The 41,542-nt window shown below is 35.7% G+C and carries 25 protein-coding genes (1 of these 25 running past the window's edge); 13 read left to right on the forward strand and 12 right to left on the reverse strand.

Translation table 11 applies throughout. From position 1 onward, the window contains the following. On the reverse strand, positions 1-233 hold the 5' portion of the coding sequence (locus VKJ25_RS01910) for a SpoIIAA family protein (RefSeq protein WP_324234934.1). Its footprint begins 136 nt before the window's first position; only the first 233 of its 369 coding nucleotides appear in the window; it begins with the start codon at positions 231-233; the stop codon falls past the left edge of the window. Between the two features lie 1,064 nt (positions 234-1,297). Further along, positions 1,298-3,031: an ABC transporter ATP-binding protein gene (locus tag VKJ25_RS01915; protein ID WP_324234957.1), complete on the reverse strand. Its 1,734-nt coding sequence runs from the start codon at positions 3,029-3,031 to the stop codon at positions 1,298-1,300. Positions 3,032-3,437: 406 nt separating this feature from the next. Between VKJ25_RS01915 and VKJ25_RS01920 the strand changes: the two genes are divergently transcribed. Both VKJ25_RS01920 and VKJ25_RS01925 read left to right on the forward strand, forming a co-directional pair. Beyond that, positions 3,438-3,797, forward strand: coding sequence for a hypothetical protein (locus VKJ25_RS01920; RefSeq protein WP_324234935.1), 360 nt, complete (start codon positions 3,438-3,440; stop codon positions 3,795-3,797). Between the two features lie 311 nt (positions 3,798-4,108). Then, positions 4,109-4,582 carry a peptidoglycan-binding domain-containing protein gene (locus VKJ25_RS01925; protein WP_324234936.1) on the forward strand — a complete coding sequence of 158 codons (474 nt, stop codon included), beginning with the start codon at positions 4,109-4,111 and terminating at the stop codon, positions 4,580-4,582. A 557-nt stretch (positions 4,583-5,139) separates the two neighbouring features. On the opposite strand, the gene VKJ25_RS01930 is transcribed toward VKJ25_RS01925, so the two are convergent. From VKJ25_RS01930 to VKJ25_RS01945, 4 genes are all read right to left on the reverse strand, one after another. Continuing rightward, positions 5,140-5,310 carry a hypothetical protein gene (locus VKJ25_RS01930; RefSeq protein WP_324234937.1) on the reverse strand — a complete coding sequence of 57 codons (171 nt, stop codon included), beginning with the start codon at positions 5,308-5,310 and terminating at the stop codon, positions 5,140-5,142. A gap of 424 nt (positions 5,311-5,734) precedes the next feature. Beyond that, on the reverse strand, positions 5,735-7,228 hold the full coding sequence (locus VKJ25_RS01935; RefSeq protein ID WP_324234958.1) for an alanine/glycine:cation symporter family protein: 1,494 nt from the start codon (positions 7,226-7,228) through the stop codon (positions 5,735-5,737). A gap of 509 nt (positions 7,229-7,737) precedes the next feature. Next, a complete protein-coding gene (locus VKJ25_RS01940) occupies positions 7,738-7,950 on the reverse strand; it encodes a hypothetical protein (protein ID WP_324234938.1) in 213 nt (70 codons plus the stop codon). Positions 7,951-8,181: 231 nt separating this feature from the next. Then, positions 8,182-9,630: an alanine/glycine:cation symporter family protein gene (locus VKJ25_RS01945; protein WP_324234939.1), complete on the reverse strand. Its 1,449-nt coding sequence runs from the start codon at positions 9,628-9,630 to the stop codon at positions 8,182-8,184. 307 nt (positions 9,631-9,937) lie between these two features. Between VKJ25_RS01945 and VKJ25_RS01950 the strand changes: the two genes are divergently transcribed. Further along, complete coding sequence (locus VKJ25_RS01950; RefSeq protein WP_324234940.1) at positions 9,938-10,459, forward strand: GNAT family N-acetyltransferase; 522 nt, start codon at positions 9,938-9,940, stop codon at positions 10,457-10,459. A gap of 251 nt (positions 10,460-10,710) precedes the next feature. Then, positions 10,711-10,929, forward strand: a complete 219-nt coding sequence (locus VKJ25_RS01955; protein WP_324234941.1) for an NfeD family protein — start codon at positions 10,711-10,713, stop codon at positions 10,927-10,929. 679 nt (positions 10,930-11,608) lie between these two features. Here VKJ25_RS01955 and VKJ25_RS01960 read toward each other — a convergent pair. Further along, positions 11,609-11,803, reverse strand: a complete 195-nt coding sequence (locus tag VKJ25_RS01960) for a DUF2887 domain-containing protein (RefSeq protein ID WP_324234942.1) — start codon at positions 11,801-11,803, stop codon at positions 11,609-11,611. A gap of 494 nt (positions 11,804-12,297) precedes the next feature. Beyond that, entirely contained in the window at positions 12,298-13,476 is a 1,179-nt protein-coding gene (locus VKJ25_RS01965; RefSeq protein WP_324234943.1) for a GNAT family N-acetyltransferase, read from the reverse strand. A 1,340-nt stretch (positions 13,477-14,816) separates the two neighbouring features. Here VKJ25_RS01965 and VKJ25_RS01970 point away from each other — a divergent pair. Continuing rightward, a complete protein-coding gene (locus VKJ25_RS01970) occupies positions 14,817-15,272 on the forward strand; it encodes a hypothetical protein (protein ID WP_324234944.1) in 456 nt (151 codons plus the stop codon). Between the two features lie 365 nt (positions 15,273-15,637). On the opposite strand, the gene VKJ25_RS01975 is transcribed toward VKJ25_RS01970, so the two are convergent. Beyond that, complete coding sequence (locus tag VKJ25_RS01975) at positions 15,638-17,353, reverse strand: serine/threonine-protein kinase (RefSeq protein ID WP_324234945.1); 1,716 nt, start codon at positions 17,351-17,353, stop codon at positions 15,638-15,640. Between the two features lie 1,008 nt (positions 17,354-18,361). On the opposite strand from VKJ25_RS01975, the gene pheT reads away from it, so the two are divergent. Together pheT and VKJ25_RS01985 are read left to right on the forward strand one after the other, a co-directional pair. Further along, the gene (gene pheT, locus VKJ25_RS01980; RefSeq protein WP_324234946.1) at positions 18,362-20,815 is read left to right on the forward strand and encodes a phenylalanine--tRNA ligase subunit beta; all 2,454 of its coding nucleotides are present in this window, start codon (positions 18,362-18,364) and stop codon (positions 20,813-20,815) included. A 622-nt stretch (positions 20,816-21,437) separates the two neighbouring features. Continuing rightward, complete coding sequence (locus VKJ25_RS01985; protein WP_324234947.1) at positions 21,438-25,637, forward strand: response regulator; 4,200 nt, start codon at positions 21,438-21,440, stop codon at positions 25,635-25,637. A 461-nt stretch (positions 25,638-26,098) separates the two neighbouring features. Here the strand turns inward: VKJ25_RS01985 and VKJ25_RS01990 are convergent, their stop codons facing one another. After that, positions 26,099-27,934, reverse strand: a complete 1,836-nt coding sequence (locus VKJ25_RS01990; protein ID WP_324234948.1) for a phospholipase D-like domain-containing protein — start codon at positions 27,932-27,934, stop codon at positions 26,099-26,101. Positions 27,935-28,584: 650 nt separating this feature from the next. Here VKJ25_RS01990 and VKJ25_RS01995 point away from each other — a divergent pair. Next, entirely contained in the window at positions 28,585-29,742 is a 1,158-nt protein-coding gene (locus tag VKJ25_RS01995) for an acetyltransferase domain-containing protein (RefSeq protein WP_324234949.1), read from the forward strand. Between the two features lie 465 nt (positions 29,743-30,207). Further along, entirely contained in the window at positions 30,208-31,281 is a 1,074-nt protein-coding gene (locus tag VKJ25_RS02000) for a YheT family hydrolase (protein ID WP_324234950.1), read from the forward strand. Positions 31,282-31,739: 458 nt separating this feature from the next. Here VKJ25_RS02000 and VKJ25_RS02005 read toward each other — a convergent pair whose 3' ends face one another. Together VKJ25_RS02005 and VKJ25_RS02010 are read right to left on the reverse strand one after the other, a co-directional pair. Further along, positions 31,740-33,887, reverse strand: coding sequence for a serine/threonine-protein kinase (locus VKJ25_RS02005; RefSeq protein ID WP_324234951.1), 2,148 nt, complete (start codon positions 33,885-33,887; stop codon positions 31,740-31,742). A gap of 197 nt (positions 33,888-34,084) precedes the next feature. Beyond that, on the reverse strand, positions 34,085-34,540 hold the full coding sequence (locus VKJ25_RS02010; protein WP_324234952.1) for a GatB/YqeY domain-containing protein: 456 nt from the start codon (positions 34,538-34,540) through the stop codon (positions 34,085-34,087). Positions 34,541-35,049: 509 nt separating this feature from the next. On the opposite strand from VKJ25_RS02010, the gene VKJ25_RS02015 reads away from it, so the two are divergent. The 4 genes from VKJ25_RS02015 (at position 35,050) to VKJ25_RS02030 (ending at position 41,272) form a co-directional block, all read left to right on the forward strand. Further along, on the forward strand, positions 35,050-36,042 hold the full coding sequence (locus VKJ25_RS02015) for a ribose-phosphate pyrophosphokinase (RefSeq protein ID WP_324234959.1): 993 nt from the start codon (positions 35,050-35,052) through the stop codon (positions 36,040-36,042). A 786-nt stretch (positions 36,043-36,828) separates the two neighbouring features. Beyond that, on the forward strand, positions 36,829-38,610 hold the full coding sequence (locus VKJ25_RS02020) for a DUF262 domain-containing protein (protein ID WP_324234953.1): 1,782 nt from the start codon (positions 36,829-36,831) through the stop codon (positions 38,608-38,610). Positions 38,611-39,276: 666 nt separating this feature from the next. Next, entirely contained in the window at positions 39,277-39,987 is a 711-nt protein-coding gene (locus VKJ25_RS02025; RefSeq protein ID WP_324234954.1) for a PspA/IM30 family protein, read from the forward strand. Positions 39,988-40,345: 358 nt separating this feature from the next. Continuing rightward, entirely contained in the window at positions 40,346-41,272 is a 927-nt protein-coding gene (locus VKJ25_RS02030) for a phosphate ABC transporter substrate-binding protein (RefSeq protein ID WP_324234955.1), read from the forward strand. The last annotated feature ends 270 nt before the right edge of the window (positions 41,273-41,542 follow it).

Here is a 41,542-nt window from a genome sequence, read left to right on the forward strand (position 1 = left end):
GCTTTTTTATCGAAATCTTTTAGGTGTCCTAAACCAAATTTTAAATCTTCCCATAAAGCTTCCGCAGATATTCCTTGAAAACTTTTAACTTCAACATAAACTCGTAATTTAGGTTGAGATTTTAATCTTTCCTCAACTAAATTTTTGATTTTTTCAATGTCACTTGTTTCAATTTTTCCATCAATACTAAGACCAATGATATTTTGATTTGCTAAAGATATAATTTCTATCATTTTACTTTTCTCCTTCTGAAATACTTATCAATTTTAATCTGTTATTTTTAGGTAAAACTTCTGTAGATTTTTAATCCTTTTATAAGTTAATTATGCCTAAGCATTCAGCCGTCAGCTAAAAGAGGAATTAATCTTCAAAGAGAATTAAAAGTCCGATACGAAAAAGATCATCAGCTAAATTTATTAAGTTATTAGTTTCATGTATTTTTGGCGCAGGATAATCCAGGAAAAACTGTTTGCGCAGCATTCCGGAGTCAAAGCTAACTGCTAATAGCTGTTTGCGCAGCATTCCGAAGGAAATGCTTACAATTATGCTTTCTATATTTCCTTTATTTTTGCCTAAATAAAATAGTTGCAAGCCAAACTTATTAATCTAATACTTACTTTCACCCTATCAATTAACTTTAACTCAAGTTAATTAAAGCTGCCAATTAAGAAGTTAATTTGTTTACATTTTTTATTTAAACAAGCTAGTCCTTTTTTCTAGGGTTTTCCAGAGTCATAAGATACATCCATTTGCAGCATTCAACTATCAGAATAGTGTTTTTATTTTTTTGATAAAATCCTTATTATTCAGGATTAAGTTTTGCTATAAAAAGGCAATTTTAAATTCTATATTTGTTTCAATTTACTCCTTAAGCTTGAAGTTTTTATTAATTGATAACCGACAACTAATAGCTGAATACTTACCCAAGAATTAATAATTAATAATTAAAAGTTGATAGTCAATAATTATTCATTCAAAAAATCACGTCTGGAAGCCTCCCCTTTTAAGGAGTAAAAAATTTCATGATTAGTCAATTCCCTCCTTTAAAGAAGGGGTAATTATTAAAAGTTGATAGTCAATAATTATTCATTCAAAAAATCACGTCTGGAAGCCTCCCCTTTTAAGAAGTAAAAAATTTCATGATTAGTCAATTCCCTTCTTTAAAGAAGGGGTAATTATTAATTATTAATTGTTCATGGCTTTACTGCTGAAATCTATTTTTATTCTATTCCCTATTCCCTATTGCCTATTGCCTATTGCCTATTTCCTATTTCCTATTCCCTGTTCCTATAATGAATTAACTAAATTGTTTCTGATAAAAACGATTATAAAGCTTACCTTTTGCCAGTAACTCTGCATGAGTACCCGACTCTAAAATTTGACCATTTTCCATAACCAAAATACGATTAGCACGACGCACAGTTGCTAACCTATGAGCAATAATAAATACCGTCCTTCCTTCCATCAATCTTTCCAAAGCTTCTTGAACTAAATATTCAGATTCAGAATCAAGAGAAGAAGTAGCTTCATCTAATATTAATATCCTGGGATTTTCTAATACCGCACGAGCGATCGCTATTCTTTGTCTTTGCCCTCCCGATAAATTAACACCCCTTTCTCCCACCCAAGTTTCATAACCTTTTGGCAACTTAGTAATAAACTGATGAGCATTAGCAACCTTAGCTGCTTCTTGTACATAATTAATATCATAATCTAATTGACCAAAAGCAATATTTTGTGATACCTTTCCCGAAAATAATGTCACCTCTTGAGGAACAATTCCAATTTGTCTTCTCAAACTTTTAAGAGTCACATCTTTAATATTAATATCATCAATTAATATTTCCCCTGATTGAAAACTATAAAATCTAGGCAACAAATTTACAAGTGTACTTTTTCCAGCTCCAGAAGCACCAACCAAAGCAATTATTTCCCCAGAATTTACCAACAAATTTATATTTTTCAAAACCTGCTTTTCAGGATTATAAGAAAAACAAACATTCTTATATTCTACCTTTCCCAGTACAGTAGGCAAACGTATCGCATTGGTTTTTTCTATCACTTGAGGTTGAATTTTTAACAATTCAAAAACCCGGTCACAAGAAGCCTCACCTTGTTTAAACTCACTATAATTACTTGTTGTTAAAGAAATCGGATCAATCAACAAAGCTACACCAGTTACATAACTAATAAAACCTTCCCCAGTCAAATTTCCCTGAGATATTTGCCACCCCCCCAAAAAAAACAAAAAAACCACACTCATTGCCTCCAAAAAACCAACCACTACAAACTGTAGAGCCTTCACCTTTTCCGTCATATATTTTGCTTGTCGGTTTTGTTCAGCCTCCACAGAAAATTGAGCAATTTGATACTCCTCAGCAGCAAAAGCTTGAACCACCTTAATACCACCAAATACCTCCGTTATTAAAGCCGATAAATTAGAAATATGATTCTGACTTTGGTGGGAAAAAGAAAGTAATAACTCTCCAAACCAACCTATCAATAAAGCCATCAAAGGAGCAATAATTAGAGTTGCAAAAGTTAATTGCCAATTCAAATAAACCATGTACCCAAGCACAACAATTAACTGTAAAATGCAAGGCACAAATTGGTGAAAAAACTTATTAATAACCTCCCCAGTCCGGTCAATATCCTCCGTTATCCGATAGGAAAGGTCTCCAGTTTTTGAACTTTCAAAATAACTAATATCCAGCCTTTGTAAGTGAGAATAAACTCTTTTTCGCAAATCTAAAGCAATATTTAAAGCGGCTTTTGCCATTAGGGTATCTTGACCATACTGCACCGTACCCTTAATCAGAAAAATAATAGCTGCTAGACCAGCCAGTTGAGCGATCGCTCCCACATCTCCCTTGCCAATATAACCTGCCATTTCACCCATTAGCCAAGCTAAAATAGGCCAAAAAATAGTAAAGATTAATGTACAAATCAATGCCTTAATAATTGTTGGCCAGTAGGTATAAACATAAGGTAAAAGCTGCCAATAATTAGAGCTTGATTTTAATCTGCCCAGCTTAATTTGATTTTTCAAAATATTATAAATTTTTCTATATTTTCAAGATAAAAAACTTGCGTTTAGGGATTTAGCATGATAGAACAGTCATAAGCCAAGTCGTGGAAAAGTTTGGTAAGAATCTATAGTCCATCCTACACACCAAAGGCCAGCCTAATTTGATTTGGCATTTTTACTTGATACTTATAACTCATGTGATATTCTGTAAAATGCCAATCTAAAGCTTATATGTCCGATTTTTGGCATAAACTGGGAATATATCTACCAAACCCCAAGTACAATTTTTACATCTACTTTTTTAAGATTCTGTTTCAAAGACATCTTTGAATTAGTATGTAATTGTTAATATAGGTAAAATCCTATTTTGTAGTAGTTCATTTATTATTTAGGTTAAACAGAGGAAATTATGGAAACATTAGCATTTTCCCATTTAGCTATCAATACAGAAAACTCTGACAATGAGTATACTGTTTGTGTAGACTTCAGCAACCTATCCACTGTTGGTGCAATGGGTTTACTATCTGTTGCTACTGTAGTTGGAGCAATGGGCGTAACTGCTGATTCTGCTTCTGCTCATGGTTATGGCTATGGTCGCTATAATAACTATGGTAGTTATGGTGGTTATGGTAAATATGGTCGTAGCTCTAGTAACTACTACAGAAAAGTTACCTACACAGAAGTTGTTCGTAAGTCTTACAATAAATCCTATGGTAGCTATGGTAACTACGGTGGCTATGGTGGCTATGGTGGCTACGACTGCTACTAAGCTTTTGAGATTATCAAAGTCCACGAATAGAAGAAACTAATCGAGGACTTTGATAATCTTCAAAAATATTCTGTATAAACAAGCTAGTTTACACGGTAGCTTGATAGTTCAACTAAGGAAATTATAAAATTTCCTAGTTTAAATTCTAAATTCAACTAAATTCTGCTGAAGTTGGTATACTTTACGGTATTATCAAACACGAAGCATACTATCATTTTGAGTGTTACACCGCAAAAATACCCAGAATGCTATGAGGCGATAGGGTAGGCACTTAGAATAATAAGGATGTCAAATATTATTACACAGGAATCATGGAAACATTAGCATATTCTCATTTAGCTACTGCAGAAGAAAATTCTACAGTAGAACTCAGTTTTGAAGGAGTAAACTGGAAAAGATTCTCTAGCTTAGGTGTAATGGGTCTTCTTTCTGCAGCTACTATTTTAGGCGCTCTCAGTACAACTGCTGACTCTGCTGCGGCTTGCCACCATACTTGTGGTTCAAAATATGGTCATCGTTCATACCGGAAAAGTTATCGCCCCCGCTATCGCCATGCTTCTTACCATGGTCGTCGTCATGGATATTATCTTTCTTATGGTAGCCGTGGACACAAAGTTGCTAAACTGCAACACCAACTAGGAGTTATGGGCTATTTCCACCATCACCGTGCTACTGGTTATTTTGGCCCGAAAACTAAGCATGCAGTTAAAGCATTCCAATATGATGTGGGCTTAAGACCAGATGGTGTTGTTGGACCTCGGACTATGGCTGCTTTAGGTTTCTAATGATAAAAATTTAGCATTATGCTGATGGGTTGAGTAAAATAGAAAAATCATCGTTTTTCATCTCATAGTCATTAATTAATGTGATACCAGGAGCAACAATGTTAGTAGATTAGATTGCTCTTGGTATTTATCGTAAGTTTTATTGAGATTTTGAAAAGTAGAAACACCGAGAGATTATTTATTTTATATAGTTACAGTAGATTTTATCAAACTTATAGTCTAGTTATTACAGACAAGATGACTGTCTTACCAAAACTGAGAATTGATAATTAAGCGATTAGGTTTAAAGCTTCTCTTTTTCTCCTTAATAGAGAGAAGTAAGATTTCCTGATGTTTAATTATTTCGGTTTTAACTAGAGGTTGATATTTGTCTTTCATAAAATTTAGAATCCACCATAACTTAAGAATCGGTGGGTTGACATAATCTCAAATTTGTGTATTAAAAAAACTAAGGGATATTTCTCAAACTTAGGATTTGAGCTTTAACTACCTTTTGATTGATGACTATGTTGGGTTGAACTTACTTAAAACCCAAATAATAGGGAAGGCAACCTTTGTTACTGGTCATGTCCCTTTGTTAATTTTTGTGGCCTAGTTGGATTAGCAATATACTCACCATAAAACAAACTAAATTTTCCAAAATTTTTCAACCAATGGAGAATAGTTTGTCTAATATATTGAATAAGTGTGTGGTACTGGTTAACTCGAAATGCAGGAGTCCTTAACATATTTCCTACTCCTCATAATTTAGTGAAATTGTAGTTGTATATACTATTCTAAGATCCTTTTTAATAATTTAGGGTAGTGTTCTTAATTAAATTTAATAAAGTTAGGGTTTCCTGAAAAAGTATATTAGCCAGGGAAGGGGACAGGGAAAAGTTGAGAGTATCTGCTACGGCCAAATTTTCTGATAGTCAGGGTTAAAGTTTTACCATTTTGAGACTACAACAGCTAAAGACCAGATACTTTTTAACGACCTAAAAAAGTTGAAAACCTTTATATATAAAGGTTTTGATAAAAATTCAGCCAGCCCTAGTTAAGAGGAATAGGGAGTTATAGAGGAAATACACGGTTCCCGATAAATCGGAAAAATTATCCCTTATTATCCCTTGACTTGGGTGTTACAATGTCAAAGTTTCTACAATATGATATTCAATCACCAACTCCAAAAGCTATCATTTCTCCTTTTCGGAGACGATCCATATAATTTTGTAAATCCTTGGCTACTTGACCACATAAAAAATAGCCTCCCAAAATATTAGGAAAAGCCATTGACATTAAAGTAGCATCACTAAAATTAATGACAGAAGATGGGTTAGATACTGAACCGATAAAAGTAGCAATCAAAAACAAAATTTTGTAAATAATTAATCCTTTACCACCAGACAAATAATCCCAACAACGTTCGCCATAGTAGCTCCAAGAAATCATGGTAGAAAAAGCAAAACAGAAAACAGCGATCGCCAATAAAGTAGGAAACCAGGTAACAACACTACCAAAAGCAGCAGCAGTTAACTCTGCTCCTTTATTGGCTGACCGCAAAGCAGCAAATTCTTCAGCATTGTATACCTGACTAATGACAATTACTAAAGCTGTCATATTGCAGACAAGAATAGTATCAATAGAAGGTTCCAATAAAGCAACCAAACCTTCACGAATAGGTTCGTCACTTTTAGCCGCAGAGTGAGCGATCGCTGCCGAGCCAACACCAGCTTCATTAGAAAAAGCAGAACGTTGAAACCCTTGAATAATCACACCAATAAAACCACCTTCTACTGCTTCCGGAGCAAAAGCACCAGAAATAATAGTAGCGATCGCCCGAGGAATTTCCGTAATATTATTCAGCAGAATAAAAAGGGCAACTAAAAAATAAATCAGACACATTACAGGAACAAGAGTACCTGCTACTGCACCAATACGCTGAATCCCACCCAGAATTACTAAACCGACCAAAACTACCAAAACCAAACCATAAAGCCAACTAGGTAAACCTGGTAAGACACTGGAAATGGCACCATAAGACTGATTTGCTTGAAACATATTAGCACCACCGAAAGCAGCCAAAACACAAAATACAGAGAATAATACAGCGAGAACTCTGCCTAAAATTCCGTATCCCATTTCTGCTAAACCTGCTGATAGATAGCGCATTGGTCCACCAGAAATAGTACCATCAGGTTTAACAATGCGATATTTTTGAGCGAGGGTACATTCTACAAATTTAGTGGTCATGCCAAAAAAACCAGCGATCGTCATCCAGAAAGCGGCTCCAGGTCCACCAATACTAATAGCTATAGCGACACCCGCAATACTACCTAGTCCTACAGTTCCTGATAGTGCTGTAGCTAAAGCTTGGAAGTGAGTGACTTCTCCTTCATCTTCGGGGTCATCGTATTCACCTCTGAGGATATCAATGGCGTGTTTAAAAGCACGAATATTGATAAATTTCATTTTGATGGTGAAAAAAATTGCTCCAATTATTAACCATAAAACAATCAAAGGAAAACCACCGATACTGAAGAAAAGGATGCTAAATATTACTTTTACACAACTTGAAAAAATTTGATCGATGCTGTTGATAAAATTATATGCTGTTTCTAATTCTATTGCTAAAGCAACAGTTGGTATTAACTTAAATATAAGCATATACACCCAAGTTCCTCCTTTAATTTTTAACTTTACTTACTAATCGTTTGTATTAACTAGATACTTATACCATGAAACTCTAATTTTTTCAGGATGGCAATTCCCCTAAATCATTTTGAGCATCCGGACAAAGCTTAATTTTTTTGAGAAAAGAATTAGATATTTATTTGTTAATGGTTTTTTATATCGCTTATTCATGCTAGTATATTTTGAAAAAATCAAAATGCTTTTAAGTAAACATTGAGCTATTAGCTATTAGCTTTCTTACTATTATAAGGATAAAATTTTCTCGTTTAAATTATCTCTTTTTTCTGGGATTACCTGTAAGTCTACTCAGTCCTCTTGATCTGTGGAAGGCGAAATTTATACATTGATAACTCTAAATTTTGTTTCCGTAATCTCTCGTAAAATATCATTAGACATCTCCAGAAAAGAGGGAACAGGGAACCAAGAAGGTGGGAACAGTAAGAAATAATTGATAGTTTATGGATAAGAATTGATTTGATTGTTTATTTTTGGAGATGTCTATTAGAATCGCCAATGTCACGAGTAGCTATGCTATTATGAATAGTATAGTGTGTTTGAGGATCAAAATTACACCAAGTAATTGTTTCTGGAACTTCATTAAACATCGTCTTGCTCATCAGAATCCCTCCTGGTTTAAGAATGGGAGGAGCTGCCTGAAAAAATAGAGAGCGATCGCTACCAATGATACAATGCAAACAAGGAGCATCTAAAGCAATATCAAAAGAAGCATCAGGAATTTCAGTTATAGCAATGTGCGCACTTAATATTTACAAATTGCCGGAGGTGTCCAAGCAGCTCAAAGTTTTATATTATAGGCAATTTATTCTCCCAGTTAAGTGTTCCCTCCATACTTGTTCCCTGGGCGCAGCGCTATAATTTGAGAACATTGGTTTCTACGGTAAATTATTCTTTTTAAGAATAAATATCTATGAGAAACCGGGTTTCTGACTTTGATTTACTGAAATTATTTTTCCTGTTTGTAAACGTTGCATATAATTTTCTAAGTCTGTTGCTACTTCACCACAGAGGAAATAAGCTCCGAGTAAATTAGGAAAAGCGAGAGCTATTTTTATCGCATCAGCAAATTGAATGATTGCTTCTGGTTTAGTAATTGTACCCACAAAAATACCTACTAAAAATAACACTTTATATATAATTATACTCCGGTTTCCAAATAAATATTGCCAGGCAACTTGACCATAGTAACTCATAGAAATCATAGTAGATAAGGCAAACAAAAATATACAAACTGTCAAAACTAATGAAAACCAATTAATTGCAGAAGTAAAAGCAGCTAAAGTCAATTCCGAACCACCAAGATTAGCAAATTCTGGATTATTATAAATCCCAGTAATAATTACTACTAATGCAGTCATATTACAAATGATAACAGTATCAATAAATGGTTCTAGTAATGCCACAATACCTTCCCGAATAGGTTCATCAGTTTTCGCTGCTGCATGAGCGATCGCTGCCAAACCCAAACCTGCATCATTAGAAAAAGTGGCGCGACGGAACCCTTGTATTAGAGATCCGACTAAACCACCTGCCATAGCTTGAGGAACAAAAGCACCATGAATAATACTAGCTAAAGCATTAGGAATAGCTGTCAAATTAGCCAAAATTATCCATACAGCAGCCAAAAAGTAAATGCCACACATTATAGGTACAATAGTAGCAGCTACTACAGCGATACGTTTGATACCACCAATAATCACTAATCCTACTATTAATACTAAAACCAATCCGTAGCTCCAGGTTCTTTCGGCAAAAAATGGTATAACATTAGCAACGACTACTTGAGACTGATTAGACTGAAATATACTAGAGCTACCCAGTACCGCCAAAACATTGAATAATGCGAACATTCCTGCTAAAATTTGACCTAGATTTTTTTGTCCCATATTAGCTAAACCTTGAGACAGATAATACATAGGTCCTCCAGCAACTGTACCATCTGGGTTAAAAATGCGATATTTTTGAGCTAGGGTACACTCAATAAATTTGGTACTCATGCCTAGAAAACCTGCGATCGTCATCCAAAAAACTGCACCTGGTCCTCCTAAACTAATAGCAATACTAACTCCGGCAATATTTCCTAATCCCACAGTTCCAGAGAGAGCAGTAGCAAGAGCCTGAAAATGGGAAACTTCACCTTCGTCATTGGGGTCATCGTATTTGCCCAAAATAATATCTATAGCGTGTTTAAAGGCTCGAAGATTAATAAATTGCATTCGGAGTGTAAAAAATAGACCTCCGCTAATTAACCATAGTACAATTAATGGTATACCTTGCTCTCCTCCAATAGTATAGAAAATGATACTATCTATATTTTTTAATAAATCAGAAAAATTAGCGGAAATCCAATCTAACATTTAGTGTAATCGTTCCTAATTTAAACTTTAACATCAGTTGATTTTAGCACTTTAAAAAGGAAGAAGGAAGAGGGAAGAAGGCTGGAAATTTCCTATAGATATTAATCAGGACATATATAAAATCGAGATAATTACTATATCCAATTTATTGCGACTGGAACTCCGTGGAAGGAGGCAATCTTAGGGGTTTTTATTCTTACTGTGAAACTGCTGATTTAACTTATTTTGTTAACTCTAAAGTGGCTAAATGTTTAAAAGGATGGTTAAATTGTTTTTGCTCAAATACTAAAATAATAGTAATCAAATTATGTCGTTGAATGAATTAAAATTACGTCCTGCTACACCAGCAGATGTACCTGTGCTATTTGAGTTAATTAAAGCACTAGCTGAATATGAAAAATTATCTGATGCGGTGACGGGTAATCTTGCTTCTTTAGAAACTCATTTATTTGGTGAATCTGGTAGCGATCGCTCTAATTTTCGTCCTATTGCGGAAGTTATTATAGCTGAGTTTGCAGATAAACCTGTGGGTTTTTCTCTATTTTTTCATAACTTTTCCACTTTTCTCACCCAACCCGGAATTTATATAGAAGATTTGTTTGTGTTACCTGAGTATAGGGGACAAGGAATAGGAAAGCAACTGATAAGTTATGTAGCGCAGTTGGCAGTATCGCGAAACTGTGGGCGTTTAGAGTGGAGTGTTTTAGACTGGAATGAACCAGCGATCGGATTTTACCAACATATTGGTGCGTCAGTTTTAGATGAGTGGCGTATATGTCGTGTTACTGGTGATTCTTTGAGTAATTTAGCATCTGGACAAAAATTGTAGTCATATTAGACTTACACAAAAACTGTTTTTTGATTTAGTTGTTAGGATTTATGCAGAAACCGGGTTTATCAACTAAATTTGGTGGTTTTAACAACTATATTATGACAATAAACCCGGTTTTTTGGTTGCTTTGGGAAGTCCTGTAAATATCCAAGAAAATAATCTGAAGTCCGAATTAAATAACCTCCGGAAAACTTAATAACCAGAACGTAAAGCTAATCATAGACAAAATTATATAAGGAAGAATAATTATGCAGAAATTTCGTTGTGATGCTCCAAAAATGTTTTCTAAACCTCAACCTGGTGTAGTTGAAGAAAAAATTACTTCTGATGAACCTGGAAGAGTTAAATATAAAACTACATATTGGCCTGCTATGCTTTTTAGAGATGATAGTATGACTCTTGCTCCTGGTCAAGAAGTTGCAGTTGTTGGTCGTCAAGGAATTACTTTATTAGTACGTCCTCTTTAAGGAGAGGAGGAATGATGTGCCTTGAATAATTAACAATTAATAATTAACTAATAATTATCTATTCTTATAAATAAGAAGATTGACTAAAAGAATTTTTTTTCTTTTCTTGGTGGAGAGATAGCGTTAGTGAAACCCTATCTTGCGACTGCTTTTTATAGATAATTAGGGTTTCCTGAAAAAGTCTTTTTGCTCTTGGTAGGGAGTAGGAAGTAGGGAGTAGGGAGTAGGGAATAGGGAGTAGTTAAAAGTTAGGAGGAATAGGAGTTATAGAGGAATTAGTTGTAAGAATTGTCTGTTAATTTTTCTACTCTTGTGTGAGCCTTATCTGCTAACTTTGTTAACCTTTTTGGCCTAAAAGTTGGTACTTTTTTTCCCACCTAAAGTTGCTCAAACCATTAGTATGTCAATGCTTTTATATTTAAGCTGAAAAAGTCTTAATAACTAAAGCCTTATTGATTCTTCCTTTTTTGAGTTAAGTTTGCTAGTCTTTGAATTTCCTCTAAAGGTAAATCTAAATATTCAGCAATAGTTTCTAAAGTTAAACCTAAACGCATCATATTAGATATATACCTTATTTTGTCTTCTATTTTGCCTTCAGCTTTCCCTTCAAGAAAAGCTTCTTGATAAATTTTAGTTTTTTTTCAATTCACTTAAACCTAACATTGCTTCAATCTCCTTTCTAGTTTTTTTGGGGTAACTTATAAACGATAATTGTTTGAATTAGCTTAATTAAATCTTCTTGAATCTTTGGCTTAATAATTTTCTTTTGAGCTTGAGAAATTAAAGATTTAGCCAAATTAATCCCTTGAGTTTCTGGCTCAATTACCAGTTTAACAACTCCTACTCCTAATGAACCACTTACAGTTTCTGCCAAAAAGTTTTTCGACGGATGAAAAATCAGAAATTAAATTGTTGTTAAAACAATATATTCGCCAAGAAAGACAACCAGAGATTTATGAGTATTTCCAGTTAGCTAAAATTGAGCAAAAAAAAATGATACTTGCAGTTTTCCTCTACAATTAATAATCTCAGAAAATTCAGAGAGGAATAATTATAGAAGTTAATTTTATTTACTCGTTTAAACCTGCCTTAAAATCGCAACCTAATCTACAACAAACTTCTTCCTTGTTTACCAAAAATTTGTGTCTAAATCCTGTCTTTTTAAGGGGATAAAAAAAATTCAATTTAGGATTTTAATTCTAATGCTTTAACCATAGGTACAGATGCTCAAGTACAATAATACTAAACTAAGCTACATAAGTTTTTGTTGGGTTCGAGGTACCCTTAACCCAACCTACTAAATTTAGACAAAATAGCTATAGCCTTTTCTCTTAGATCGCTAAAGCTCTTCTTCTTTCTTCTTCCCTTTTAATTACCTTGACTAAAGGGTAAATATTCATTAATTCTATCCATTTCTAGCTGCTCCATTTCATTAACTTGATCGATATAAGACAAAAATATTTTTGACAAACGATTATGATAAAATCTGTGCATACTGTAGTTAGGTCTAGCAGGAAAACCACGACGCTTTTTATGTCTGCCTCCAGCTCCGGGGTCAAAACTATTAACACCATGTTTGATCGCCCATTCTATTGGTGCATAATAACAAGCATCAAAATGTAAACAGTCTATTTCATAACTACTACCCCAATATCGTCCGTAAAGGCGATCGCCTTTGGTAATACAAAATGACATTCCGATTGGAAATCTATCATCTTCTTCACTATAACCTGCTACAAATAACACCCGATGACGAAAGTCGTGATGTAATTGTTCAAAAAATCGCTTCGTCAGATATTTGCTACCCCACCAACCAAATTTATCACAGGTACTTTCATAAAAAGTATACATCTTAGAAAACAATAGTTTCGGTATTTCATCTCCAGTGAAAGTCTGCATTTGTAAACCTGCTTTGGCTACCGCTTTCCGTTCCCGTTTAATATTACGACGTTGGTTAGCATTAAATACTTTTAGATAGTCGTCAAAAGTTTGATAACCTTCATTTTGCCAAATATAACTATGATGCAGCCAACTGGCAAAACCATTACGTTTAATTATAGGATACCATTCTGGATCGACGTAGAGAAAATGACATCCAGAAATATTGTGGCGATCGCAAAAATTATCAATCTCACTAACCATCATCCCTGTTATTTCGTCTTCATCTTCCCCAGGTGCAATCAAAAATCTATACCCCTCAGCAGGAGTAAATGGCGACATTCCTAATAATTTCGGGTAATATTCAATACCTATGCGATCAGCAATTTCGGCCCATTGATGGTCAAACACAAATTCACCTTGACTGTGCCCTTTAATATAAAGTGGAGCTGCTGCTATTAATTGTCTATCTCGCCATACTGTTAAATGTTGGGGTAGCCATCCACTTCTACCACCTACACTACCAGAAGTTTCCATATTGCGCAGCCAGTCCCATTCTAAGAAAGGAGTTTTTAAAGGTTGGGCTAGAGCATCCCACTCTGGTTTGGGGACTTTTGCTATTTTACCAATCCAGGCTAGAGAATATTCAGGTTTAGACTGTTGGATCATTTTTCACTCTCATCGGCATATCCAATATCTAAGTTAATCTATTATTTCGTAAGTTGACCTGATGTAGTCAGAAGTCATAATTTAGAAGTCAGAAGTTAAGATATGAAAAAGGCAGTGCATTTCATTAGACATCTCCAAAAATAAAAAGTAAAATCAATTCTTCTTCCCAGTTAAGTGTTCCCTCCATACCTGTTCCCTTGGTTCACTAATAGATTTATTCAGCATAGATTTTGATAGTGATCGCAATATTTTGGAATGATTTCAGTTCAGGAGAAATCAGGAAAATTAGGACTAAATTTAGAATCTAAATATGTGTTATTTTCTAACACATATATTTGCAATTTTCCTTGATTAAATCTCTATAATTAACCCACTTTTAAACAATTACAGCAATTTCACGCCCGCCCGTGAGGTACAAAATTTTATTTAGTAATTTTAGTAACACAATCTTCGGTGGTTGTTACAGCAAACGAAGGCTGAACTGGAGTAGGTGTTAAGTGTACCTCACCATCCTCATGCATTGCTATAATAATTACTTTTTTTTATAGAGAAGAGGATTGCTATAGTAGCATTTTTGACTTCGCTTTGGAGCCTATTATTAAGTGGGGTTTATATAAGCAAATAGTATTATAGGACAGTAAGCATTCAGCATTCAGCATTCAGCAGTCAGCTATTAGCTTTTGGAGCCAATCTATAATTTTCAGAAATAAATACAGGACTTATGCAAAGGCACTATATATAGAGTCTAGGTGCGTTGTGCGTTGTGAGCTTTTCATGTCGCGTAGCGAAACACACCCTACTGGAGTGTTTCATCTAAAATGGTGCATTAGGGAGTAGGGGAGTGGGGGAGTAGGGGAGTAGGGGAGTAGGGGAATAGGGGAATAGGGGAATAGGGGAATAGGGGAAAAAGATTATTGCCCTTGTTTCGTCCCTCAACCCAACCTACAGTTATTGCACTATTTAAGATGAAACGGTCCACTACCAATAGCTTACGCAGAATAACGTAATTCTGTCATGGCGGGACTCGCAGCGCCAGCGACAGCGTTTCGCTCCGCGACATGGAAAGCGCAGGATTCCGGACCGAAGGCAATCTCAAACCTTGAAATTGCGTTCCTGATGCGTAAGTCCCGATCAAGAGAAATGTTTATAAAGTATAGTCTTAAAGATGAGATTTACATCTAAAACCAAAAAAAAGCTGATAGCTGATGCCTGATGGCTGAATGCTTACATGACACCCCATTTATATAGTACAAAGTTACTAAAAATGATTGAAAGTGCATAATTTTTCTCACTTTGTAACATTAATTAACTAGAACAAATCAATCACGGGTGAAATAATAATGGCTCAACAATCTTTTGAACACTTGGTCAAAAATAATAGTGCTAAAGCTGGTTGGAATATTTCCAAATTAAATGACAAACAAGCTATGCTAAAGTTCATTATGGATTCTGGCAGGGTGCAAAGGGTTTATATTACTAAATTTGATTCTATTTTAGAATTTTCGGTTCCTAGTGCTGCTGTATTTGAATGTTTAGATGATATTCCTAATCTTATTTCTAGTATTTTATTAACCAAAAATACTCAATACAAAATCGGTGAATGGTTTGTAGAAAATATTCAGGATAAGTTAGTTTATTCTATCATCCAAAATGTGAATATAGATTCTATTAATTTTGGTTATTTTATTAGTTTGGTGCATTTTCTAGTTTCAGAATGCGATAAATTTGATGGCTTTTTAGCAGAGTTATATCAATATAATCAACATATTAATTCGGCTAATTTTTCTGTTATATAGCAATTCTAAATAGGTTGTAATATTTTATTGTAGGGGTTTAGTCTCCAAATCATGTATGGGTGGTTTGGAAACCAAACCCCTACCGTTTTTTTCATCAATCTTTTCTTATGGGTATAGTTATAGTAATGCATGAGGATGGTGAGGTACACTTAACACCTACTGCGGTTCAGCCTTCGTTTGCTGTAACAACCACCAAAGGTTGTGTTACTAAAATTACTAAATAAAATTTTGTACCTCACGCGCGGGCGTGAAATTGCTGTAAGTAGGGTTTGCTTATGGAAAGTCTTTTTGTTGAAGTAGGGAGAGAGCAGGAAGTATTAAGTGATTAATTTCAGCGATCGCTACTGACAAGTGATAAATGAAGTCTAGAATCCGGAACCTCTTTTACCATTAGGCAAAGTTGTCCACCAATTAGTTTTTGCTGTCTCTAGTTGACTGTTACTTACCATTGCATTACTCAGATTAGCACCAGACAAATTTGCACCATGTAAATTTGCACCATTCATATAAGCACCTGTCATATCTGCGTCCTGCAAATTAGAACCTGCCAAACTAGCTGTACTTAAATAGGCTTTAGTCAAGTTTGCATTTTTGAGAATAGTATCAGTTAAATTAGCATGGCCAAAATTAGCTTCAGATAAATCCGCACCTTCTAGATTAGCTTCATGGAAATTTGCTCCATAAAAATTGGCTCCAGACAACTTAGCGTTACGCAAATTAAAGTTACTTAAATCACAATCAGCAAAATCTCTTCTACCTCTGATATAAGCACTGCGCAAGGAGGCAGCAGTCCATTTTGTGGGAATTGCACCACCTAATTCTGTTGTATTACTTGTTTTGTTTTTTGAGGATAAAGAAGATAATGCTGCATTAGTTGCTTTCTTTTTTGGAGATACTGTGGTAAAGTATCCTTCTGTAACATCTTCCTTCATCTTCAAAGATTTGGGTGGAACTGGAGGTCTAGGAGCTTTATTCAAACGATTCTTGCGTTCTCGAATTTTTTGAGCAATTTTAGTGCCGGGAGAAATTAATGAAACATCATTGTTATTATCATTAAATACAGTATTGTTATTATCATTAAATACAGTATTGTTATTATCAGTAAATACAGTATTGTTATTATCAGTAAATACAGTATTCACAGTTTCATCGGATTGAGGTTTAACTTGTTTTTTCTTTGTTGTTTTTGTATTCAAAGCTGCTAAAAGTTCTGGAGCTGACTGGAAGCGATGTTTTACAGAAACTTCTAGCATTTTCTCCAAGATTTCCCCAAATTTATCGCTAACATTAACTACAGGACGCCAGAGAATTTCACCATTAGTTCGATTGTAACCAAGACTTTTTGGACTTTTTCCTGTCAGCAAATAAATAGTAGTTACTCCCAAAGCATAAATATCGCTTGCATAGACAGGTCGTAAAGCCATTTGTTCTGGTGGAGCGAAACCTGAAGTACCTATGGAGATATTTGTAAAAGCAGTTTCTCCTGTACCAGTTGATATGTGAGTTTGACTAACATGGTCTTTCACAGCGCCAAAGTCGATCAAAACTAAATTACCACCTTGACTCCGCCTGATAATATTTGCAGGTTTAATATCTCGGTGAATCACTCCTTGAGTATGGATGTAATCTATCAGTGGCAAAATATCAATCAAAAATTTTCGCGCTTTTTCTTCAGTAAACAGACCCTGTTTTTTGACTTCCTGTTTTAAAGTTGAACCACTCACATATTCTTGAACTAGATGAAAATGTTTCTTCCATTCAAAATAACCTAATAAGCTGGGGATTTGGGGATGGTGGCCAATTTTTCCCAGAGTTTCAGCTTCTCGCTCAAATAGCTTTCTTGCCATTTCTAATACACTAGCTGTTGTCGTAGATGGGCGCAATTCTTTGATTACACAAATCGGGTCTCCTGGTAAAGAGATATCTTTGGCTAGAAAAGTTGCTCCGAAACCTCCTTTGCCAAGGGGTTGAACAATTTCATAGCGATCGCGCAGTATTAACTGCGAACCACAAGTTTGACACTTTTTAATACTATCTGGATTTTGAGGTTGAGGACAGTTAGGGTTTGTACAATAGCTCATCTTAAGTATATTAAGAATTATATTTTAATTTAATTTTTCTTTAAATGACTAATCTCTAAACGACTAATCTCTTTATAGCAAACTTACTAGACAAAGGCCAATTCTTCAGGATTTGACCGAGGATAAATATATAGCGCTACGGGCAATTTCAGATAGGGGAACTGTCGAATTGGCGACTTATAGAAGTCAGAAGTCATAAATTAGAAGTTAGAAGTTGTTTTGGTAAGGGAGATTTGAGCAACGCTCCAAAAACGTCTCGCCGATCAAGGGGGGGGGTTGCACGACCTAATATATTGCTCTGCTGATTAAATCTAAAAGAATTGACAGATAAAGATTAAAGGCTTTTTTGGGTAACCAACAAAAAGTGCCGAGAAATTACTAAATTAATCTTTAAAATTCTAGATTTTTCCTCACTAATGGAAAAAATGTAGAAAAAGTAACACTTGTAACTATTTCCTATTACCCCCATACCTATTGCCTAAGCCCACTAACAGACTTTTGAGTAACCCCAATTATTTTGATAAACTGCAGTTTAAACGCTTAATAGCTTATTCTCTCTTCTCTGTTCCCTCTTGCTGTAAAAACCAGGAAATTTGGGACACGACTCGAATAAGACTGCTATATCTAAAATAATATCTAAAATTCGGGACAACATTAAAGCTTGTGCGACAGAGACTCTTGTCTGTTGATAGAGTTTCTCAAGGAAGGGAACACTTAACTGGGAACAGTATAAAAAGTTTATCTGTCTCTCAATGCTTTGAGATTTAATCAGCTAACCCTAACTCCTGATTCCTAACTTCATGACTCAACCATCAGAGAGATAAAATGTTACTTGAAGTTATAAATATGGCCTAAGAGCCAGATATAGCAGTTGCCATGAGTGTTAGAAGATTTGCCAACTCTCAAATTTAGTCAGAGACAGAATTTTACTTCTGACTTCTGACTTCTGACTTCTGACTGCTGTTATATTTGCTCTACTATGCCTCAAGATTGGGAAATATTAAAAGGATGCGTATCTCTCTAAAATGGTTGCGGGAACTGGTAGATATCAATATTACTCCAGAAGAATTAGCTGAAACTCTGACAATGGCAGGCTTTGAGGTGGAAGAAATAGAAGATCGAAGCACTTGGTCAGCAGGAGTAGTTTTAGGAAAAATCCTAGAAGCTAACAAGCACCCCAATGCTGATAAACTTCAAGTTTGCCAAGTGGACATTGGTAAGCCAGACCTATTAAATATTGTCTGTGGAGCTGCTAATGCTAGGGCAGGTATTTATGTTGCAGTAGCTACCGTCGGTGCTTATTTGGCTGCCATTGATTTAAAAATAAAAAAAAGTAAGCTACGGGGAGTTCCTTCGGAAGGAATGATTTGTTCTTTAACAGAACTGGGCTTAACTAAGGATTCTGAAGGTATTCATGTATTTGAGCTAGAAAGCCCCCAGTTGGGTTCTGATGTAGGGCCTTTGCTTGGTTTAGATGATGTAATTTTAGACTTGACAACAACAGCAAATCGTGCTGATGCTTTGAGTATGATTGGAGTAGCCCGTGAGGTTGCTGCTTTGACTGGATCATTATTGAGAATACCAAATGTTTCTGAAATTGTTATTCCAGAACTCAATACTAATAGTAGTATCAAAATCGACATCTCAGAATCCGAAGCTTGCCCAATTTATATTGGTACTGTGATTGAAGGGGTAAAAGTTGGTCCTTCACCGGAATGGTTGAAACAACGATTGGAGTCTGCAAACATAAGAGCGATTAACAACATAGTAGATATTACTAATTATATTTTGTTAGAGTGGGGTCAGCCACTTCATGGGTTTGACAAAGATAAGATTCAGTTTATCACAGACAATCAGCTCTTGACAATTGGAGTACGCTATGCTAAAGAAAACGAATCTCTGATTACTTTGGACAGTCAAAAGCGCACCCTGGAAACTGAAACTTTAGTAATTACAGCTAATGATAAACCAATAGCTTTGGCAGGAGTAATGGGTGGAGAAGAAACAGAAGTAGGTGAGGGTACGACAAATCTATTATTAGAAGCAGCAATTTTTGCTCCTATTGCTATTCGTCGTTCAGCTCGAACTCAAGGTTTACGGACGGAAGCTTCTACCAGATATGAACGGGGAGTGAATCAAGCAGAGTTAGGATTAGCTTGTCGTCGTGCTATTCATTTAATTACAGAGTTGGCTGGAGGAACGGTTACTCATCAGGAGACTTTTACTAATCAAGGAGATGGTATCACAGGAACTAGAGAATTATCTCTGAGTCTGGATCGCATTAACGAAGTTTTAGGACCATTGAAGCGTGGAGAAAACACTTTAGAGCAATCTTTTTTGCAACCAGAAGAAGTTGAAGGTATTCTCACTTCTTTAGGATGTAGTTTGGTGAAAACGGAAGCTAGAGAGACAGTAGTTTGGAATGTCACCGTACCTCCCTATCGTTATCGAGACTTGGAACGAGAAATAGACTTGATCGAAGAAGTTGCCCGGTTGCACGGATATGATAATTTCTGTGAAACTTTGCCAAGTAAAGGTGCAGCAGGTTATTTGCCACCAGAACAGTTGGCAGTTCGTACTCTGCGGAGTGCTTTGCGGGGTGCAGGGTTAACAGAGTTGATGCACTATTCTTTGGTTAAGCAAGGTGGGGAAAATCAAATTGCGATCGCTAACCCTCTATTTGTAGAATATTCAGCTTTGCGTACAGAACTTTTAACCGGACTTATTGATGCTTTCCAATATAACTTGGAACAAGGAAACAGTACATTGAGTGGGTTTGAAATAGGTCGTATTTTCTGGAAAGAGACAGAAAAATATCACGAAGCAGAAGCGATCGCCGGAATTATTAGTAATGGTGGCAAAAGTTGGACGCGGGGTGGAAAGGAAGAACCTCTGACTTGGTTTGAAGCAAAAGGAATTTTAGAACAAGTTTTTGAGCGACTTTATTTGAAAGTGGAGTACAAAGCATGTTCTGAAAATTATTTGCTGCATCCAGGTCGCACAGCATCATTATGGTTGCAAGGTAAATATCTTGGCATTTTTGGGCAACTACATCCTCAACTACGGCAAGAGCGAGATTTGCCGGATGAGGTTTATGTTTTTCAACTTGACTTAGCAGTACTGGTGTCGGTAATGACTCAAGGAAATATTGTCAGACGGAAGTTTAGTGCTTATTCTACATTTCCTCCAGCAGATCGAGATATTGCTTTCTTTGTACCAGTTGAGGTATCTGTTAATGAAATTAAACAGGTAATTTCTCAAGCTGCTGGAAAATTATTGGAGTCGATAGAATTATTTGATGAGTATCGGGGTGAAAATGTACCTGATGGTCAAAGAAGTTTAGCTTTTCGGTTAATTTATCGGGTGAGCGATCGCACTCTGACTGATGAGGATATTGATCCGGTACAACAAAAAGTAAGAGATGCTTTGGTTGATAAACTGAAAGTCAATCTTAGGAGTTAAATCCCCCCTACCCCCCTTTGAAAGGGGGGATAGCCTAGAGTAGGGGGGGCGGGTCTGGCTAACTCAAGGTGAAGAGCTATAGCGCCCTAGCTAGACCCGCCCCTACTTTAGGGGGGCGGGTCTGGCTAACTCAACATGAAGAGCTATAGCTCCCTAGCTAGACCCGCCCCTACAGTAGCTATGCTTTATAAACATCTTTCTTAAGTTTTAAGCACCATATCTAGGGTGGCTGCGTAAGTCCTGCTAAAATGAAAACCGCTGCCAAGAATGTCTAGTTCAATAGTTACACTTTAGAGGAAGAAAGGTATCCCCCTACCCCTCTTTGAAAGGCGAGAAAAAATGAAAACGGTAGGGTTTTGGTCTCCAAACCCCTAGGATATTTTCTGCCTTTGATTTTACATGGTTAATCGTTATTATTTTATGTGTTAACATTAAAAAAAATCAATTAGATAATTTTTTATATGGCAATTTTAAATTAGTGGTAACAAGTTTTACAATAGTTGATTTAACTGATAGCTGACGGCTGTTACGTTAGAGCATAGACTAATGATAAATCTTAGACTAGAAAATGTTTTTCTAACTGTTTCCTATTCCTTATTCCCTGCTATAAAAAGTTAAAAATATGAACTTTTTCCATAAAAATAACAAATCACCAAAAAATACTCATCCTAAATTTATACTAAGACCAATCTTATTAATTATATTAGGTTACTTAGGTAACTACTTCAAAATACACTTGTTTTTTGGAGTAGATTTTCTCTTCGGTAGCATCGCAAGTTTAATCGTAATTTATCTCTATGGAATTAGATGGGGTACTTTCGCAGCTTTGATTATTAGTACCCATACTTATTTTTTATGGGGTCATCCTTATGCAATTATTATTTTTACTCTAGAAGCAATGTTTGTTGGAATAATGTTAAAACGACAACATTATAAAAATATGGTTTTGCTAGATGGAATATATTGGATTTTTCTGGGGATGCCTCTAGTTGTATTATTTTATAAATTTGTGTTGGATGTAAGTACAACACAAACTATATTAATCATGTTAAAACAATCAGTTAATGGCTTTTTTAATTCTTTAGTTGCTAACTTGATTATTACTTATTTACCAATAAATAAACGGGTGGTTTTTTCTAGAGCAGAAAAATATTCTTCATTTCAACAAACTATCTTTAATTTGTTAATAGCATTTATTTTATTTCCAGCTTTAACGCTCACTATATTTAATGGAAAACATATAGTTTATACTATTGAAAGCAATATTGAACAAGATATAATAACAGCAAAAGCTCCTCTGATAAATAACTTAAAATCTTGGTATGAACAACATTTTAACGCTATAGTAGAATTGGCAAAAATAGAAAGTGAAACAGACTATCAGAAAATAGAAACTTTACAACAAATTATATCATTAATCAAAAAAACATTTCCCTCTTTTCTTAAAATCTATGTTACTGATGTTAGTGGCGACATAATTGCTGCTGAACCCGAATTTAATACATCCGGGGAATCAATGTTGAAGATAAATATAGCTGATAAGTATAATCTGAAGGAGATGGCAAAAACCCTAGAACCAAAAATTACAGATGTTCATCGAGATCGAGCTTCTGATGTACCCCATATTGGTATTGCCATACCAATAGTCAGAAATAATGAGTTTGCAGGTATGGCTTATGGTTCTCTGAATTTAAGTGAGGTTAGTAAATTTCTGACACTAAATACTGATGCAAATGGATCGCAAAAAACACAAGCAATACTCGTAGATACTAACAACTATATAATTGCTGACAGTAATTCGGTAGTGACTACGGAGCAAAAGTTCGACCTCTTGGAAACAGGAAAAGTTTCCTATCATGGAGATATTTTTCAGTGGCAACCAAAAACACCAGGAATAGCAGCAGTGAAACGCTGGAAAGAATCATTTTATGGAATGCAAGTCCAGGTAAGTGCAGATATTCCTTGGAATTTATATATTAAGCAACCCACAGGACCTTATATTAATTATTTAGATGTCAGCTACATTAGAAATCTAACGACGATGCAAATAATAGCAGTCTTAGGATTAATTGCATCAGTTTTAGTTAGCAAAAGATTAGTAGCGCCGATGTTAAAACTGGCAAAAGTAACTACAGACTTACCCCAAAAACTGCTGCTGGAATCAGCTTCTACAGATTTGCCACATAGTAGAATTGCAGAAATTAATATCTTGACTGCTAACTTTCAGTTCATGGTAATAGCATTAAAAGAAAAGTTTATAGAAATTAAGGAAACAAATGCGAGCTTAGAAAAACGAGTTGCGGAAAGAACAGAGGAACTTAAGAGTAAAAATGAAGCTTTAAGTGCAGAAATTATCCATCGTCGTCAGATAGAATCTATTTTGAATGTACAGCAAGAACGTTATGAACTGGCTGTTTCGGGGACAAATGATGGCATCTGGGATTGGGATATAGGAACAAATGAAGTTTATTACTCACCCACATGGATGAGAATTATTGGTTACGAAGACAACCCACTTCCTTATACCTTTTCTACTTGGTCAGATAATGTACACCCAGAAGATATAGAAGGAGCAATTAAAACTGTAGAAGCACACTTAGAAGGAAAAACAGATCGTTATGAGCATACCCATAGGATGAAACATAGAGATGGGTATTATATATGGATATTTGCTAAGGGTAAATGTATTTACAATGAGGAAAATCAACCTTATCGTCTGGTTGGTACAATCACAGATATTACAGCAAAGAAAGAGGCAGAAGATGAATTGAGAATAGCCAAGGAAGCAGCGGAAGTTGCTAACAGAGCTAAGAGTGAATTTCTGGCAACTATGAGTCACGAAATTAGAACTCCGATGAATGCGGTTATTGGGATGACAGGTTTACTTTTGGATACACCGCTAAATGAACAGCAGCAAGATTTTGTGGAAGTTATCCGCAATAGTGGAGATTCTTTGTTGGTTTTAATTAATGATATTCTTGACTTCTCTAAAATTGAGTCTGGGAAATTAGATTTAGAAGAACAACCTTTTAATCTCCGAGGTTGTATAGAGGAATGTTTAGACTTGTTTGCTGCCAAAGCAGCCGAAAAAAATTTAGAGCTAGCTTATTTAATAGATGCAAAAACTCCAGAAGTTATAGTTGGGGACATCACTCGCTTGCGCCAAATATTAGTTAATCTTCTCAGTAACGGGGTTAAGTTTACGGAGACTGGGGAAGTAGTTATATCAGTTAGTGCTGCACTGGAAAAACCAGATTTCAACTCTGTGAAAAACTGGTATTGCCCTCTACCCAATGAAAGTCAGTGTCCTCAACCAAATAGTTCCTGTCCTATTTTCTATAAAATACAATTCGCGGTCAAAGACACTGGTATTGGTATTGCTAAAGATCGCCAAAATCGTTTATTTAAACCTTTTAGTCAAGTTGATGCTTCCACAACTCGTCACTATGGTGGTACGGGGTTGGGGTTGGCTATCAGTAAGCGGTTAGCTGAGGTTATGGGAGGAAAAATGTGGGTGGAGAGTGAAGCAAATATTGGTTCTACTTTTTTCTTTACGATAGTATCTCCAGCTTTTCCCAATAGTTCATGTTTGGAGGAGGATAATAGAAATAAGAAATTATTACAGAATAAACATTTGTTAATTGTTGATGATAATGCTACGATTAGACAAGTGCTGACACTTCAATCAGGAAATCTGGGCATGGTTTCCCAAGCTGTAAGTGGTGGGGAAGAAGCGCTCGACATCTTAAAGTCAGGGGAGAAATTTGATGTTGCTATTTTAGATATACGAATGCCGCGAATGGATGGTATCAGTCTAGCTAGGGAAATTCGTCAGCTACCACCTTTTGAAAAATTGCCTTTAGTTTTTGTTAGTTCTCTAGGTGAGATAGAATCTGCAAATATTACGGCTAATATTGATTCTTCTGTTTATCTAAATAAACCAATTAAGCAATCTCAACTTGAGAAAATTTTAATCGGAATATTAACAGGAAATGTGGTTGATAGTACCCGAAAAATTGAACTTGAATCAAATGTTAAGTTGGCAGAAACATTACCTCTGAAAATTCTCTTAGCTGAGGATAATGTGGTTAACCAAAAAGTAGCAGTTAATATTCTGAAAAATTTAGGGTATCGAGCTGATATTGTTGCTAATGGTTTTGAGGTTTTAGTAGCTTTACATCGTCAGTTTTATGATGTAGTTTTGATGGATGTACAAATGCCAGAAATGGATGGTTTAAGTGCTACACAGCACATTTGTTCTGAATGGGTAAAAGAGGAACGCCCCCGCATTATTGCCATGACTGCTAATGCTATGCAAGGCGATCGCGAAAAGTGCTTAAATGCTGGCATGGATGACTATATTACGAAACCAGTTCGCCGAGAAGCATTGATTACAGCTTTAAGTAAATGTAGTGCTTTACAAAAGGAAATAGTTAAAGCAGAAAAAGTAGATATAACGGAATCAGAAGAGGCGGTGGATACAGGAGTGTTGGAAGAGTTGAAGGAGATGGCAGGAAATGATTCGGAAATGGTTGTTGAAATCATAGATTGTTATTTGGAAGATTCACCTAAACTTTTGGATGAAATTAGTCAAGCAGTTCAAGAAAAGGATTCAGAATTATTACGAACGTCTGCTCACAGCATGAAGTCTAGTAGTGCTTCTGTTGGTGCTATCAAGTTGTCTCAGTTTTGTAAGAAATTAGAATATATAGGACGTGGGGGAACTACAGAGGGAGCAAATGTAATTTTCTCTGAAGCTAAGGAAGAATATGTAAGAGTTGAGGCTGCTTTACGAAATGAACTTTTAATAATGAATAATTAATAATTAATAATTAATAATTGGGGTTTATTTCTCGTCTAAAAAGAAACCCGGTTTCTAGCTTGGAAACCGGGTTTCTAGATGTAGGTTGGGTTAATGAATAATTAATAATTGGGGTTTATTTCTTGTCTAAAAAGAAACCCGGTTTATTTGAGAAACTGGGTTTCTAGATGTAGGTTGGGTTGAGGAACGAAACAAGGGCAAAAATCTAATGAATCATGAATAGTTGGGGTTTATTTCTTGTCTAAAAAGAAACCGGGTTTCTAGATGTAGGTTGGGTTGAGGAACGAAACAAGGGCAAAAATCTAATGAATCATGAATAGTTGGGGTTTATTTCTTGTCTAAAAAAAACCGGGTTTCTAGCTTGTGTATTAAAAAATTATACCCGATGTCTCGCCAAGCCAAGGATTTCAATCCTTGACTAATAGCTTAAGTCATCTTGAGATTACTAAATTATTTATCTGTCATTGTATAAATTCTTCTGGTGTGTCTGTTGCAGAAATTTCTAAACGGATAAATTCTGCCCATGCTGCCTCATTTAATAAGTTTAATGCTGCTTGACGATTTTGACGAGCGATCGCTTCTACAACCCCTCGCCATCTCAACCTTAAATCTTCTATATTTTCATCTGATTTATTAACTATATTTAACCAAGAAATTGCTTTCTCAAAAATCGGCTCATCAGGAGAAATTTGTTGAGAATTTAATCCATGAATAACTATTTTTAACCACACTGGAAAAAGTTCAATCCAATTATGATATTGTAATTTTTTTAGTGCTATTTCTGCCATATTTAAAGCACCCCAAATACAAATAGATTTAATAGCTAAATTAATATCTTGATTTGCAACTGCGGACTCCCATAATTTCTCAGCATGAGATTGAAATCTAGCTTGTAAATATTCATAAGCTGGCATAACACTGTCAACACTTGTGACTTTATAAACTGTCTCTCCGCGAAAACCTCTATCTCCTCGATAGGAAAGCCAATTATGAGAACCTGATAAATGAACTTTTTTATCGACTAATACTTCCTTAGCATGAGAATTTCCTAACCAAAATATCTGAGCTGCTGGTAAATCTTCAGGGGTTCTAATTGTTAATAATTTTTCCTCAATTTCCGGCGATATTGGTTTAGTTTCTGCTTCTTGTTTTTCGGCAATTCCATATCCGATTAAAATCCATACTCCATTATTTGCTAGCTTTTGTAAAAGTTGAATAAATTGCTGATCTACTACTTCCTCCGTCACCCAAGGAGAGTATATTAAAATCTGTTGAGTTGCTGCTTTGAGAGTAGATAAAAACTCTGGTCTAATTTGGCGATCGCGTAACAAGATAAATTCAGAATTTTTTGGTAAAGTTTTTCTGCCTTTCTCTCTAGTTTTTTTAATTATTTCATTTCCTTGTTGGCGAATTTTTTCTAGTCTTTCCTCAACTTTTTGGTTTTTTATTTCTAAAATTGATTCAGTTTGAAAAGCTATAGATTCAGAAGATAAACCAAATAATTCATTGAACAAAATTTCTCCCGATTCTACCATTTCTTGTAATTGATTTGATACCTGTTCTAAAATTTTATTTTCTTCTCTTGCTTGTAAAATTAATTTTTCTTCAATCACATCAAATATGACGAAAATAGAAATAGTTTTCCAGGCAATCTTTTCCGCATCTTTATCCACAGAAAAATCTGTAATTATTTGTCCTGATTCTGGTAAATGCAGACCTAAATTAGAATCTAAAATTTTGGTTCGTAGTTCTGCAATAGTCAAATTAGCAATATCAATAATTGTATTTTCAAAGGTTATAAAATCTACTAAATTTGGTAGTTCTAGAGATTTAGATGTTAAAGCCGAAAGTCGCCAATTAATTTCTGGAGAAAGAGAATTAGTAATAGCATAAATAAGTTTACTTTCTGGTGGTTGTGGCAAAGAACCTTTGCCATAAAAATCTTTCCCTTCAGAAGTTACCCTAATTCTAGAATCTGGTGGTATTATAGTTAAAGTTTGTAGAAATTTCAGAGTATTAGTAGTGTTTTGAATAAATATAGGGTCTAACTTCAGTATTTGGGCTAATTCTACTTCAGTTGGTGGGGGATTAAACTCAATACTTGCTCTGAGAATAAATTCCTCTAGAATATTGAAATCTCGTTCTTTAGTAATTTCAATTTGTACCGGAGTTTGATATAGTTGATAACAGAATTGACGGGCAGCAAAAACTGATAACCCAGGGCTATCTTTTTCGATTTTATCAGATAAACTATTTAATTCAGGGTCGATGTATTTAGTAGAAGATTCTAGAAACATTTTTAATAATTAATAATTACCTATTTTTATCAAGAAGAGGATTGACTAAAAGGAATTTAGAGACTAAACTCCTATATGTATTAATTATCCATTATCCACAGGACTTACCCATAAATATTTGGTATAGACAAATTCCATTTGCCCTCTTCAAGATAGGTTACTATTTCAGAATTTGCATAAATTCTAAAATCTATTATCAAAATAAGTATTATTTTGGGGTTGACAATTCGTGGGGTTAAGGTTAGTATTAGGACTTACACAAGACCGCTATATCTAGTAGGGGCGAACGGCCGTTCGCCCCTACAAATGGCGTATAATTTGATATTTTGCGTAAGTCCTGAGTATTAAAAGTAAGTATGACGGTGTTAAGACCCTTGACGAATGAATATTGGCTAGTTTTTGGTCATTTGTCGTAGCTTAGGGCTGGTTATAAGGTGGTTTTTTATCTTTGTATGGTATCCCAGATACACGGCTCCCAGAATCGCTGAAATGCTGATTATTTCCTTGTTTTTGGCTATAATATTTGAGTTAATGCTGATAGCGGAATTAATGAAAACATAAGGAAACCTTAGAAACCCAGTTTCTTCAAGAAACCGGGTTTCTGGGTCTAGTCCTTCATCCAAAGCAGAATTAAACGAAGAAAACTCCGTATGCCACGAGTAATATCAATTGACATTTTGCGTGGATTCGTAATGGTGCTAATGGTATTAGATCATGTGCGAATATTTTTCTCTAATGCTAACTTTGATCCTTTAGACCTTACCCAGTCAAACGTTCCTCTATTTCTCACCCGATGGGTGACTCATCTGTGCGCTCCCACATTCATTTTTCTAGCAGGAATAGGAGCTTATCTCTCTCTCAAACGTGGCAAAACCAAACAACAACTTTTTCAATTTTTGTTGCTGCGAGGATGTTGGTTTATTTTTTTAGATTTAACAGTCGTGCGTTTTAGTTGGAGGTTTAACCTGACAGACATTTTTTCTGTTGCTGGAGTATTATGGGCGATCGCTTGGTCTATGATTTTTTTAGCAGCAATAATTTATCTCCCTACTCGGATAATAGCAGCGATCGGAATTTTGCTAGTAGTCGGACATAATCTTTTTGATAACATACAAGCAGAACAATTAGGAAATATTGGTTGGTTATGGACAATACTCCACGAACGCAACATGATTGAACCAATACCTGGGTTTCGTTTATTTATTCTCTATCCTCTAATTCCTTGGATTGGAGTTATCGCATTAGGTTACGCTTTCGGAAAATTGTTTGAAATAGAAAAAATTAGGCGACTTCAGCTATTAAGAAAAATAGGTTTAAGTATGATAATTGCTTTTATTATCATTCGAGGCATTAACATTTATGGCGACCCCAATCCTTGGTCAATTCAATCTAACTTTCCTGATACCTTACTATCCTTTATCAACTGCCATAAATATCCACCCTCTTTCTTGTATTTATTAATAACACTTGGTCTAGCAATTATATTACTTTATTTTTTAGAAAGAACAAAAATAAATTATTATTTAAAGCCATTAATTATCTTAGGTCAAGAACCATTATTTTTTTATATTATCCACGTTTATCTAATTCATTTAACCGCTATTTTATTTGCCTTTTCTAGATATGTTATAAGACTTTTTACTTTCTCTCACTCAGGAATGAGTTTGGAGATAAAAGCTGTTCAGTATAATTTGCCAATGGTTTATTTAATTTCGATATTAATAACTCTGATTTTGTATATTATTTGTAATTATTTCACTAAATATAAGAAAAAGCACCGAGGTAAATGGTGGTTAAATTACCTATAAAGAGGAGAGGGAATAGACATCTCCAGAAAAGAGGCAATAGGTATGGAGGCAATGGGCAATAGGAAAAAAGAATTGATAATTTCTGTACGATAATTGATTTGATTTTTTATTTTTGGAGATGTCTAATTAAAAAAACTCTCTATTGCCAGAAGTGCTACTGATAACTGATAACTGATAACTGTAAAAAAACTCCCTATTGCCAGAACTTCTACTGATAACTAAAATGCCCACCTTACAAAGGTTTTATATTTGTATTTTATAGAGTTGCCATCTTCTATAATAGAAAACCCAAATAGTTAACTATAGCAATCCTAAATAGTAGACTGACACAGCTAATGAGTGTGCATTAGTAGAATAGGGAAGCAAAGTTTTTGTTGGGTTGAGGAACGAAACCCAACCTACATCTAACTGATGATATACTATTACCTTAACAAAATTAAGCTTTATGAGACTCACATTAAATTTATGGGTAATCCTTCTTATGCTCCCCCGTGGTTCCTAAAAAATGGTTTAGCAATGACTCTTTATGCAGCATTTTGGATACCTCGTTTTTGGGAAGAGACCACTAAATTTCCAAAACCTCCTTACCAAGACACAATTTTTATTGGTGCAAATGATGTGCCAATTTATGGTTGGATGGCTATTCCAGAAAACCCAAAAGGTACAATTATTGGAACTTATGGAATTACAGGAGAACTTGATAATCAATGGTTCTTAAAACTATTAGGACGTAAAGCTTATGCTCAAGGTTATGCCGTTATTTTATTTGATTGGCGTGCCCATGGTAGGACGGCATTATTATCACCAGCTCTAACTTCTGATGGGATTTATGAAGGAAGAGATTTTGTACATATTGCGGCTCAAGCAAAAGTAATGGGTTGCCCACCAAATTTTTGGTTTGCGGCCTATTCTTTGGGAGGACAACTAGCACTTTGGGGGGCAAAAGCCGCAGAAAATCTAGCTCCAGAATTAGGACTAACAGAAACAGATATTGGTGGTTCTGTAGTTATTTGTCCTAGTCTAGAAGCTCATCGTTCTCTCTCTTATTTAGACAGTTCTCCTTTAGGAAGACACTTGGATAAAGGAATTACTAAAAACCTGAAAAAATTAGCTTGGTCAATTCACGAACATCATCCAGATTTTATCAATCCAGAAGCAATTGAACGGGCTAATTCTATCCGTAAATTTGATGAAGAATTTATTATAACAGAATTAGGTTTTCCATCAACAGAAGCTTACTATCAAGCAACAAGTCCTTTATATTTTTTACCTCATCTTCAGAAAAAAACATTGATTATCTATGCAGAAGATGATCCATTATTTGACCCAACAATTGTACCAGATTTAAAAGCTGCTTGTAAAAATAATTCTGCTATAGATTTAATTTTAACTTCTTATGGTGGTCATGTGGCTCATGTTAGTAATAAATCATGTCAAAAAAGTGCGGAAGATCCAGATATTTGGTGGGCATGGAATCGAGTTTTTGAATGGATAAAACAACATGAAACATCAGCGTTAACTACTCCAGTTGCTGTCTAATAGTAAGCATTTCCTGTGGAATGGGCTCGCATTCAGCTATTAGCTATCAGTAATAAGACGCTGTTTTTGGTAGAGTCAAGACTTACGCAAAGCAATCAATAAACCGATTAAGACTGTAGGGGTTTGGTCTCCAAACCCTCTACAAACCAGGAATACATGAGATCGCATTTGAGATAATGTCCGCTAGCATTGGTTTTGTATAGAGAAGGTAAGGAAGAAGGAAGAAGGAAGAAAGAAGAAGCTTTAAGAGAAGAAAAAAACTTTAAAAAAGGTAGATATTTCTCCAATTTTTACACAAACGATACCAATGGACATGATATTATCAGGACTTACGCACGCGCAACGCAATTTTTCCGATACGAGCGACAGCGTTTCGCTGCGCGACATGAAGGGGTCGCTGTCCGTCAGGATAGCAATCTCAAACCCCTATTTTTCCTACCTCATGGCTTTAGTCCTAATTATTCCTTTGCAGGTTTATTTATTTGCTCAGATAAAGTTGATGTGGGAAATGGTTTGACTACAGACTTTTTGGAAGGTTTATTGAATGGTGCGGGTGTAGGAGAATCTGTGGGTTCTGGTTCCGTAGTTGGAGTCGGAGAATTTGTGGGTTCTGGTTCCGTAGTTGGAGTCGGAGAATTTGTGGGTTTCGGTTCCGTAGTTGGAGTCGGAGAATTTGTGGGTTTCGGTTCCGTAGTTGGAGTCGGAGAATTTGTGGGTTTCGGTTCCGTAGTTGGAGTTGGAGAATTTGTGGGTTTCGGTTCCGTAGTTGGAGTTGGAGAATTTGTGGGTTTCGGTTCCGTAGTTGGAGTCGGAGAATTTGTGGGTTTCGGTTCCGTAGTTGGAGTTGGAGAATTTGTAGGTTTCGGTTCTGTAGTTGGAGTTGGAGAATTTGTAGGTTTCGGTTCTGTAGTTGGAGTTGGAGAATTTGTAGGTTTCGGTTCTGTAGTTGGAGTAAATTGCGGTATAGGATTAGTTAAATCAATATCTAACTTGTAGTCAGTACCAGACAAACCAGGTAAAGGACTCAGAATAATTTTGTAGTCACCATCTATAGGTAAAATTCCTTTCCAATTAGATACTTTTTCAGAGATTCCATCCATTCCCTCCCCATCCGCTCTCAATAAACTCATCAATACCCCTTCTCCAGTCACTAATAAACTCAACTTTTGCCCCTGACTCCCAGAAATTATATAGCTAACAGTTTCATTTCCTTTCAAATTACCCTCAATAGATATAGGTTCCCCTGGTAATAATAGATCGAGACGTTCCTCTGAGGTCTCTAACTTCGGTGGAGTTTCAACAACAGAAGGAGTTTCTGTGATGGTTTCTGGTGTTGGGGATGGTACAGGAATAATTGATTCTGGTGGCAAAGTAGGCGATCGTGATGATTGAGCTGTTGGAGATGGAGATAATGGAGATGGAAATGATGGTGATGGAAATGACGGTGATGGAAATGATGGTGATGAAGATGGTGATGAAGTAATAGTTGGTAAATTTGGTACTGGACTGGGATTAATTTCAGTTACTTCCTCAACTTCAGGTTGTTGTTTGCGCTTGAGGAGCAAATTAACTGTACCCCAAGAAACCACCCCAGATAATAAAACTAATATTACTATTAAAGCAACTGCACTCCACTTATGATGATCGAAAAGGCTATCATTATCAGTATTAAAATTTTGATTTGAACCTACAACTACTGTCCCCACTTGAGAGAGAGAAGAGTTATTTGCTGCTTGGTTAATAGTAGGTGGTTGCTGAGACTTAACACTAGGTAATGTTGCCAAATCTTTCTCTAACTCTGTGACAGACTGATAGCGATCGCCTGGTTGATGACTTAACATTTTATTGATAATCTCAGCTAACTCTGGACTAACTGCTACCCACCGTTGCCAATCCCATTTTAATGTAGTTTGATCGATTAATACTTGGGGATCTTTGCCAGTCAATAGCACAACTATTGTAACTGCTAAAGCATATAGATCGCTACTTGCTGTTGCTCTTCCCAGTTGAATTTGTTCCCAAGGAGCGTAACCAACTTTTCCCACATTTGTCATTTCTACTGTTAAGTCAGGAGATTGAACTTTTGTTGCTATTTCCTTAACTACACCAAAATCTATTAATACTGGCATTTGGTCGGTTTCACGTCTGATAATATTGTCTGGAGATATGTCTCGGTGAACGATCCCAAAATTATGAATATGAGCTAGTACGGGTAATATTTGTGCTAAAAAAGTTAGCACTTCTGCTTCTGAGAACAAATTACTTGTCTGTTGACGCTCCTGTAATATAGTTCGATAGGTTTTGCCTACAACATAATCTTGTAATAAAAAAAGCCGTTGATTTTCTTCAAAGGTAGCTCTAAATTTCGGAATTTGGGGATGTTCAATTTGGTAGAGAATCGCTGCTTCTCTGGCAAATAGTTCTTGAGATTTTGCTACCACATTAGCATTTGTCTGTTGGGGAATAAATTCTTTGATGGCACAAAGTTCATTAAAACGACCTGTATCTTCCGCTAGATAGGTACGACTAAATCCACCTTGACCTAAAATACTAATTAAGCGATAGCGGTTTTGCAGAATTGTACCAATGGGAATAGGTAATTGCATAATAAATAATAATAGGTTTAATTTAAGATATTTGTTACAGAAATTATAAATAGATTGTCAGATTTTATGGTATAGATTTGGAGACTAAACCCCTACAGTTTTTTCTGACAAATGATTTCTGATGGCTATATTGGCTACTACTAAATGCTGAATAAGCTAATACGCACTTTTAAATGCGTATTAAACAAATTGAACTTTTAATTTAGCTTGCTCTTTACCATTTCTTGAACTTTTTTACCATCGGCCTTACCTTTCAACTTCTGCATTGCTGGACCCATAACTTTACCCATATCTTTAGCAGAACTAGCTCCTACCTGGACAATAATCTCATCTATTATTTGAGCAACCTCATCATCCGATAACTGTTTTGGCAGATATTCCTCAAGAATGGCCAATTCGGCCGCTTCTTGATCGGCCAATTCTTGACGACCTACTTGACTATATTGCTCTATAGAATCCCGACGTTGTTTGGCCAATCTGGCTAAGATATCCATTTCTTGAGTTTCTGTCAGAGAGTCCTTTCCAGCAGCTCTAGCATTTGATTCCTCCTCCAGAATAACTTTTTTGATGCTACGAACTGTCTCCAGACGTACCTTGTCTTTGGCCTTCATCGCAGCTTTAATGTCCTCTGTAATTTTGTCCTTTAAACTCATAATCCAATTCTGATAACAACTAACTCTAAAATCATGGCATAAATCATCGTTATAGGTGGGAACAGGGAACAGTTAAAAGTGTTTCCCAGTCTAAGATTCATTATTAGTCCATGTCCTAACCGCCCAGGCAGTTGCTATAAGAGAGGGAAGAGGGTCTGAAGTGTGTGAAGTGTGCGAGGTGTGGGAGCTGTGGGAGCTGTGGGAGCTGTGGGAGCTGTGGGGAGTGTGGGAAGAATAATTATTCCTTCCTCTACTTTTTTTCTACTAAGTCTCACCGTTAAACCCGAAATAATTTATCATAAAAATAGCCTTTGCTGAAGAGAGTTTAAAATTTTCAAAGAGTTCTTGATTTTTATTACTAAATGTTTCATAATAGTAAGATTAATTAGAATAAAAATTATCAATAATATTGCTGATCAAATAATCTTTGTATAGATAAAAAAAAGGGAAGATTTTTTCGGTTTAAGATGATAAGATCACAGTGAATAAAAGTGCTACGAGGGTTTGCCGTGATCAATGTTACTTTACCAATTCAGGCTCCTGTGTCTGTTATTGCAAACGATCATAATCGACTAAGACTTTTTTCCGGTTCTGCTAACGTTCCTCTATCTACGGAAGTAGCTAGATATCTAGGTTTAGACTTAGGTCCAATGGTGCGTAAGCGCTTTGCTGATGGAGAACTCTATGTTCAAATTCAGGAATCAATTAGAGGCTGTGATGTCTATCTAATTCAGCCTAGTTGTCATCCAGTTAATGACAACCTCATGGAATTATTAATAATGATCGATGCTTGTCGTCGAGCTTCTGCTAGGCAAATTACCGCAGTCATTCCTTACTATGGTTATGCTAGGGCAGACCGGAAAACTGCTGGACGAGAGTCAATTACTGCCAAATTAGTGGCCAATTTAATTACTGAGGCAGGAGCTAATCGCATTCTCGCAATGGATTTACATTCAGCTCAGATTCAGGGTTATTTTGATATTCCCTTGGATCATGTTTATGGTTCACCAGTAATTTTAGATTACTTAACAAGAAAGAATTTATCAGACATTGTGGTTGTTTCTCCCGATGTAGGTGGGGTAGCGAGAGCCAGAGCTTTTGCTAAAAAATTAAATGATGCTCCTTTGGCAATTATAGATAAACGTCGCCAAACTCATAATGTGGCAGAGGTTTTGAATGTCATTGGAGATATTAAGAACAAAACTGCCGTTCTAGTAGATGACATGATTGATACAGCTGGGACTATTTGTGAAGGTGGGCGAATTTTGCGCGAACATGGGGCACGACAAGTTTATGCTTGTGCTACCCATGCTGTATTTTCACCACCAGCTATTGAGCGTCTTTCTAGGGGAATATTTGAAGAGGTGATTGTTACTAATACTATCCCATTGAATCAAAAAAATATGTTTCCTCAACTGACAATTCTTTCCGTTGCCAATTTATTGGGTGAAACTATTTGGCGCATTCACGAAGATACTTCAGTTAGTAGTATGTTTCGCTAGAATGGCCGATTTTTAGTCACTACATATTTCTTCTCAAGACAATACTTTAAGAAGAATGATGAGTGTAAAATCTTTAGAAAGATTTAATCAAGATAAAATTTTGGCGAAGTTGATTAGTTGATTAAAAAATAAGGTCTCAAGCCTCTGGCTACAGCCAGAGGTACTGATACAGTGGATTCCACTTTGGTGAGGTACAACTCATTGTAATTCTGAATATACGTATTAGGACTTACCAAAAAATGAGGGTATGTGCCTCCCCTTTTAAGGGGATGAAAAAGCGGTCGTCAGCGGAGCTTCCCGAAGGGTGAGATGGATGAGTTCTCTAACCATATCTAATCGACCAAGAGAAATGTTTAACACGGTTCCCGAGAAATCAGTATTTCAAGCCTCCGACTTGAGTCGAAGGTTCGCTCTCTACTGATAACTAAAATGACGCATATACCATAAATATAGCGCTTAAAACTATAGCGCTATAGTTTTTGGACTCTATATTATAGTATCTTGTGTATTTCATATACCTGGAATCTGCTTTCAGCAATTAACAATGAAAAATTAATAATTAATAATTACCTCTTCTTAAAAGAAGGGGATTGACTAAAAGGAAAATTTTTTATTTATCCCCTATCTAAGGGGAGGCTTCAAGGCATGAATTGTTGAATAGTTAATAATTAATTATTAACTATTAATTGTTTGGTAACTGATAACTGATAACTGAAATGACAGTAGGGTTTTGCTTCAGCAACTCTACTGTTAATATTTGAGGCATTTTTTAAGGGGTAATATTATATGCCAACTATCGAATCTCAAGACATGACTTTAGAAAAGTTATTTGATGAATTTTATGTTATTCCTGACTATCAACGGGAGTATGTTTGGGAAGCAAAAGAGGTAAATGAATTTATTCAAGACATTTATGAAGAATTTTCTGAACAAACTCAAAACACCTATTCTGAGTATTTTATTGGCAGTATAATAGTTTGTAGTCGTGGGGAAAAATTTTATGAAGTAATTGATGGACAGCAACGGATGACTACTGCTTATTTAGTTCTTTGTGCAATTCGAGATTATTTATTAACTATTAATCCTTATGAACGCATTGAAGCATTAAAAAATAAGATTGCTGCTTTGTATACCGATAACTGGGGTAACGATCAGTTTCGACATAGAGTAGAACTGCAATATGAGGAAAGTCGAGGAATATTAGAAAATATTGCTCTACAAGTAGAGTTGGAAATGCTCTCTCCTACTCGTTCTGTGAAAAATATTCAGAATGCTTATGTTGAAATTAGGAATTTTCTTTTTGACAAGTTTGAAATAGATAAATTTACTGTTTCTAATCTGAAAAAATTTTACGCATATTTTCTCAAAAATGTTAAATTAATTCGAGTGAAAACAGCTAGTGTTTCCCATGCTTTGAAAATCTATTCGACTCTAAATCATCGTGGTTTACCTCTAGATGATATGGATTTATTGAAAAATCTAATTTTTGCTAAAGCCAAACAAACAAATTATGACAAAATTAAAGATAAATGGAAAAAAATTATAGATTTGCTCTATGATTCTCAAGAAAAACCAATGCGTTTTTTGCGTTATTTTATCTTAGCTAAATATGCAGAAGATGGAAATTATATTTCTGAAAAAGAAGTTTATGATTGGTTTCTGAATAATGAATCTTTATGCGGATATAAAACAGAACCAATTCGATTTGTGAATAGTTTACTTACCTCAGCTCAAGCTTATGTAGAATTTTTAGCAGGTAATAATATTGATGGAAGTGTTAATCGTTATTTGGTAAATATTCGTAATTTAAGTGTAAATGTAAGACAACATTTAATTTTACTTTTAGCTGTGAATAAATTGCCTCAAAATTGTTTTATTGAGTTATGTAGACAAGTAGAAAATTTATTATTTTTGGCAATGTTGACTAGCGATCGCAATCAAAAAGCATTTGATGGAATGATTCTGAAATGGGCAAGTGAATTGCGTCAAGTTATTACAGAAGAAGATTTTAATCGGTTTATAAAGAACCATATTATTCCTAATAAACAGCGAGTAGCAGAGAAATTTGAGCAAGCATTTTATAAACTAAATAAATCATCATTCCAGCTCTATAAAATTAAATATATTTTGGCAAAATTAACACAATATATTGATGAAAATGCTTGGGGAAGTGGAGGGGGAATTAATGATTTAAGAAATTATATTTTCAAACTAGAATTAGAAGAAATTTTGCCAGAAGTTCCAACAAAAGAAATAGCTACAGAATTTGATAAACCCAAGGAAATAGAAAGTTATAGTAAACGTTTAGGAAATCTAACTTTATTAGAAAGTTCGATTAAATCTGCTATTTATAATGCTAGTTTTACCGAGAAAAAATCAGGCTATACAAAGTCAAGATTTTTGTTAACTAGAACTATTGCTGAAGAAATTTCGGTTGGGGAAAATACAAGTATAGATTTAGCAGTAGAAAATTTAAAGACATTTGAAAAATGGGATTCTCAAACAATAGAAACTCGTCAGAAAATGTTGACCAAATTAGCTAAAAAAGTTTGGGATGTTCCTGAGTAGTTGATTGTTTCATCTTGTAGCGGTTTTCATTACGGTTCCCGATAAATCAGTAAACCACAGTAGGGACGTTCCATAAGGGGGTTCCTACAATATTTTGGTTATGACGATGTGGTTCATCGAGAGTGAAAACCGCTGTAAATAGTACAGGACTTACGCAAAGGTACTATACATAGATTTAAAAAACTATTGTACAATAGTTTTAAGCACCATATCTAGGGTTGCTGCGTAAGTCCTGTATTACATTACTTTTTGGTTGTGGCTAGACAAGGAAGACAATCTGTAAGCATTCAGACGTCAGCTATCAGCTATCAGCTATCAGCTATTGCTTTTATAGCGCTGTACGCAGGAAACAGGGAGAATGAATCGCCGATAATATAAGGCTTTTAGCTATTGGACAGCTCCTGCAATTTGTAAATATACCAGCGCTCATTGCTATAGCTATCCTGCTTCTAATAGGGGCGCATTTCGTCCTAAGTTAACAGGACTAAAGCCATGAGGTAAGAAGAACAGGGGTTTGAGATTGCTTCCTGTTGTCGTATCGGACAAAAATACGTTGCAGTTGCGTAAGTCCTAAGTTAATTTAAGGTTAAAGAAAAGTCAGATTGATAAAGAATGTGTTATGCTCGATAATAAACTTCTAATAATATAGAAAATGGCAGGAAGGATATGAAAAAAGTTCTCTACTGGGTCATGGGCGAAAAAGCAGGAAGGGCGATCGTCGGCAGTTGGAATTGGCTATGGGGCATTCCTACTGAGTCTGGCGGTCGAGTTTCAGTAGAAGTTGCAGAAGAATCTATACGTTCTATGCAAGAATCAGTCCAAAAGCTAGCAACTGCCGTTGCTACTCAAGTTAGTGCTTATGAACGGGCTAAACAAAAATATGAGGCCAAGGTCAAGGAGATGCAGGGTTTTGAGCAGCAAGCAATGATGGCTCAAGGCAAAGGTAACGAAGAAGCTGCCCGTCTGGCAATGACTAAGGTCATTCAAACAGAACAAATTTTACCCCAGTTAGAAGCACAAGTTTTGCAGGCAGAAAAGTATGTCGAAGTTTCTAAAGATAAGCTCAAACGAGAGCGACAAAAGCTGGAAGAATATAAGACAGATCTGAGTAATATGAAAGATATGCAGGAAATTAATAAAGCTTTGGGAGAGATGAGCAAAGTTAATAACGATTTGAATATTGATTCTGCCCGCTCTCAGTTTGAGCAAGCTAAAAATGCTTTGGAGCGTCGGAACCTGCAACAAAATAGTTTGGCAGAACTTTCAGAAGACCCTACAGAAAAACTAAAAGCAGATTTGGATAATATGGTTGTAGATGATGAAGTGAGTCGTCGTCTACAAATGATGAATGATTCTCAAAAATTACCACGAGAATAATATTTGAGTTGAGCAGTTGAGGATAGGTGTATAAGTTGGAAAACTATAGCACTATAGTTTTGGAATCCCATATCATTATATGTAATATCTTACCGTAAGTCCTAAAGGAAGAAAATAAATAGGACTTACCTCGGAGGAACCCAGAAACCCGGTTTCTCCGAGAAACCGGGTTTCTTTGTCAGAACTAAAGCCATGAGGAACGCAATGTCAACTTTGAGATGAAAATAAACAGGACTTACCTCGGAGGAACCTAGAAACCAGGTTTCCTTGAGAAACCTGGTTTCTTTGTATAAGTCCTAAAATGAAACAATCAAACGATCGCTAATTATACAGAAAAAAAAATAAGGAGGAAAAATTTATGGCTAAACGTAGCGGACCACCACCAATTGTATTTATCCTAGCATTTTTGCTCATCGCAGGTGGAGGTTATTGGTTCTGGAAAAATAAGCAGTCAGGACAAACAGCTAATAACACTCAGCCAGCAGAAACTCAAACCACAACCCAGTCAGCAGAAACTCAAACCACCACAACAACTACCACCAATGCTTTTACCTTACCAACTAATGTTCCCAGCGGTACGGTAGTTCGGGTAGATGGTTCTACAAGCATGGTGACGATCAACCAAAACCTCAAAGCTGGTTTCGAGAAACAGTTCCCCAATACTACTGTTGCTACTAGCGCTAGAGGTTCCGGTGCAGGAATTAAAGATTTGTTAGCGGGTAATTTGGATGTCGCAGCTTCCTCCCGTCCTCTGACTGCGGAAGAGCAAGGTCAAGGTTTGGAAGCAGTACCTGTGGCTCTGGATAAAATTGCAATTGTGGTAGGAATTAATAATCCTTTTAATGGCAGTTTGACTCCCAACCAAGTGAAGGCTATTTTTCAAGGGCAAATTACTAATTGGTCTGATGTGGGGGGTCCTAATGCTCAGATTCGGGTAATTAACCGACCTACTGTCAGTGGTACTCATCAATCTTTTCAAGAAATGGTGTTAAATGGGGAGAGTTTTGGCAATAGTGCTAATATCACCACATTAGAGAGAGATGCAACGACTCCCTTGTTGAGAGCTTTGGAAAATGATGGCATTGGTTATGCTACTTTTGCTCAAGTGCAAAATCAACAAACAGTGCGCTCGCTTCCTATCAACAGTTTGAACCCTGATTCTGCAACTTATCCGTTGAGTCGTCAGTTATTTTATGTTTATAAAAATCCTCCGACTCAAGCAGCTAAAGATTTCTTAGGTTATGCTACTTCCAGTCAAGGGCAAGAAGCAGTTTTTGAGGACTAGGCAGTGACAGGGGTGAACTGACACAACTAAAAACTTAGTAGAGCGACACATCTATTTTAGCTGTGTCGGCTTACTACTATTGCAGCATTTAATCTGTGTAGTCTAGTAGTTTAAGCGATCGCTATTCCCAACCTTACTATTGTGCAATAGTTTAGTAGGGTGGTTACTTACGACTTAAATCCAGACTATGAAATGGATTTGGTAATTCGTAAGTCGGCACCATTATGTGTTATTCCATCACTATAGTACATCTGATTCTTACGGTGCGTT

Origin of the sequence: Okeania sp. (assembly GCF_035285525.1) — a bacterium.
GTDB lineage: Bacteria > Cyanobacteriota > Cyanobacteriia > Cyanobacteriales > Microcoleaceae > Trichodesmium.

Excerpts from the sequence above, each read along its gene's own strand:
- VKJ25_RS01920 (WP_324234935.1), top strand. The coding sequence starts at position 3,438 with ATGGAAACATTAGCATTTTCCCATTTAGCTATCAATACAGAAAACTCT.
- VKJ25_RS01925 (WP_324234936.1), top strand. The coding sequence starts at position 4,109 with ATGGAAACATTAGCATATTCTCATTTAGCTACTGCAGAAGAAAATTCT.
- VKJ25_RS01930 (WP_324234937.1), bottom strand. The coding sequence starts at position 5,310 with ATGTTAAGGACTCCTGCATTTCGAGTTAACCAGTACCACACACTTATT.
- VKJ25_RS01935 (WP_324234958.1), bottom strand. The coding sequence starts at position 7,228 with ATGCTTATATTTAAGTTAATACCAACTGTTGCTTTAGCAATAGAATTA.
- VKJ25_RS01945 (WP_324234939.1), bottom strand. The coding sequence starts at position 9,630 with ATGTTAGATTGGATTTCCGCTAATTTTTCTGATTTATTAAAAAATATA.
- VKJ25_RS01950 (WP_324234940.1), top strand. The coding sequence starts at position 9,938 with ATGTCGTTGAATGAATTAAAATTACGTCCTGCTACACCAGCAGATGTA.
- VKJ25_RS01955 (WP_324234941.1), top strand. The coding sequence starts at position 10,711 with ATGCAGAAATTTCGTTGTGATGCTCCAAAAATGTTTTCTAAACCTCAA.
- VKJ25_RS01965 (WP_324234943.1), bottom strand. The coding sequence starts at position 13,476 with ATGATCCAACAGTCTAAACCTGAATATTCTCTAGCCTGGATTGGTAAA.
- VKJ25_RS01970 (WP_324234944.1), top strand. The coding sequence starts at position 14,817 with ATGGCTCAACAATCTTTTGAACACTTGGTCAAAAATAATAGTGCTAAA.
- VKJ25_RS01975 (WP_324234945.1), bottom strand. The coding sequence starts at position 17,353 with ATGAGCTATTGTACAAACCCTAACTGTCCTCAACCTCAAAATCCAGAT.
- pheT (WP_324234946.1), top strand. The coding sequence starts at position 18,362 with ATGCGTATCTCTCTAAAATGGTTGCGGGAACTGGTAGATATCAATATT.
- VKJ25_RS01985 (WP_324234947.1), top strand. The coding sequence starts at position 21,438 with ATGAACTTTTTCCATAAAAATAACAAATCACCAAAAAATACTCATCCT.
- VKJ25_RS01990 (WP_324234948.1), bottom strand. The coding sequence starts at position 27,934 with ATGTTTCTAGAATCTTCTACTAAATACATCGACCCTGAATTAAATAGT.
- VKJ25_RS01995 (WP_324234949.1), top strand. The coding sequence starts at position 28,585 with ATGCCACGAGTAATATCAATTGACATTTTGCGTGGATTCGTAATGGTG.
- VKJ25_RS02000 (WP_324234950.1), top strand. The coding sequence starts at position 30,208 with ATGGGTAATCCTTCTTATGCTCCCCCGTGGTTCCTAAAAAATGGTTTA.
- VKJ25_RS02005 (WP_324234951.1), bottom strand. The coding sequence starts at position 33,887 with ATGCAATTACCTATTCCCATTGGTACAATTCTGCAAAACCGCTATCGC.
- VKJ25_RS02010 (WP_324234952.1), bottom strand. The coding sequence starts at position 34,540 with ATGAGTTTAAAGGACAAAATTACAGAGGACATTAAAGCTGCGATGAAG.
- VKJ25_RS02020 (WP_324234953.1), top strand. The coding sequence starts at position 36,829 with ATGCCAACTATCGAATCTCAAGACATGACTTTAGAAAAGTTATTTGAT.
- VKJ25_RS02025 (WP_324234954.1), top strand. The coding sequence starts at position 39,277 with ATGAAAAAAGTTCTCTACTGGGTCATGGGCGAAAAAGCAGGAAGGGCG.
- VKJ25_RS02030 (WP_324234955.1), top strand. The coding sequence starts at position 40,346 with ATGGCTAAACGTAGCGGACCACCACCAATTGTATTTATCCTAGCATTT.